Raw genomic sequence first — 57,671 nt, 5'->3', positions numbered from 1 at the left:
TCTTTATAAAGGGAGCCAACCTTTCAAATAACGATTATCAACGTTGGTCTAACTTTCAGGTACAAGGAATTCAAATTTTAGGAGGCGCAACCTATAAGTTCGATTTTTAACAACAATTCATTTATAAATGAGAACGCCTAAGTGTCGGATGCTTCTGATACTTAGGCGTTTTTGGTTTTAGAATATTTTTAACACATTAAAACAAACCTCAAATAGTTCACTTCGTAAGTATGGGCAATTCAACTATTAAACCCAATATAAATTATGAAGAAATCTATTTTTTATTTAGCAATACTTATAGGTGCCCTTTTCATTGCTTCTTGCAGTGATGATGATGACGCCATCGTAGATATGAATCCAGATGCCACCTGTGATGATGGTGTAATGAACGGTGATGAAACCGGTATTGATTGTGGTGGTTCTATGTGCGAACCTTGCGGAGACGGAATGACCGTTTTAGGACGTAGAACTGATCTTTTTGTTACCAATAACGAAAACGGAAACATATCAAGATATAGCGTTACCGGAGATTCTTTGGTTACATATATGACCACAACTACGGCTGCAGAGGGTATTTATTATGATGCTACGGCCGATATGGTCTTTCAGGCATCTAGAAGCGACTTACAATTAGAAGCATTTGCGGACATTAATACATTAATTGATGGTGATGCCATTACTTCTTCCTTTACAGGAGCGGCAGATTTAGAAAGCCCAAGAGAATTAGCGGTAAACGGAAGTTCTTTTGTAGTGGCCGATAATGGGTCTAACAAATTCTTTGTATATGAAAATACAGGCAGCGGATTTACACTGATGAATACCGTTGAAGTGCCGTTCCCGGTTTGGGGTATTACTTTTAAAGGTGATGATTTATACGCTGTTGTTGATACTACGGGCGACTTGGCAGTTTATTACGATTTTCTTTCTAACGCCAACTCGGCTATTTTAAGACCTTCTAAAAGAGTTACTATTGAAGGTATTGTAAGAACACACGGTATTACTTATGATGGTACGGACGATGTTATGGTATTGACCGATATTGGTGATGCTACAGATGCAAACACAGATGGTGGTTTTCATGTAATTTCAGAATTCTCATCAAAATTCGATGCATTATCAGATGGTGAATTATTACCCATAGGAATGCAGGTAAGAGTAGCGGGTTCATCAACTTTAATGGGTAACCCTATTGATGTTGCCTACGACTCTGAAACCGATGCGGTATATGTTTCTGAAATAGGAAATGGAAAAGTATTAGGATTTACCTCTATAGGTTCTGGTGGCGATGTGTCTCCGTCTTTCAACAAAGATTTGGCAATGGCTTCATCTATTTATTTCAGTAGTGATGAAACAGATGGTAACACAGGAGATTCTAGTGACGCTAGGGCAACAAGATTATATGCTACGAGTACTGCCAATGGTGATGTAAGTATTTATGACGGTTCTGGTATGCTAACTAAAACTGTTGCTACAGGTTCTGATGCTACAGAAGGTATTTATTATGATGCTTTTAATGATGCTATAATACAGGCTTCAAGATCTGGCTTGGCGTTGGAGTTTTATGGTAGTTTTTCTGCTGTAACCGATCTTGCAAATATTGCTGCAGATTTTTCAGGTAGTGCGGAGTTGGCCAGCCCTAGGGAAATTGCTGTCTTTGGTAATAAGGTGGTAGTGTCAAGTAATTCGGAAAATAAATTCTACGTATATGAATATAACGGTTCTAGTTTTAGTTTGTTGAATACTTTTGATGCCGGTTTTAACACTTGGGGAATTACTTTTATGGGCAATAGCTTATTGGCTGTAGTAGATAACACAAGTGATTTAGCTGTGTATGACAATTTCTTGACCGCTTTTTCCGCTGATGGTGCTATTACACCAACAAAAAGAATTAGGGTAGACGGTATTGTAAGAACACACGGTATAGATTATAGCGAAGCTGATGATGTGTTGGTGATGACGGATATAGGAGATGCTGCAGATGCCAATACAGATGGTGGTTTTCAAGTAACCCAAGATTTTGCGGCTAAATTGGCAGCAATAAATGACGGCGGTTCATTGGCCTTGTCCGAGCAAACAAGAGTTGCCGGTTCTTTAACCGAAATGGGTAACCCAATAGATGTAGCTTACGACCACAAAACAAAAACAGTGTTCATTGCAGAGATAGGTAACGGTAAGGTACTTTCCTTCTCAGATGCTTTAAATGCTAGTGGTAATGTGGCACCAGCGGTTAGTAATGATCTTGCTTCTGCTGCATCAATTTACTTATACAACAATTAAAGGTTAAAGTAAGGTTTGGTTTTTATTGTTAGTAAGGCCCTTCTTTGAGATGAGAAGGGCTTTTTTTATGTGTAAAATTTGGCAAAACGGCCATATTTTATCTTTTCTGTATTTTAGGGAAACTATTTAATGCGCATGTTAACTATAAGACCATATCTAAATCTTCTGCTTTTGCTTGCGCTGTGCATACCATTTTTTTTAGCGAGTCAGAATTTGGTATTGAACCCTAGTTTTGAAAACTATAAGCAATGTCCCGTTGCATTGGGCAATTTGGAAAAAGATGTGATACATTGGAAAATGCCCACTAAAGGGACTACGGATTATTTCAATGGTTGTAGTATAGACATGGGTACTCCAGAGAATTTTAATGGTAAACAACCTGCAGATTTCGGTGAAGGCTATGTCGGATTTTATATGTACGCCCCCAATGACTATCGTGAATATATTGAAGCACAATTAAGCACTACGTTGGTAAAGGGCGAACACTACACAATTTCTTTTTATGTAAGCCTGGCGGAACGATCAGACTTTGCGGTCAAGGAATTTGGTATCCGTTTTACCGAGCTTCCTGTTGAAGTTGCTACGAGCAAGGTTTTGTCTGGCTTACATTATGCCCAACTAAAAGGAGAAAAATCCAAAGAGCTAGTAATATCCTATTCCAAATACTATTCCGATGAAATTAAGTGGGTGAAATTGACCACCACCTATGAAGCCAACGGAACCGAAAACTTTATGGTCATCGGTAATTTTAAAAACAATAGGCGCACACAGAAATATCAGACCAAAAGGGAAATAACAAAAGGTTCTTACTATTATTTAGATATGGTCTCTGTGCACAATGTGAACTCAGAACCGTTAAGTGATCATGTTCAATTAAGAGAATACAAGTTAGACAGTATTCATGTTTTTAAAGATGTGTATTTCAATTCTAACAAAGCTAAGATAAGAGGAAACCATCAACTGGAAATGGAACTATTGCTTTCTTACTTGAAGAAAAATTCTACTGTTCATATTGAAATACGTGGACATACCGATGATATTGGCTCTGATAGTTTTAATCAAAAATTGTCAGTAAGACGTGCAAGCGAAATCGTTGGCTATTTGACTGAAAACGGAATAGGCATAAATAGGATATCCTCCATAGGTTTGGGTAGTTCATTACCAATAGCCACCAATAAAACGGAAGCCGGTAGATTTCTCAACCGGCGTGTAGAATTTGTACTTCGTAATCCTAATTAATAATCTGAATATTCTGTTGGGTACAATAGGTGAATATCTGCGTGACTAACAGTGTTTTGGTATTTGTCTAACACAGAAATTTCCTTCCATTTATCGGACGATCCAAAATTTTTCCAAAGAGCATCTCTTTTTTTCATGTTACTAAATGTTGTCATATACATGAGATTGGGCATCTTATCTCCAGAAATGACATAGGCATAAAAAACCGCATTAAAACCTAAACTTTCAAAAAGTTTCACTTCGCCGCCCTCGTTGAACATATCTACTTTTCTACGGTACATGGCTTCTGTTGGTCCTTCGTAACTTCTAAGTTCATATACTCGGTTTGCTCGTGGACCATCTACCGTGCTGGGTTTCATTTTTGGCATATCGGAAAATGCACGTAACAACACTGAGCTGATGCGTTCATAAGGTTTGTTGTCGTGCGCGGCATTAATGTATTCATCACCCGCGGATAAATGGGTTTTATCTACCGCAAGCATAGCTTCTAATTTATTGAACTCCGCCAAGGATTGAAACGGAATTAATACGTAGATTTTATTGCTTATTGTAAACTTGCCGGGTATTACCTTAAAGACACCAATATTGTTGATTCCCATTCTTTTTAACGCTGGTAGGTAGGCATTTTTTAGGTAATGGTCTACCATATTTTCTTGAGTATCGTTCTTTATGGTATATGTTTTTAGTTGGTAATATTCCTGTTCTTGTGCAAAACTTGTAAATGAGCCGCAAGTAATAAAAAACAATAAAACGATTGATAGCGTAAACCTATACTTCATGAAATTTGAATTTGGATTAAAACAACAAGTTAATGATAAAATGAACGATTACGATGCTGTACTTTTGTACCAGTATAGTTTCTATGGCCAATATTTTTCAAAAACCGCTTATTGATCCAGCCAAGAGCCCTGTGTTTTATGGCTACGTTATTCTTTTTATAGGTACTATTGGGATTTATTGTAGTATACCCGGGCAAACTATTGGTGTCTCTGTCTTTACCGATCCCGTGAAAGATGCCTTGGGGCTTAGCCGTAATCAATTTAGTAATGCCTATATGATAGGTACCATTGTCAGTTCCTTGGTCATTGGTAGGGCAGGTGTTTGGTTTGACACCTATGGGGCGCGTTATGTAGCTTTCTTTGCTGCCATAACTTTGGGTGTTACTTTATTCTTGTGCTCTTGGTCTGCAATAATGAGTTCTTATATAAAAGATTTATTATCGGTAGATACTTGGATGGTGCCCTTTGTATTAATGACCGTATTGTTCTTTATGCTTCGTTTTGCGGGTCAAGGGGTTTTGACCATGGCATCTAGAAATGTAATTATGATATGGTTCGATAAAAATAGGGGTAAAGTCAACTCATTTAGTAGTGTGGCACTTTCCTTTGGGTTTTCTTCTTCGCCCTTGTGGGTAAATTCGCTTATTGAAGGTTATGGATGGGAAAGTACTTGGCAATTTTTAGCCATTGGGCTTTTACTGTTCAGCATATTTATTTACACTTTCTATAAAATTTCTCCAGAGAAGCATGGTCTATTGCCAGATGGTGCAAAGTCGCTTTCAACTGAAGACGAAAAACAAAAAGTAGTTACAAAGCAGTTTACCCTTACCGAAGCTAAAAAGGAAAGGGCTTTTTGGATGTACGGACTTACACTTGCCTTTAACAGCTTTTTTATTACGGGACTTACCTTTCATGTGGTGTCTATTTTTACACATGAAGGTTTTGCCAAGGAAGATGCCATTTCTATTTTCTTGCCAGGATCTGTAGTAGCGGTTACCGTTTCTACTATATTCAATTTTTTAAGTGATTATCTACCATTGAAATTGTATTTGTATCTAATGTTATTGGGTGGTTTTCTGGCTTCTTTAGGGTTTTTATTGTTGTCTACAGCTGCTGGCGTACCTATGTTAATTGCCGGTTTTGGTATCCTGGGCGGATTCTTTGCCGTTTTGAATGCCGTAGCTTGGCCAAGGTTTTTTGGGAGGGCACATTTGGGAAGCATAACCGGTAAAATAATGAGTTTTTTAATATTGGCAAGTGCTTTGGCGCCTAGTATATTTAGCCTTTGTCTATCAACCTTTGGGTCTTATGAAATGGTTGGTTATTTGGGTTTGGCATTCTTGCTTTTTCTGGTTATCGGATCTTTGAAAGCCAATAATCCGCAGTAAAAAAATCATTTTTAACTTTATCGGTCAACATATTGTGGTTCAAGTAGAAATCAATCTATCTTTACAAAAACACTACAAATGGATTTGAATTTAGCGGTACTGATAGATGGGGATAATATACCTTCTGCCTATGTAAAAGAAATGATGGAAGAAATTGCCAAATATGGCAACCCTACCATTAAACGTATTTATGGCGATTGGACCAATCCGCGTTTGGGAAAATGGAAAAACGTACTGCTGGAGAATGCCATAACACCTATTCAACAATATGGGTATACCCAAGGTAAGAATGCAACCGATTCTGCTATGATTATCGATGCTATGGATATCTTATATTCTGGTAAAGTAAACGGATTTTGTATTGTAAGTAGTGATAGTGATTTTACGAGACTGGCAACAAGATTGCGAGAAGCAGGCATGCAGGTTTTTGGAATTGGTGAACGCAAAACACCCAATCCATTTATTGTGGCTTGCGATAAGTTCATCTATATTGAAATTCTTAAAAGTAGAAGCGAAGAAGAAGCTGCGGATAACAATAAGACCCCTACTGAAAAAAATACCGTTGATAAAATTACCCCAAAGGCATTACGCTTTATTGCCACCACTATTGACGATGTAGCCGATGATGACGGATGGGCTTTTTTAGGTGATGTTGGTAGTTTGCTTCAGAAAAAGCAACCCAATTTTGATTCTCGTAATTATGGATTTCAAAAATTGACGCCTTTGATCAATTCCATCCCACATTTTGAAATTGAAAGACGTGAAGACTCCAAAGGGCGTAAAAAATTAATTTACGTAAAAATTAAGGAGAAGGTTTCTTCAAAGGCAAAAAAGTAAAACAAAACTGTATTTCACTACTATTGTTTTAAAACGATCATATTAGTTTGTATTTTTCAGTACAAATTAAAATGCTATGTATCGTAAGCTGTGGTTTTTGGCTGTTGTTATTATTTTGGGGTCATGTAAAGAATCCTCAAAAAAAGAGCAAGTAAATTTAGAAAGACCAATTGCTGAGGTGTTTGCTGAATTTTATGAATTCAAAAAAGGAATTAATCCTATAGAGGCTACCAAAGCTGGTTATTATGAGTATAATGACACCATAGCCAATTACATTTCAGACGACTATATTTTACATTTAAAAGATCGGTATACCTACTTCTTAGAGGAGTTAGGTAAGTATGACTCCACTCAGATCAGTGCGGAAGACTACATGAGTCTACGCGTAATGCAATGGGATTGTAATGTAAAACTAGAAGGTGTCATGAATCCTATGGTTACTGTGGCATCACCAATTTATGATCTGCCCAGTTTTGAGTTAATGCCCCTTTTTCAAATACAATCGTTGCATTTGTACGTGGCGCAATTGGCAGGTGGTACCAGTGTTCAGCCTTTTAAAAGCATAGAAGATTATAATAACTGGCTCAGTAGATTAGAGGATTACCTTATTTTTTTAGATACTTCAATAGAAAAAATGAAGGTGGGCCTGGACAAAGGTATAGTATTGCCAAAGGTATTGACATTAAAAATGTTGCCGCAAGTTCGTTCTTTTATAGATGTTCCATTAGAAGATAATTTATTCTTTAAACCCGTTTTAAATTTTCCGGATGGTATATCTGATGTAGATATGGATATTCTGAAAAGTAACTATGAAGATTTTATTCAAGAGAAGTTGACACCCAAATATGTGGAGTTAGATGATTTTTTAACAAATGAGTACTTGCCTAAATGTAGAGCGTCTAGCGGCTTGCTAGATTTGCCAAATGGTAAGGAGACGTACAAGTATTTAATTAAATTACATACGACTACGAATATGAGCGCAGATGAAATTCATGAATTGGGTTTGTCTGAAGTAGATCGTATTTCCAAAGAGATGGAAGCTATTAAAAATGAAATTGGATTTACGGGGGATTTAAAGTCTTTTTTCAGTTCTCTTAGAAATAAGAAAGAATTAATGCCTTTTTCTAAACCAGAAGAGGTTATAGAAAATTTTAATGCCATTAATGACCGCATAGCCGTGCGTATAGATTCTTTATTTAATTTAACCCCTAAGGCAGGTTTCAATGTACGAAGAACGGAAGCGTTTAGAGAAGCATCTGCCAGTGCCGAGTATGTGCCTGGATCAAAAGATGGTTCTAGGGCAGGTATTTTTTATGTGCCAATTCCAGATGCAAAGGCGTATAATATGGTTCATGATGAGGCATTGTTTTTACATGAGGCCATACCGGGCCACCATTTTCAATTAAGCTTACAGCAAGAGAACAATAGTCTTCCAGAGTTTTTACATCCTGAAAGTATGGGTGTGTTTGTAGAAGGTTGGGCTCTCTATGCAGAGTCGTTAGGCAAGGAATTGGGAATTTATACTGACCCTTATCAATATTTTGGTATGTTGAGTATGGAGATGCATAGAGCTATAAGATTAGTGGTAGATACCGGTATTCATGCAAAAGGCTGGAGTAGGGAGAAAGCCATACAATATTCTTTGGATAACGAGGCAGAATCTGAAGAAAGCATAATTGCTGAAATTGAACGTTATATGGCAACACCGGGGCAAGCCTTATCTTATAAAATGGGTCAATTAAAGATCAGACAATTGAGAACTAAGGCAGAAAAAGCTTTGGGAGACAATTTTAATATAAGGGATTTTCATAGTCAGATATTAAATTCTGGGAGTTTGCCTTTGGTATTATTAGAAGAGAAGATAGATAATTGGATCGCACAACAAGAAATGTAAGGTGCTTAAAGACCAATCAACAGGTGTAATAATCAATGAGAATCAACGTTTAGAAATTATAGTTTAACATAGCCATTAATGAAGACCATTAAATTTATAGTTCAAGTGATAGCGCTTTGCGTTGTTTTGTGCTCTTTTACAACTACGGAAAATTATCCGTATAAAAATTCTGTTGCAAAAGAAACGATAGCTTTGATAAGTACAGATTCTGTTTTGGGAGTTTGGAAATATACTATGACAAATGTGGATGCACCTTATGAGAAAGGTATGTTCTTTATTACCCAAAAAGGTGATTCCTATGATGTTGCCGTAAAACTTGGAACCGGTATGCTTACAGGGCAAGATGTGGTGGTTAAGGATAATGGTATTAATTTCAATGTAAATTTTGAAGGGCTAAAACGTGTGTCGTTTGTATTGGTCGTAGAGAATGATAAAATTGTAGGAGAAAGTTATTCTGCAATAGGAACCAGTGAAATTTTTGGTGTTCGTCAACTACCTGGACAATAAATATTTAAAACTTTAGGAAAAAATACTTAGTTTTCAATATTATTTGAAGCATGCATATTCATGTTTGCTTTATAATGTTGCTAACTAACTATTCTATTTTGAAAAAACTACTTCCAATGCTACTTGTTATTTTAACAGGTTGCGAACTCATGAAAGAAAAAGTTGATCTTGTTATTGTAAATGCAAAGGTCTATACTGTTGATGATTCTTTCTCAGAAGCCCAAGCTTTTGCCGTTCAAGACGGTAAGTTTATTGCTGTGGGTACTACAGATGAAATTAGGGATGTGTATACCTCTGATCAGTTGATAGATGCTGATGGTAGGGCAATTACCCCTGGATTAATTGATGCACATTGCCACTTTTATGGGTTAGGACTTAATCAACAACTTGTAAATTTAGTAGGTACCAAGAGTTTTGACGAGGTATTGGAACGTGTTAAGGAGTTTCATGCAGCAAATCCTAAATCATTTTTGAGGGGTAGAGGCTGGGATCAGAATGATTGGGAGGTTAAAGAATTCCCTACTAAAGCCGAATTAGATACTATTTTTCCTGATATTCCTGTTGCATTGGAACGTGTAGACGGTCATGCTTACTTGGTGAATCAAAAAGCATTGGACATGGCGGGTATTGATTGGAGTACCAAAGTGGAAGGTGGTGAAATTGTGAAGAAATGGGAGAATGGCTATTCTGGTATTACCGGAGTTTTGGTTGATAACCCTATGCAACTGATCGATAGTATTATGCCTTCACCAAGTTTAAATGATAAAATTAAGGCATTGAAAGATGCTGAAAGAATTAGTTTAAACCACGGTCTAACTACTGTCAACGATGCAGGTTTGGATAGAAGTACCATAGAGCTTATTGATAGTTTGCAGCAGGCCGGTGAGCTATCCATAAAGATCTATGCAATGGTCAGTAATAATAAGGAAGATGTTGATTATTATATAAACAAAGGACCAATTAAAACCGACCGATTGAACGTTAGGTCTGTTAAGGTTTATGGTGATGGGGCATTGGGTTCTAGAGGCGCGGCGCTAAAAGAAGAGTATAGTGATTTGCCCAATCATTTTGGTGCTATGATAACCCCTGTAGATGAAATTGAAGCTCTGGCGGAAAAATTGGCACGGTCGGAATACCAAATGAATACCCATGCAATAGGTGATTCTGCAAACGTTGCTGTGTTGAGAGCTTATAAAAAAGTGTTACAGGGCAAAGAGGATAGACGTTGGAAAATTGAGCATGCCCAAGTATTGACCGATAACGATTTTGATTTTTTTGAAAGCGGAATAATTCCATCAGTACAACCTACACATGCTACCAGTGATATGTATTGGGCGGAAGATCGTTTGGGAGACAGGGTAAAAGGGGCTTATGCTTTTAAGACCTTATTGAACAAGGCAGGTACTATAGCGTTGGGAACAGACTTTCCGGTAGAGGATGTTAGTCCGTTTTTAACCTTTTATGCAGCCGTGGCCAGACAAGATACGAGTGGATATCCAAAAGGAGGTTTTCAAATGGAAGAAGCCTTGACAAGGGAAGAGACTTTAAAAGGAATGACTATTTGGGCAGCTTATTCAAATTTTGAAGAAGAAGAGAAGGGAAGTATAGAACCTGGTAAATCTGCCGATTTTGTAATCTATGATAAAGATATGATGACCATACCATTAAATGAAATTCCCACTATAAAGGCAGAACAAACGTTTATAGATGGTATTGTTAGATAATAGAGATGCATAAAAAAACCTCGGTCTAAGACCGAGGTTTTTGTTTTAATACTGTGTACTTTAAAATTACATTGTAATTGGTACTGCAACTCTTGTCTTATCCCAGCCCATTACTAAAGATGTACCACCTTTAGCATCTTTAAATGCAATCGAGAATTCTTCTAATGAAGCGCTATCAGAACCATTAGGTACTTTTACACGTGCAACATCTGCAGATTCATCATAAAAATATGAACCCCATTGGTTTAAATTCTTATTTAAAATTACGGTCCACTCTTCTTCACCAGGTATGGTGAACAATGAATAGGTACCAGCTTTGATATCTTTACCTCCAAAATTAACATCCTTGTAGAAAGTAATTTCCGGGGCTTCGTTGGCACCAGTTCTCCATACCTTTCCAGTTGGAGCCAGTTCGTCCATAGAACGGCCTTTTAATTGAGGTCTGCCGTAAATAATACGAACCGCTTTTTCAGAAACTTTGTAATCTGTTGGGTAAGCAGCCATATCCATAGGGCTTTTGTCAATACCAGAGAAATCTTGAGCAGATACCGAAGTGGTCATCACTACAGCTAACATTAATGTTGCGAGTGTAAATACTTTTTTCATAATTATTGTTTAGTTTTTTTCTAGGTCATAAAACTAAGCAGTTCCTTACAGTGATATTTATAAAAAGAAGTTAAATTTTGGAAAGTTACATTTCGCCATATTTAGAACGTTAATTGCTTCTAAAACCTATCATATATAATATAAAATGAATTTTATAATTACAATTTGTAAGCATATTTGGAATATATGTTTGTTAATTGAAACTACAACTAGATATTTGTATCATAATTGATATAATAATTAGATTATGTGTGGAATAGTATGTGCATTTGATGTTAAGGAAAGTACTGAAGTACTTAGACCTCAACTTTTAGAAATGTCAAAAAAGATTAGACATAGAGGTCCGGATTGGAGTGGTATCTATGCTGATGATAAAGCCATTTTAGCTCATGAGCGTTTGGCAATTGTAGATCCAGCTTCTGGAAAACAACCATTATTGAGTCCTAATGGTAAATTGATATTGGCTGCCAATGGTGAAATATATAATCATAGAGAATTACGTAAGCAGTTTGAAGGTAAGTACGATTTTAAAACGGAGTCTGACTGTGAGGTTATATTAGCGCTTTATCAAGAAAAAGGTGTTGATTTTATTGATGAAATGAACGGAATTTTTGGTTTCACAATTTATGATGCGGAAAAGGACGAATATTTTGTAGCTCGTGATCATATGGGGATTATTCCATTATACATGGGATGGGATAAAAATGGTACTTTCTATGTAGCATCAGAATTAAAAGCTTTAGAAGGTACATGTACTAAAATAGAGTTATTTCCTCCGGGGCATTATTTACATAGTTCAGACGGTGAACTTAAGAAATGGTATTCCAGAGATTGGATGGAGTATGATGCGGTTAAGGAAAACGAAACCAGTATTAAGGAAATTAAAGAAGCCTTAGAAGCTGCCGTTCATAGACAATTAATGTCTGATGTGCCTTACGGTGTCTTATTGTCTGGTGGGTTGGATTCTTCGGTTACTTCCGCAATAGCTAAGAAATATGCGCAAAAGCGTATTGAGAGTGGAGATACTGCAGATGCTTGGTATCCACAATTACATTCGTTCTCGGTAGGTCTAGAGGGATCTCCAGATTTAGCTGCTGCACAAAAGGTGGCTGATCATATTGGAACCGTACACCATGAAATTAAATTTACTATACAAGAAGGTTTAGACGCTATAAAAGATGTAGTGTATAACTTAGAAACTTATGATATTACCACCATTAGAGCTTCTACGCCTATGTACCTTATGGCGCGTGTCATAAAATCTATGGGTATTAAAATGGTACTTTCCGGTGAGGGTGCAGATGAGTTGTTTGGCGGATATCTTTATTTCCACAAAGCACCTAATGCACAAGAATTTCATGAAGAAACCGTACGTAAGTTAAGTAAGCTGCATATGTATGATTGCTTAAGGGCGAACAAGTCTTTGGCTTCATGGGGAATAGAAGGTAGAGTTCCTTTCTTGGATAAAGAATTTATGGATGTTGCTATGCGTATCAACCCTCAGGATAAGATGATCAACGGTGAGCGTATGGAGAAGTGGGTCGTAAGAAAGGCTTTTGAAGATATGTTACCAGAAAGTGTTGCATGGAGACAGAAAGAACAATTTTCTGATGGAGTTGGGTATAGTTGGATAGATACTTTGAAAGAAGTGGTAAACCAAGAGGTGAGCGATGAGCAATTGGCGAACGCTAAATTTAGATTTCCATTACAGACACCTACATCAAAAGAAGAATTTTATTACCGTTCCATATTTGAAGAGCATTTTCCTTCAGACGCTGCTGCGTTATGCGTACCTCAAGAAGCTTCTGTAGCTTGTAGTACTCAAATTGCTCTAGAATGGGATGAAGCATTCAAGAACATGAACGATCCGTCTGGTAGAGCGGTTGCATTTGTTCATGATGATGCATACGTTAAGCAATAGGGTTTGAATTAGTCATTAATACTTATTGTAAGAACCCGTCTAATTCTTTAGACGGGTTTGTTTTTTTATGAATTGTTTCATCATTGCTTAGATGTCATTGATCATCTGCTTTAGCTTTTCTTTTGATTCACCGGTTTTTTCTTGTATTCTTCCCAGTAATTCATCAGACTTACCTTCAGCATATGTTAGATCATCATCTGTAAGGTCACCATACTTTTGCTTAAGTTTTCCTTTTGCGATATTCCACTTTCCTTTAAATTGTTCTTCATTCATGATATATTGTTTTTAAGATTATACCTCTAAGTTAATGGTCACATGTAAAGGAAATCTTAATAAATCACCATTATGATCAATAACGCAAACATTGATTTTTTTACCGTTAATTTTGAGAAGTTTTGTTGACCGGGTGTATCATTTTTATGTTGTTTTGCACATTTAATAGATAGTTCCGGTCATTTGGTATCTATAAATGAAGTCTTGGTTGTATTATTTAATGTTTTCAATACAACCATACTTAACATTGATACTTTAGGTAGCTCTGTTTTTTAGGATAAAATCTCTAATTTTCCACAATAATTGTTGATAACTTGCCATTGCCCAATTACTAGGAAGGCTATATTTCATGGGGTATTGCGTATATTTGTAAGATTGCAAAATTTGAAGTAAAACAACCTTAATTTTATGAGCGAAGAAGCAAATAAGAAAAATTATTCGGCAGATAGTATTCAGGCCTTGGAAGGTATGGAGCACGTACGTATGCGTCCATCCATGTATATAGGTGATGTTGGGGTCCGTGGTTTGCACCATTTAGTATATGAAGTAGTCGATAACTCTATTGATGAGGCTATGGGAGGTCATTGTGACAACATTAGCGTTATCATAAATGAAGATAATTCCATAACTACAAGAGATAACGGTAGGGGTATTCCTGTAGATTTACATAAAAAGGAAGGTGTTTCTGCACTTGAGGTTGTAATGACCAAGATCGGTGCCGGTGGTAAGTTCGATAAAGATTCTTATAAAGTATCGGGTGGTCTTCACGGTGTTGGTGTTTCGTGTGTAAACGCTCTTTCTGATCATTTGACCGCTACGGTTTTTAGGGACGGTGTAATTTGGCAACAAGAATATGAGCGTGGTAAGGCTTTATATCCGGTAAAGAGAATAGGTGAGACCGAAGATAGGGGTACAGAAGTTACTTTTCATCCGGATAATACCATATTCACCCAAACTATTGAATATAGTTATGAAACCTTGGCAAATAGAATGCGCGAGCTTTCTTTCTTGAACAAAGGGGTTACTATTAGTATTACCGATAAACGTCAGAAAGACGAAAAAGGGGAATACGTTGGTGAAACATTCTTTTCCAATGAAGGATTAAAGGAATTTGTTAAGTTCTTAGATGGCAACCGTGAGTCCTTAATACAAGGGGTTATAGCAATGGAAGGGGAGAAAAACGATATTCCTGTTGAGGTTGCTATGATTTATAACACCAGTTATACAGAAAATCTTCATTCGTATGTAAATAACATTAATACTCATGAAGGTGGTACACATTTATCAGGATTTAGAAGAGGTTTGACTTCTACCCTGAAAAAATATGCCGATGCTTCTGGTATGCTGGATAAATTAAAATTCGAAATTCAAGGTGATGATTTCCGTGAAGGTTTAACGGCAATTGTGTCTGTTAAGGTTTCTGAGCCGCAATTCGAAGGTCAGACAAAAACCAAATTAGGAAACCGTGAGGTTTCTGCAGCAGTGAGTCAGGCAGTATCTGAAATGTTGACAGATTACCTAGAGGAGCATCCAGATGATGCTAAGACCATTGTTCAGAAAGTAATTCTTGCGGCGCAGGCTAGACATGCAGCTTCTAAAGCTCGTGAAATGGTTCAGCGTAAGAATGTAATGAGTGGTGGTGGTTTGCCAGGTAAACTATCAGATTGCTCTGAGCAGGACCCAGAAAAGTGCGAAATATTCCTAGTTGAGGGAGATTCGGCGGGTGGTACCGCTAAAATGGGTCGTGATCGTAATTTCCAAGCGATCCTACCGCTTCGAGGTAAGATTTTGAATGTTGAGAAAGCCATGCAACATAAGGTTTTTGAAAACGAGGAAATTAAGAATATGTATACTGCCCTTGGTGTTACCATAGGTACAGAAGAGGATAGTAAAGCATTGAATCTAGAGAAGTTAAGATACCATAAGGTAGTCATCATGTGTGATGCCGATGTTGATGGTAGCCATATTGAAACCTTGATTTTAACATTCTTCTTCCGTTATATGAGAGAATTGGTAGAGAATGGGCATATTTATATTGCTACTCCACCTCTTTATCTGGTTAAAAAAGGTCAGAAAAAGAGATATGCTTGGAGTGATAAAGAACGCGATGAAATTGCAGATAGCTACAGTGGTGGTGTAAGTATTCAAAGATATAAGGGTCTTGGTGAAATGAACGCTGAACAATTATGGGATACAACCATGAATCCTGAATACAGAACATTGCGCCAAATAACGATAGACAACGCAACTGAAACCGATCGTGTTTTCTCAATGCTTATGGGTGATGAAGTACCACCTAGAAGAGAATTTATTGAGAAGAATGCTGTTTATGCAAACATTGACACATAGAAAATACCTATTACACAACAAAAACCTGCGTCTACGGCGCAGGTTTTTTAGTTTTAGGTAAAATTTGAATCATGAAGAATTTATTTACGTGTGTTTTTCTAGGGGCATGTTTAACTACTGTTGCTCAGGCAGATTTTAATAATGTACTAGCTGCCGGAGTTGAAGATGCAGAACGATTTACGACCGATTATATGGCACCACTCTCTGAAAGTGTGGTATATAGTATGTCAACCGGGTGGTATAATACTGCGGATGCAAAACCCTTGGGCGGATTTGAAATTTCTATTATCGGTAATATCACGGGCTTTAAGAACAAGGAGGATAAGAAAACTTTTATCCTAGATCCCAGTGATTATGAGAATTTAGATTTTGTGGAAAACCCAGGTGTGGCCAGAGAAGTGTCAACGGCTTTAGGGGATATTTCTGGAACTCAGGTTTATGTAGAAGGTGAGGTATTGGGAGTAACCGTTAGAGAAACATTTGAGCTGCCATCGGGCTTGGCAGGTGAAAATATCGATTTTGTACCGTCGGGTTATTTGCAAGCAAGTGTTGGTGTTATAAAGGGAACTGAAATTAAAGCAAGGTTTTTGCCTAAAATGGAATATGAAGATGCATCTATCGGACTATTTGGCTTAGGTATACAACACGATTTTACGAAATTGTTGCCTGCGGATAAAATTTTACCAGTGGCAATTTCTGCCGTTATTGGGTATACGAATATCAATGGTGATTATGATTTAAGTAATGCCAGGTTAATAGAAGGTGAAAATCAACGTATAGAGGCAGAAATCAGTAGTTGGGCATTTGGTGCTGTAGTATCTACAAAGTTGCCTATCATTAATTTTTATGGAGGTGTAAATTATATTACTGGTAAGTCGGTAACAGATGTTTTAGGAACGTATAGAGTTAATAGTGGACCATTTGAATCTGAAACTTATGAAGATCCTTTTTCGATCGTAAAAAAAGTAAATGGGGTAACAGGTACTTTGGGAACGAAACTAAAATTAGGTTTCTTTAGGCTGAATGCTGAGTATAATCTAGGAGAATTCAATACTGCTACTGTAGGTATAAATTTTGGTTTTAGGTAAATCAAAAGTAAATAATATCAAGGTTTAAAAATCAAGTATTGAGGATTTTGGGTTCATCCCTGTTCCAGCGTTGTATTAAGAGATGCTAAATAGTATTGATTTTGAGATAAATCAGGCTTTTGATATACCTTGATTTTTAAACTTGAACTTGAATTCTCTTGTTTCCGACAACCAACAAATAGAGAACACATAGGAATAAAAAAGACTGCCCAGATCCCTCCGGACAGCCTTTTTCCCATGGCCCTGTTAAAATCGTTTATTCCCTTATTGCCAAGGTGGCACCATCTTTCTTTTGAAGGTAAACATTCTCTTCAGAAGATTTTATGGTGATAATATTATTGGGCTTTCCTTCTAGACCTTTATACTCAACCGTATAAACATCGTCTTGTTTAGACCAGTTAAAGTCTGTTTTTAAGGTAATGGTAGAACCTTCAATTTCATGATATCTACCAAGAAAGACATCATTAAAAATCCACTCTTTACGAATAGTTTGTTTAGAAGAGCTTTCAGTTACGGTCAAATCGGATTGTGACCAAATTCCAATGATGGGATCGGTGTTTTGTTCAATGCGAGAACAGTTCGCAAGAAACACAATGGCACATATGGCCAACAAAGAGAGGAACTTCTTAGTCATAAGTAGGTTAATTTTATGGTGGATTTGGGATCCATAGTATTTAACGTGACTAGTTTCGGCTTATTATTAAAATTCGATGTATGGTCACTATTTGACGATTTCTTCGTTAAAGCGTAATTTTTTTTAACAAAATGTGCATTTTATCGATGTTTTTAATCACTTTTTCAGTTAATTAAATCAAGTGGCTAGTAGCATAATTCGTCAATAAATACCTATTTTTGAAGTGAAAATTCAATACACATAAGATGGCTATTCCATTTTATATATAATAATTCATAAAATAATAATAAATGAAAGTTACAGTAGTTGGTGCTGGTGCAGTAGGTGCTAGTTGTGCAGAATACATTGCCATTAAAGATTTTGCATCAGAAGTGGTTATTTTGGACATTAAAGAAGGCTATGCGGAAGGTAAAGCAATGGATTTAATGCAAACTGCGTCATTAAACGGTTTTGATACAAAAATAACAGGTAGCACAAACGATTATTCTAAAACGGCCGATAGTCATGTTGCGGTAATTACATCTGGTATTCCAAGAAAACCAGGTATGACCAGAGAAGAATTGATCGGTATTAATGCAGGAATCGTAAAAACGGTTTCTAGCAATCTTTTAGAGCATTCTCCTAATGTCATCATTATCGTAGTAAGTAACCCTATGGATACTATGACGTACTTGGTACATAAAACTACTGGTTTACCAAAGAACAGAATAATAGGTATGGGTGGTGCTTTAGACAGCGCACGTTTTAAGTATCGTTTAGCAGAGGCTATGGAAGCTCCTATTTCTGATATAGACGGTATGGTAATTGGTGGTCATAGTGATACCGGTATGGTGCCATTAACATCTCATGCAACCAGAAATAGCATACGTGTGTCTGAATTCTTATCAGAAGAAAGATTACAACAAGTAGCGGATGATACTAAAGTAGGTGGTGCAACTTTGACCAAGTTATTAGGTACTAGCGCTTGGTATGCTCCTGGTGCAGCAGTTTCTTCTATGGTACAGGCAATTGCTTGTGATCAGAAGAAAATGTTCCCTTGTTCTACATTGCTTGATGGTGAATACGGTCTTAAAGATATCTGTATTGGTGTTCCTGTAATTTTAGGTAAAGACGGTATAGAGAAAGTAGTTGATATACCTTTAAGTGATGCTGAAAAAGCTAAAATGCAGGAAAGTGCTGCTGGTGTAAGTAAAACTAACGGACTTTTAGAGCTGTAGTTAATACCGCTAAATCATATTTGAACCCTTTGTGACATTGTTGCAAAGGGTTTCTTTTTCTAAGAAGATAGGCTTCAGGTACATATATTGTAAAAAAATATACTACCTAGCATATTTTTCTTTTTATATTTGCCGCATGAATGCAAAATGGTGCGTAAGTACTTTATTTATTATTCTAGCCCTATTAGGGTTATGTCAAGAGCAAAAGAAAGCTTCTAATCAACAAATTTCATTGGAATTTGCTGATGTGGAATTAGCTTCAAATACTGCCCATGATGAAATATTGGCTGTAATAACTAAAAAATTACAGGTTTTAGGTGTCGATACCATTGAGGTAATAGAGAATGACGAAACACAATTAAGTATTCGTTATTACAGTGATGTTGATGCTGAGAGCGTTAAAAAGTTTCTTTCACAAGAAGGTCGGTTTTTAGCGAATGAAGATGAAATTCCAACCGAAGATGATTCTGATGGACTACCCGGTCAATATAATCTGGTTGTTTTAGATCTTCATCAGCATACTGATAATGGATATCAAATAAAAGCCACACTTGTTGCTGGTCAAGATCATAATTTTGATTCCAAGGTTATTCCGGTAGTACCGCCTTTAACCAATAAATTTACTTTAGAGTTCAATGCTACTGTAGAATTGGCTCTTAAAATCAATAGTAAGGTTGCTATTGTTGCAAATAATACTTCACATCAAATTCCAGAGGTAAGGGCAGGACCCACCTGGATCAGAAATAGCTAAACTACAACATCTAATAAGACGTAATTATTTTGCGAAAAAGTATTGCGCCTAGATTTTTAAACTACTTAATAAGTATAATCAACATAAATTAAATAAATAAAAATGCAGAATAAGGGACTTATAAAGCTATTTGCTTTATTATTCGGGTTAGTTAGTATTTACCAGCTATCCTATACTTTTGTTACAAGCAAAGTAGAAAAAGAAGCGAATACCTTCGCGGCCAGTCGTGTGTCTGAGGCAGAAGAGGGTTACGTGGCAAAGCGAGAAATGGTAGCGGCAAGCTATCTTGATTCTATCGGTAATAATACCGTTTTTGGCTACACCAATTATAATGAGGCTAAAAAGAAAGAATTGAACAAAGGTCTTGACCTTAAAGGGGGTATAAATGTTACCCTTCAAATTTCAGTAAAGGACATCCTAAAAGGATTGGCTAATAATACAAAGAGTCCAGTTTTCAACAAGGCTTTGGCAGATGCCGATGCAGCCTCTAAAAATAGCGATGATACGTATATTGAACTTTTCTTTGAAGCTTTTGACGCAATAAAGGGAGATACTAAATTGGCTTCACCAGATATCTTTGCTAACAAAGGTCTTAGTGATGAAATTAATTTTCAAATGTCAGATGATGAGGTTAAACCTATCATTAGAAGAAAAATAGATGAATCTATAGTATCTGCTTTTGAAGTATTAAGAGAGCGTATTGATGGTTTTGGTGTTACACAGCCAAACATTCAAAGAGAAGGTAATTCTGGTCGTATATTGGTAGAGTTACCAGGTGCAAGAGATATTGCTCGTGCGCAAGATCTTTTATCAAGTACTGCTCAATTGGAGTTTTGGGAAACGTATAAGCAAAGCAATACCAGTTTTAGTACATTCTTAATTCAAGCGAATGAAAAGCTAAAAGAAATAGTTGAAGTAAAAGAACCAGAGCAAATTAAAGAAGAGTCAGAGTTAGATTCTTTGTTGTCCGATGTTTCTGCAGATTCTTTGGATTTGGCAACACAAGTGAATCCTTTGTATGAGTTATTGATTCCTGCTAACCCAGGTTCAAATGCAATGTTTCGTGCAGCTATAAAAGATACCGCTACTATTGGTTCTTATTTTAGAATGCCAGAAATTAGAAGATTGTTGCCTGCAGATATCCAGTTTACAAAGTTTGTATGGGAAAGACCATCTTCAGAAGATACAGAGGTTATTGATTTATATGCATTAAAATCTAACCGCGATGGTACGCCAAGAATTAGTGGTGATGTTGTAAGTGATGCTAGAGCGGATTTTGATCAGTTCAGTAAGCCTGCAGTTTCAATGACCATGAATACCAAAGGAGCTAAAGAATGGGAAAAATTAACGGGTGATGCTTATAGCAATCAAACAGGTATAGCTATTGTTTTGGATAACAAAGTGTACACTGCTCCTGGTGTTTCTTCTGGTCCTATCTCTGGTGGTCGTTCAGAAATTACCGGAGACTTTACGGTAAACGAAACAAAAGATATTTCTAACGTACTTAGAGCCGGTAAACTTCCTGCTTCTGCAGAAATTATTCAGTCAGAGATTGTTGGTCCTTCTTTAGGTCAAGAAGCTATTGATAGTGGTTTTATGTCTTTCTTGATCGCTATGGCAATTGTTCTGTTATGGATGATCGCATATTATGGTAAAGCAGGTGCTTTCGCAGATGTTGCTTTGTTATTGAACATCTTGTTGATCTTTGGTGTGTTAACCAGTTTGAATGCTGTGTTGACTCTACCTGGTATCGCAGGTATCGTATTAACGATCGGTATGTCTGTTGATGCCAACGTACTTATCTTTGAGCGTATTAAAGAAGAATTGGCAAAAGGTAAAGGTAAAAGTCAAGCCGTTGCCGATGGTTTTGGTAATGCATTGTCATCAATCTTAGATGCGAATATTACTACAGGTTTAACTGCAATCATATTATTCGTTTTTGGATCTGGACCAATTAAAGGTTTTGCAACAACGTTATTGATCGGTATTATAACTTCTTTATTTACCGCAATATTTATCACCCGTCTTTTGGTTGATTGGTATATTGGAGGAAAAGGTAGAAGCTTGGATTTCTCAACCGGAATTACAAAAAACCTATTCAAGGGAATCAATATCGATTTCTTGATCAAGAGAAAGATAGCTTACGTTGTTTCTGGAATATTGGTTGCCGTAGGCTTATTCTCTTTGTTCTTTGGTCCTGGATTGCAACAAGGTGTTGACTTTGTGGGCGGTCGTTCTTATACTGTTCGTTTTGAGCAGCCTGTTAACCCTTCTGAAATTGCATCAGAATTAAATACCGTATTTGGTAGTGGAACTAACGTGAAAACTTACGGAGAGTCTAACCAGGTAAAAATAACTACTCCTTATAAAGTTGATGTTGAAGGAATTGAGGTAGATACTGAAATTCAAGATAAGTTATACACTTCTTTACAAAAATACTTGCCAGACGGTATAAGTAAAGATGCTTTTGTTTTAGGAGGTGTTGATGATGAGGCAGTAGGAATATTACAATCTGTAAAGGTTGGTCCTACCATTGCAGATGATATTAAGAATAATGCCTTTTTGGCAATTCTGGGTTCATTGGCAGTAGTATTCTTATACATCCTATTTAGATTTAGAAGATGGCAGTTCTCATTGGGTGCCGTTGTTGCGGTATTCCATGATGTATTGATCGTTTTAGGTGTGTTCTCTATATTTGGAAAATTGATGCCGTTTAACATGGAAATAGATCAAGCATTTATTGCAGCTATTTTGACAGTAATCGGTTACTCATTGAATGATACGGTGGTAGTATTTGACCGTATTCGTGAGACTTTGGCAGAACGCGGCTGGAAAGGCGGTTCTAACATTAACTATGCAATAAACAGTACGTTAAGTAGAACTTTGAATACTTCTTTGACTACCTTAATTGTACTTTTGGCCATCTTCATATTTGGTGGAGAATCATTAAGAGGATTTATGTTCGCAATGATCGTAGGTGTTGTTGTAGGTACTTACTCTTCTGTATTTATTGCAACTCCTGTAATGTTCGATGCGTTGAGCAAGAAAATTACCTCTGGTAAAGAGTAATCAAGAGTTTAACTAACTCAAATATAAAAGCCGTTCAGAAATGAACGGCTTTTTCTATTTTATACTACCGGTTGAACCAGTTTCATGTGGAGTAAGGTAAAAGGTCTGTTTTGGTTTTAGACCTTTTTCTTTTCTATGGGAAACAAAGATGATCGCGGTGTCCGTCTCTTCTGCAAATTTGTTGACCAAAGCTACTAACAATGCAGCGGAATCATCATCCATACCTGCTGTGGGTTCATCTAATATTAATAATGGTGGTTGCTTTACCATGGCGCGTGCCGTCATAACCAGTCTTTGTTTACCCGTAGATAAAGCATTGAAAAAAGTGTTTTTAATATCACTAAGGTCTAATAGCGCCAGCCATTGCTTTATTATTCTTTGCTGAAACGCTGTTGGCTTTACATATAAGCCTACAGAATCATTTAAACCGGAGATAAGCATATTTTCTATTGAGTGTCTTCCGCTGAACTTATCGGTCATCGCAGGAGCGTAATAACCTATCTTTTTCTTGATGTCCCATACACTTTCACCACTACCTTTTTTACTGCCAAATAGGTGAATGTTTTGACCATAGGCTTTTGGGTTGTCACCAAAAATCATGGAAAGTATAGTAGATTTACCACTGCCATTGGTGCCTGATAGCTGCCAAAAGTCACCTTTGTTCACTGTCCAATTAATACTGTTCAATATTTTCTTTTCACCATAGGAAATACTTACATCTTTAAAATTTATCAACATATTAGGCAAGTTAATAAAGTCAATACCCGATTGTGGAACGGTGATGGTTGTAAAGCTTTCTGGGATTTGGATTTCAGCAGAAAGCGGACTTTCTATAACTTGAAAGTTGTTCTTTATAATACTGCCATAATGGTTGATAAAAGAAAGAGTGTCTTCTTTTCTACTGGCCAGTTGAATAAAGGAAATATGCTTTGAGTGATTTACAAGTATGGTTTTAAGATTTTCTTGAAAGGAAATGTCCAAATTATCAAAAGGATTATCTAGTATTATATAATCTGGCCGTTCATTAAGCAAGTAATGTAACAAGGCTCTTTTTTGCTCTCCACTAGACATTGTTTTTAACGATTGCCCAACACTGCTAATGATCTTAATATCATGTTTATCTTCCTCGTCTATTAATTTTTCTAGAGTAAAATGAGAGAAAAGTCTTCCTGTTTTTTGTTTAAAATATTGGAGTTCAATAGGTGTTCTTCCTTGTTGAAAATCTTTAATGAAACCTTTCTTGTTTGAGTTGTTGTCTAAATATATTACCCAATGATTCATTTTGCGTTTATTCTATAAATATGTACTGTGTTATTATGGTAAGTAGTGGTGAAATCTATAAACATACCATTTTTCAATGCCGTTTTTTGCGATGGAATATTATCTACCTGTATAATTGAAATTAAACTGTTTGTCCATTTTTTTTCAAATGCTATATGTTTGCACTTTTCTGCAGCCTCAAATGCGAAACCTTTTCGCCAATATTCTGGTAGAATGGAATAACCAATTTCAAACTCTTGTTTACCATCTACCTGTTGTAATAGAACACCACAGAGTCCAACCAGGGTGTTGGTGCCTTTTAAAAATAAAGCATTTAAACCACCTAGGTTTGCCTTATATCTCTCAAAGATTCTTTGAAATTGTTCTTCGCAGGCAACTCTAGGGTCGTTTGGTAGTCCAGACCAGTATTGGCTGCTTAATGGTTCTTCATGAAATGGTAGCCAGTGTTCAAAATCTAATGGTTTTACTTCTTTAAAAAGTAAACGATCAGATTCTTCATTGAATAAAACATATGCTGGCATTATTCTCTTTGAATTAAACGCAGGATTAAGATATTACTTTCTGCTAAAACTAATGCTATCACCAATAGATAAGCCCAATTCTTGGGATAGACCTGCATTAATCTCTAGTACGTATTTTATGGGTACTTGTGAAGATAAACCATCTTCATTTAGTGGTTGTGCATTTTCTTGAAAACTGGCAATTTTCAAATTTTCTTTTATATAGATGATATCTAATGGAAACTCTGTGTTCTTCATGTAAAAAGAATGCATTCTTTCATCAGGAAAAATGAATAACATACCTTCATTGATTGCCATACCTTTTCGGTACATTAGTCCGGTTTGGGTTTCATAATCTGTCTCGGCAAATTCAATATTGAATTTGGTTTTAACGGTGTCACTGGAGTTTAGAAAAATAGTTAAATCTCCTTCATGTGAAAAATCAATAGTTTCTGTAGCTATGGTCTTTTTAGATTCTTCCTTGCATGAAAAAGCTAAAGTAGCTATGGTAGCCACTACTATCAAGCCTTTATTTATTTTACTGAACATTACGCAGTTTTTGTTTTTCTGAACATGAAATAGAAACCTACTAGTATAAAGGGGATACTTAACCATTGACCGGTAGATAGTAAACCTAACGATTCTTCAAATCCGCCTTGACTTTTCTTAACGAATTCAGCAAAGAAACGAACTGTCCAAAGTAATACGAAGAACAACCCGAATAAATAACCGGTTTTGTTCTTTTTATCTGTTTTCCAATATAGAAAATACAACAGAATAAAAATGAAAATATAACCTATTCCTTCATATAATTGGGCTGGATGACGGTATGGAATTTCTGCTAGATATTGAGAGAACTGTGGGTTATTTTCTATAGCGGCATAAGCGGCGTTCAGTGTTTTCTCTTGGGTAATACCCAATGCTTTTGATGGGTGTAAGTCATCTGAATCACGAATAAACTTTGTGGCAAAAATGAAATTTTCATCTACCACTTTACCGTTGATCTCAGAGTTGAAAAAATTACCTAAACGAACGCAAAAAGCCCCAATGGCAACAGGTATTACCATTCTGTCAAAAATCCATAACATGTTAAATTCAGGATATTTTCTTGTATACAAATAGGTGCCAATTATAATACCAAGTGTAGCTCCATGACTGGCTAGACCAGTAAAGCCGGTAAATTCATAACCATCTATTAAACCAAAAAGTAGACTGCCAGTATCACTTTCGCGTACAGGTATTAAAATCTCAATTAGGTGATTAGAGTAATATGCCCAGTCATAAAAAAACACATGACCTAATCTTGCCCCTAGCATGGTGCTTAGAACGGTGTAGATGAATAGGGAATCTAATTGTTCTACCGATTTTTTCTCGTTAAGAAAAATCTTTTTCATAAGAAACCAACCTAAGGCAAAGGCGGTTATCCAAAGTAGATTGTAATACTTTATTTGAATGAAACCAATATTGAAAAGTGTCTCGTTCGGATTCCAAGTAATTCCTAAGAAATGCATGTGTTGAATTTTGAATGGCTAAGATAATAAAATAGAAATCTACCTAGCCGTAAGATTTGGGAAATTGATTTTGTTATGAGTTAAAAGAGAGTTAAGTATGGAAATGAGAGAAAATGGAGAATAGAGAATGGAATATACAGGTGGAAATATAGAAATATTTGGTGATTTGACTAAGTCAAAGTTTTGACCAACGAAACCTTTAAATTTTATTAGTTTTTTTGAGCTTGAACTCGATTTTTGATTTTGATCCTTATTTAAGGAACTGGGTCGTAGCCTTTTCCACCCCAAGGATTGCAGCTAAAAATACGCTTTGTTGCCAACCAACCTCCTTTAAATAGACCATGTTTTTTTAATGCTTCTAAGGTGTATTGAGAACAAGTAGGGGAGTATCTACATGTTGCTGGGGTATAAGGGGAAATTGCCACTTGGTAAAACCGGACTATAAATATGAAAGGAGCAATAAGAATTTTTTTTAAGGAGATTTTCACGATGATAAATTGATAGCCAAATTTACTATAAAAGGATTAACTATATAAAATAAGAAGCCCGGATGGTTTGCATCCGGACTTCTAAAATTAAAATGGTTTTTGTTTAGGCTCCTATTCTTATGGGTTCTAAATGTTCGGCCTCTTCTTCGGAATATAACCTAGATTTGATCAAAAATCGAAGACCTAACGGAATTTCCAATGAAAAACTAGAGCCAATACCTGGGGTAACGTCAACAGTCAGCTGGGTGTGTTTCCAATATTCAAACTGATCTTTTGACATATGAAAGTCACAACCTTCAATAGTGCCAAGCCAAACATCGTTATCATCCAGCATTAAATCGCCTTTTTCAAAACACATGGGTGAGGAACCGTCACAGCAACCGCTACTTTGGTGGAACATAAGTTCACCGTGTTTCTCTTTTAGCTGTGCAATTACTTCTGCGGCTTTTTTAGTTACCAAAACTCTTTTTGTCTTCATCGTATTTCGTTTTTAAAAGAATCCCATTTTTTTCTTATCGTAAGAAATAAGCATGTTTTTGGTTTGGCGATAGTGTGCCAACATCATTTTATGGTTTTCCCTACCGATACCTGATTTTTTGTATCCACCAAATGGTGCATGTGCAGGATATAGGTGATAGCAATTTACCCAAACTCTACCGGCTTTTATGGCTCTTGAAATCTGGTATGCCTGGTGGGTATCACGTGTCCAAACGCCGGCACCCAATCCATATAGGGTGTCATTTGCAATTTCTATGGCCTCTGCTTCATCTTTGAAAGTGGTTACACAAAGTACGGGGCCAAAAATTTCTTCCTGAAAAACGCGCATTTTGTTATTTCCTTTTAAAATAGTCGGTTGTACATAATATCCACCTTCCAAACCTTCATTATAGGCTTGTGCGCCTCCTGTAAGGATTTCACAACCTTCTTCTTTTCCTATATTAATATAGCTAAGTATTTTTTCAAATTGATCGTTTGATGCTTGCGCGCCCATCATGGTATTAGGGTCTAGAGGATGCCCCATTTTAATAGCTTTAGTACGCTCAATTACACGTTCAATGAATTTTTCGTAAATACTTTCTTGTACCAACATTCTAGAAGGACAAGTACAGACTTCGCCTTGGTTTAAGGCGAACATATTGGCGCCTTCCAAACATTTGTCAAAGAATTCATCATCGGCATCCATAATACTCTCAAAGAAAATGTTCGGTGACTTTCCACCAAGTTCAAGAGTAACAGGGGTAATGTTTTTTGATGCGTATTGCATAATTAATTGACCTGTTGTTGTTTCACCGGTAAAGGCTATTTTGTCTATTCTAGGGCTAGATGCCAAAGGTTTACCTGCCTCAGCACCAAATCCGTTTACGATATTAAGTACTCCATCAGGTAATATCCCTTCAATAATTTCCATTAATATTAAGATTCCCACAGGTGTTTGCTCTGCTGGTTTTAATACTACACAGTTACCTGCAGCTAAAGCCGGAGCCAGTTTCCACGTTGCCATTAGTAGTGGGAAGTTCCAAGGTATAATTTGACCAACGACTCCTAATGGTTCAGTAACGTTCAATGCCACAGTGTTAGCATCCAATTCACTGACCGAGCCTTCTTCTGCTCTAATGACACCTGCAAAATATCTAAAATGATCTACGGCCAAAGGTAAATCTGCAGCGCGTGTTTCTCTAATGGCTTTACCGTTGTCCCAAGTTTCGGCTCTAGCCAACACCTCAAGGTTTTGTTCTATTTTATCGGCAATCCTTAATAGCATATTGCTTCTTTCGGTCGCAGAAGATGAATTCCATGAAGGTGCAGCTTCCCATGCGGCATCAATTGCCTTTTCAATATCTTCAGATGTTGATCTCGGTATTTTTGTAAACGATTTACCGTCTACCGGAGAAATATTTTCAAAGTATTCTCCTTTACTTGGGGCTACCCATTTGCCACCAATATAATTTTCATATTGATTTTTAAATTTGGGTTTTTGAAGTACGTCTTTTTCTACAGTTGCTGTTGTGCTCATAGTATATGATTTAAGTTAATATTAGAAATGTATGTATTGGGAGCTAGTCAATACGATATTCTAAATGTACCCTACACTTATATCTTTTGTCTGACGCATTCTACGAATAATATGAACAATCCTATCAATTATTGATTTTATGATTTTTTTAAGCATATATTTTTGTAAATTTCTTAAAATAAAATCAAAATAATTGTGATTAAGTTATCAGATAATTTTCTAGAAGGAAGGCGTTTAGAGACCATGGTGGAGAACCAGACATCTTACACAATGAACAATGCCGCCATGCATGTTTTTGAAACCCATGAACAAGCAGCTAGTGTTCTTTTAAAATTTGAACAGCCAGTTTTGGCCAGTATGATCCAAGGGAAAAAGATTATGCATTTACGAGATTATGAGGCATTTGATTTTTTACCTGGAGAATCTTTGGTTTTACCTGCAAACGAAAGTATGTGTATTGATTTTCCTGAAGCTATGGCAAAAAATCCTACAAGATGTTTGGCAATGGCTATTTCAGAAGATAAGATAAATAAGGTATTACAGTTCATGAATGAGAATATGCCAAAAAGTACCAAAGAGGCATGGGGATTAATGGACTATAATTTTCATTTTGTAAATGATAGGGGTATATACCAAATCATTCAGAGATTGTTGTTTTTGTTTTCAGAAGATCACCCATCAAAAGATATTTTTGTGGATAATATGTTGAGAGAGTTGATCATTCGTATTTTACAGACCAATGAACGTAAAATTTATAGCAACACCACATTATCCATTAAAAAGGAAAGTAGGTTGACCGAGGTTATACGTTATATTAGAAATAACGTTCATAAATCTTTAAATGTAGATGACCTTAGTAAGATGGCTTGTATGAGTCCCTCTCACTTTTATAGGACTTTTAAGCAAGAGTTAGGGATATCTCCCGTGGAGTTTATCAATAACGAGCGTATAAAATTAGCGGTAGGTCTATTGCAAGACCCTAAAAGAAGCATAAAAGACGTATATCTTGACTGCGGATTTGAAAGTAGATCTTATTTCAATAGGGTTTTTAAAACAAGACAGCATTTAGCGCCAGGTGAATACCAGTCTAAAATTCAAAAATCAAAATATCTGGATTAAAGGCTATACGTAGTACCTTCTTTACCGTCTTTTAGTTGAATACCCAATTCTGCTAATTGATCGCGTATTTTATCTGAAGTAGCAAAGTCTTTATTTTCCCTTGCCGCTTTGCGTAACTCTATCAACAATTCTACAACACCTCCTAGTTTTTCAGTATCTGCGTCAGAACTGTTTTTGTTCTCCAGGCCTAAAACATCAAAAACAAAATTTTGTAAGGTTTGTTCTAATTCTTGTTTATCTGTTTCGGTTATAGATTCAGTGCCTTCTTTGATTAAGTTAATATGCTTAACAGCATCAAAAAGCTTTGCTATTAAAATAGGCGTGTTAAAATCATCGTTCATGGCGGCATAGCAAGTTGCTTTCCAACCTTTAACATCAAAATCGGTAGTTTTGCCCGTTTGTAAAGATTTCAACGAATTAAAAGCCTCCATAAGTTTATTGAATCCTTTTTCAGAAGCTAACAACGCATCATTGCTCATATCTAAAATACTGGTATAATGCGCTTGCATCATAAAAAACCTTACCATGGACGGGGAAAAGGGCTTGCTTAAAATATCATTTTCGCCAGAAAAAATTTCACCGGGGAGAATGCTGTTTCCTGTAGATTTTGCCATTTTTCTGCCGTTCAAAGTCAACATATTTGCATGTAACCAATAATTGACCGGACTTTGGCCATTGCATGCTTCAGCTTGGGCAATTTCGCATTCATGGTGTGGGAATTTCAAATCCATACCGCCGCCGTGAATGTCAAATGTTTCTCCTAAGTATTTGGTGCTCATGGCTGTACATTCTAAATGCCAGCCTGGGAAACCATCTCCCCAAGGCGATGGCCATCTCATAATATGCTGTGGCTCCGCTTTTTTCCACAAAGCAAAATCTTGAGGGTTGTGTTTGTCATCTTGGGCAGCAAGATCACGTGTATTGGCAATCATATCTTCAAGCTTGCGCCCGCTTAATTTACCATACTCATGTTCTTGATTAAATTTTGCAACATCAAAATATACAGAACCATTGGTTTCATAGGCAAATCCCTTTTCAAGAATATCCTTAATGATTTCAATTTGTTCTATGATATGTCCTGTAGCGGTAGGCTCAATACTTGGAGGTAAAAAATTGAATTTTTCCAATATATTATGAAAATCTACAGTATAGCGCTGTACAACTTCCATTGGCTCCAATTTTTCTAACCGTGCCTTTTTTGCAATTTTGTCTTCACCGTCTTCAGCGTCATCTACCAAATGACCTGCATCGGTAATATTGCGCACATAACGTACTTTATAGCCAAGATGTTTAAAGTATCTGAAAATCATGTCAAAGGACATAAAAGTTCTACAGTTTCCTAAGTGTACATTGCTATACACTGTAGGTCCACAAACATACATGCCAATATGGCCTGTGTTTATGGGTTTAAAAACTTCTTTTTTCCCTGTAAGGGAATTGTATACTTTGATTTCTTGACTTTCGTACAATTGCATAAAGCTGTATGCTATTAAAAATGGGTGTCTAAATTAAGGTAGTTCAAAAACTCGCGGCGTACCAATTCTTCCTTGAATTTTCCACCATATTCAGCCGTTACCGTGCTACTGTCTATGTCACGTATGCCTCTTGAGTTTACACAAAGGTGCTTGGCATCAATTACACATGCAACGTCTTCCGTACCTAACGCTTTTTGTAATTCTCTTACGATTTGAATATTTAAACGTTCTTGAACTTGAGGTCTCTTGGCATAGTAATCAACGATACGATTCATTTTTGAAAGCCCAACTACGGTACCGTTAGAAATATAGGCTACGTGAGCACGACCAACAATAGGTAATAAATGATGTTCACAAGTGGAGTACAAAGTAATATTCTTTTCCACCAGCATTTCACCATACTTGTACTTGTTGTCAAAAGTAGATGCCTTTGGTCTTCTACTAGGGTTTAAACCACCAAAAATTTCATTGACATACATTTTTGCAACTCTATTAGGCGTACCTTTTAAACTGTCATCGTTTAAATCTAAACCTAAAGTATGCATGATTTCACGTACGTTATTGCGAATACGTTCAATTTTTTCGGCATCGTCCAAATCAAAAGCGTCTGAACGTAAAGGAGTATCTTCTGACGTAGAAATATGATCGTTTCCTATTTCGTCAAATTGATTTTCCAGTGTATCCTCAATTTTCATTTTATCTTTCTTTTACAAGCTGCAAAGATATACAATATGTGACACTTTATAACCAAATGCGGGCATTACACAACATAAATTAGCCATAACGTTAAGGTCTCGTTAATTTTATTTTTCCAAATCAAGAGGCCCCTATGACCAAGTATGGTATATCCATTTTATTAATTTGTTTTTTTGGCATATTCACTTGCTTTGCGCAAGTGTCGGCAGATTGCGCCAATGCAGTTCCTATTTGTTATAATACTCCGGTCAATGGAGGTACAAATGGTTATGGAATTGATGATTATAATGGTGCGTCAATTTCTGGTTGTATTACTCAAGGTAGTGGTACGATCGAAACGAACTCCGCTTGGTATACCTTCAAAATTGGAGAAGTAGGGCAATTGGGGTTTAATATTGGGTTCGATTCAAACGAAGATTGGGATTTTGCACTATACAGAACTAACGATTGTAATGCACTGGGAGATCCGGTGAGATGTAACTATTTTGATAATTCTGATGATAGCAGTTATATAGGGGTGGGCGAAGACCCTACAGGTATAGAAAATATACAGTATGATGATTGGTTATTGGTAGAGCCGGGTGAAGAATACCTTTTAATGATCAATAACTTTAGTAATAATAACTCCGGATTTTCCATTCAGTTTTCAGGGACTATTTTTGTTGAGTTTCCTAATTCAGCTTTGGACTGTGATATTATAGACAATTTGCTAGGTCCGCCTATTATAGCATGTGATAATGAAACGGTAGTATTAGATGCTACAACGACCGATGCTATAACCTATGAATGGTATTTAGATGCAGGTACAGGCTATCAACGTATACCTGGTGAAAGTGATCCAGAATTATCAGTGGCGGTTTCTGGAATGTACCGAGTTTTGGTTGTGAGACCTTTAGGGAATAATTTAATAAGTGAAACACAGGTGGCATATGCCCCTTCTCCAGAAACTTATGAACTAGAAGATGAAACGGCATGTTTAGATGGTACGGTCATTGATTTTAATGAAAAAGATGCTGAAGCATTGGGCGGGCAAAACCCCCTAGATTTTCGTGTATCTTATCATGAAAGTTTTGAAGACGCTTTTGATGGTGCCAATGCGCTTTCTAAAGAGTTTGTGCCTACACAAGTTTCCCAAACTATATATGTTAGAACAACTTCTATTGAAAATTCCATGTGTTTTGATGCTTCTGAGTCTTTTGAGGTTGAAGGAATAGAATTGCCCGTTTTAGATTTTGATACTGAGGTTTATATCTGCGGAGATGAGCCGGTAGTCACCATTGGTCAACGTATACCTGATGCTAGTTTTGCGTATGAGTGGAGTTCAGGTCAAACAAGTTCTTTAATTACAGTGGCAGAACCTGGGGTTTATACCTTATCCGTGACCAATACGCAAGGGTTGATACAATGTATTACCGTAAGATCGGTTACCGTTGTTTTCTCTAGTCCGCCCGTTATATCCGATATTACCATAGAATATGAGGATGATGCATCAAACATGGTAAATGTTTATTTAGAAGAGAATGGTGATTTTGAATATCAGGTAGATGATCAAGCACCGCAAAATAGTAGTGTATTCAATAATTTATTTCCAGGAGAACATACAATAACGGTACGTGACCCCAATGGCTGTGGTTCTGATACCAGAGATATTGTTGTAGTGGGCTTTCCTAAGTTTTTTACTCCAAACGGTGATAATGTTAACGATGTTTGGAAAGTAGATGGTCTATCTGCATTAGAAGATCCGGTGATCACTATTTACGACCGTTATGGTAAATTGTTATATCAGATATTCGAAGATTCCAGTGGTTGGAATGGTTCTTTCAATGGGCAGTTATTACCGGAATCCGATTACTGGTTTAAACTTTCTTACACCAATTCTTTAGGGGAGAATACCAACGCATCATATATTAATAACCACTTCACTTTAAAGCGTTAAAGGTAATAATTGGCAGTGAGTAGTGTATTTTATCGATTAAATGCCAGAATCTTCGCTGTAAGATACTAAAGCAGGTCATGTGTAGTTATAATATACATCACGTATACTAAATAGTTACACTTTTTATGAGAGTACTCATTTGTTCTATTTGTTGTTTGTTTCTTTTCTGTTATAAAGTAAGCGCACAAAATTCAGCCGATTGTAGAACGGCTATACCTGTTTGTGCCGATCAACCTATTATGGGCATAGCCGGTGGTTCTGGTGATGTAGATGATTTTGATCCGGAAGTTATAAGAGAAACAGGATGTCTAGAGAAAGGAAGTCTAACTTCGGCCAATATTGAATTCAATACATCTTGGTTTGTTTTTAGGGCAGGTACCGGCGGTCAGGTTGGTTTTGATATTGAGGCGTTGCCTTCAACTGGTTCTACACCTACGGCAGAATGGGATTTTGCAGTTTATGGACCAGATGTGGATTGTGCAGCTATTAGCAATGGAACGGCACAGCCAATTCGTTGTAATTACGAAGTGAACGATACAAACTTTACCGGTCTTGGTGTAAATCCCGATAGTGGTCAAGAAGGTCAGGCATCGTTAACAGGTAATCAAAATACATATGATGAGTATTTAGATGTTTTGCCAGGTGAGATTTATTATATCTTGATCAATAATTTTGCAGACAATTTTACAGGTGACCCAGAGCCATTTATGTTAACTTTTACAGGTAGTTCTGTTAGTGCTGATCAAGATACTGCCTTGGATTGTACCTTAAGGGATGAATTTTTAGGATTGGATATTGTTGCTTGCGAAGGGGATGACCCTATCACCATTAGTGCGTTGAATTCCCCAGCGGGTGCGGATATCGCCAGCGTTGAATGGACGGTAGATTATGAAGACGACGGTATTATTGATGATACATTAACGGGTTCAGGAGATTTTGGAGCGGAATTGGTTATTGTTAGCCCAAATACAGGACGTTATTTTGCAAGTATTACAACGGCATCGGGCTCTCCGCCAACGGTAAGCGATGATAGTGGGGTGTTGGTTACGTTCTATGGTACACCTATTTTAGAAAGAGTGGAAACATTGGATACCAATCTCTCCATTGATCCAGATCAAAATAATATCGAATTTTTTGTTGAGGGTGATGGGGATTATGAATATGCGATCAATGACGGCGTATTTCAAGATAGTCCTGTTTTTATGAATGTTCCACCTGGTGTTAACACGGTTATTATTAATGATAAAAATGGTTGCGGTATTACTGATCCCTTAGAATTTTTGGTCGTCGGGTATCCAAAGTTTTTCACCCCTAATGGTGACGGTATTAATGATGACTGGAATGTAGAGGGAATAGAGACGTTAAGTGACCCTGTTGTGTTTATTTTTGATAGGTATGGTAAGCTTCTAAAGCAATTGGGTTCTACAGATGCTTGGGACGGAAATTACAATGGACAGCAAATGCCATCTACAGATTATTGGTTTCGCTTTGAATATGGTGAACAAGAAGATGCCTTATTGGTTGCCAAAACCCGAAAAACTCATTTTTCATTAAAAAGGTAAAACCCTCAGGACAGGCTCAAGAGGCATTTAAAGGAAACCAACTTTTAAATTGTAGGCAAGCCTTGGGGTATTGTACTCTTAGGCGGTGTCAATAAAATAAAAAAGGGGAGCAATTTGCTCCCCTTTTTTATTGAATTCCATTTCCTTTAAAAGTTTATCGTATAGCTTAAGGTTGCATTGGTAATACCTCTATCTATCATAGCCGGTGTTGTAATACCTGCATTGAAAAGTCTTTCGCTAACGTCTTGTTGGGAACGGCTTAGTGAAAAGTCTAGCTTACTGCCGCCGAAGTTATAGCCTATACCACCAGAAATAGCGTTTAAATCACCTATAGTATTGCCATTTGAATATGGACTTTGTTCAAAGCGATAGCCTGCCCTTAAACTTACTTGTTGAATTCTATATTCACCACCAAGTCTAAAGGTTGAAACAGCGCCTAAGTCACTTGCAATTTGTGAATTTACCGTCTGAAAACTTGGGTCGTTGGTAGGGCGGAGTTCAGATTGTGAGAAATCTTGGTAACCATAATCAAAACTCAAAAGCCCATCTTTTGCAAATATTACGGCTAAACTACCTGTAAGTTTACTTGGTGTTTTAACTGTATAACTTTCAAAAAGATTAATAATATTAAAATTGATAAAATTAATATCGGCATCTGCAAGATCGGAATTAATGCGTTGAGAAGTATTATCCTCTAAACGATACCAGGTTGGTGATTGGTAGCTACCGCCCAGACGTACATTATCGTTTAATTTCGCAATAGCACCTAGGCTAAAAGAAAAACCATTACCCTCCGTTTCTAAATAATTATCAAAAGTAGTTCTGGTTATTTCAGAATTAGGCTCGTAACCACTCTCGGTAAATTGATCAAACTGCGTATAGAGTACACTGTGGAAGTTTAATGAAGCACCTAGATATATGTTTTCTTTGTACTGTGAAGCTACATTGATGGTAAACTTGCTATTGTACCCGGTTGTTCTTCTTATGAAATCTTGCTCCACAAAATCATAAAGCGTGTTGCTTACATAATTAGTATTTGCGTCATCTTCAGTTTCTGGGTCAAGAATACCGCCATAATATCCTAAAAATGCTTGTTGATCCCTAAAGCCTTGTGCTGAACCAATGTCTAAATAAGCTTCCTCTAAAAATTCACCATCTTGTACAAGAATGGAGCCAAAAGGTGTGCCTTGGGCATATTCGGAGAAATACGTGTCTATACCTTGTGTGCTACTTCCTGAAACATAGTATTCATTATCAAAATTGTTCACCAAATCATAATTGAAAGCCAAGGTAAATTTCTGCCAATCGGAATTGGAGTCGGTATTCCTGAAAACAAAGGCGCCACCAATTTGATTTAATTCAATAGTATTATCTTTTGTTATGTTGGTGTCACCAAAATACCGTGCGTCATTATTGGTGTTGTAATTGGACCCCGAGATGGTGAAAAGACTATTATTGAATACCGCTGAACCGGCAGGGTTTATGTTTAAGGAGGATAAGTCGCCACCTAAAGCCCCAAATGCACCACCCATAGCTTGAAAGCGAGCGGTACCTTGTAGGTTTTCTGTACCGTAACGTAAGGCTTCGTTTATATTTTGAGCGCTACCAATGGCACACGCCATTAGTATTACGAAAGTCAAATATCTTTTCATAGCAATATTTATATGTTGATAAATGTTAGATTTTAGTTTCTTCTACTGCTGCTGCTTCTTGAAGAACCAGACGATCTAGAAGAGGATCCACTGCTTGAACTCCTGGAGCTGCTTCCAGAGCTTCTGTAAGAGCTGCCACTAGAACTACTTCTTCCAGAACTGTAACTACTGCTTCTAGAACTGCTACCGGAACTACGGTAGGATCTGCTAGAACTTCCTGAGCTTCTGCCCGAAGAATAACTTCTTGAGCTACTACCGGAGTTTCTATAGGTAGACGTTCTGGGAACGCTAACCCTACTGCTTGATCTAGATGAGCTAGAACTGTATGTTCTTGGGCTGCTACTGTATCTGCTGCTGTAGTTTCTAGAGGAACTGCTATATCTTGGTGTTGCTCTAGTGCTTCTGCTTGTTCTGTATGCTCTGTTTTGGTCCACACCAACAGTTCTTCTTGTAGAAGAGTTGCCTGAATACGTTCTTGAACTACGTGTGTTTGCAGAGCTTCTAGAAGTTGTCGCTCTAGAAGTGGTGCTTCTATACCTAGGTGAGTTGCCTCTGGTGTTTACATTAGAACGACCTCTAGCCGCTGTAGAAGATAATCCGCTATTATTTGTTGTGTTTCTATTGTAATTGCCTCTTCTTGAGTTGTTAACTGCATAGCTTCTATTGGAAAATCCACGATTTCGATTGTAATACCCGTTGCCATAACCATAACCGTATCCATAACCGTAGAAAGGACGGTTCCAGCCGAAACCAATACCTGCGTAGCCAAATCCAAATCCGCCATAACCCCAATTGTTCCATCTATTCCATCCCCATGGTCTATTCCATCCATAACCGTAGTAACCTCCATAGCCCCAATTGTTCCAACCCCAGTTGTTCCAGCCCCAATATGGGTCGTTCCATCCGTAGAATCCTCCGTAGCCCCAATTGTTCCATCCATTATTGTGAATATAGATGCTTACATCGGAATTGTTGCTGCCCCAGCTACCATAACCTTCATAGTCGTTAGAATTGGCATAATAATCGGTCAGTTGACCTTCAGGAATTTCTTCGTCTAAATTATTACTTGAATAAGAATCGACATCGGTAAAGATCTCGCTATCCAAAATTTGATCATATTGATCCGCCTTTTCACCAAAATAAGATGAATAGGTATCGTTTTCTGAAGTATTTTGATTGTAGTTTCTTTGTTCTGGCCTTCTTTCTACCGTTCTTACAACGTCGTCTGAATAAATGCCGTCATTGTCATAATATGAAGATTGTTGGTAGGTACCGCAAGAAGCAGCAAAAACTGCCAGGGTTACCAACATTGTAATGTTGCGAAGTTTGTTGTGGGGTAAGGAATATATCATCGGATCAAAATTATATTGTTGAACATATTAAAAATAACTAGTTTTACCCAATTATTACATACAAAGAATCACAAAATTTGTGCCAAAGTCTAGATAATGAGTAAAAATTTAACAAAGAGAAGCGAGGATTATTCCAAGTGGTATAATGAATTGGTAGTTAAGGCCGATCTAGCCGAAAACTCCGGTGTTAGAGGTTGTATGGTCATAAAACCATATGGTTTTGGTATTTGGGAGAAGATGCAAGCTGGTTTGGATAAAATGTTCAAGGAGACCGGACATGAGAACGCCTACTTTCCATTGTTTATTCCAAAATCATATTTAAGTAAAGAAGCAAGTCACGTAGAAGGTTTTGCAAAAGAATGTGCAGTTGTAACACATTATAGGTTAAAGAATGCCGAAGACGGAAGCGGTATAATCGTAGATCCAGAAGCTAAACTAGAGGAGGAGCTTATTGTTAGACCTACTTCTGAAACTATTATATGGGATACTTATAGAAAATGGATACAGTCCTACAGAGATTTACCATTATTAATTAACCAATGGGCAAATGTGGTTCGTTGGGAGATGCGTACAAGATTGTTCTTGAGAACGGCAGAATTTTTATGGCAAGAAGGTCATACTGCCCATGCTACGGAAAAAGAAGCCATAGAAGAGGCGGAGCAAATGATGAACGTGTATGCTGATTTTGTTGAAAATCATATGGCGGTGCCTGTAATTAAAGGAACTAAGACCGAAAGTGAAAGATTTGCAGGGGCAATTGAGACATATTGTATAGAGGCTTTAATGCAAGATGGTAAAGCCTTACAGGCAGGTACATCTCACTTTTTGGGCCAGAATTTCGCTAAGGCTTTTGATGTCAAATTTGCGACCAAGGAAGGCGGTAAAGAGCATGTATGGGCTACTTCATGGGGGGTGTCTACAAGGTTAATGGGTGCTTTGGTAATGACTCATAGTGATGATAATGGTTTAGTTATTCCTCCAAAATTAGCACCTATACAAGTTGTTATTGTACCTATTTATAAAGGAATTGATCAATTGGATCAAATTTCGGAAACTGTTAATCCTTTAGTGAAAGAACTAAGGAGTAAAGGTATTTCAGTGAAATTTGATAATAGAGATACGCACAAACCAGGGTTTAAGTTCAATGAATATGAATTAAGGGGAGTGCCTGTACGTTTGGCTATTGGACCAAGAGATATGGAAAATGGTACTTATGAAGTGGCAAGAAGGGATACCTTGGAAAAAGAAACGGTAAATGCTGCAGATGTAGTTGAAAAAATCCAGTTCTTAATGGACGATATTCAAAAGAATATGTACCAGAAAGCACTTGATTACAGAAATAATCATATAACCGAAGTGAATTCTTATGATGAATTCAAAAAAGTTTTAGAAGAAAAAGGAGGATTTATTTCTGCTCATTGGGATGGAAGTAAAGAAACGGAAGAACTGGTGAAGGAAGAGACAAAAGCCACTATACGTTGCATTCCTATTGATGCAAAGAGTGAAGAAGGTGTGTGTATGGTTAGTGGTAAACCGTCTCAAAAAAGGGTGTTATTTGCAAAAGCATATTAATTTTTTTAAAAAATTATATTCAGGTGTTGCGATAGTGAAAAATATTTGTATTTTTGCATCCGCAATTGCGCAAAGTATGGTCCGTTCGTCTAGGGGTTAGGACGCCAGGTTTTCATCCTGGTAACAGGGGTTCGATTCCCCTACGGACTACAAAATTAATTTTTTGGATAATTTTCCAAAGCAGTGACATAATGGTCCGTTCGTCTAGGGGTTAGGACGCCAGGTTTTCATCCTGGTAACAGGGGTTCGATTCCCCTACGGACTACAAAATTAAATGGATGAAAATCCGAAGAAATTATAACAGAGAATAAAATGGCAAATCACAAGTCGGCATTAAAGAGAATTAGAAGAAACGAAGCAGTTCGTTTACGTAACAGATATCAGCATAAAACTACACGTAATGCTATAAAGAGATTGCGTGCAGAAGAATCTAAGAAAGATGCAGAGGCTCTTTTTCCAAGTGTTGTTAGTATGATCGATCGTTTAGCTAAGCGTAACATTATTCATGATAACAAAGCTGCTAACTTAAAAAGTAAGTTGGCAAAGCACGTTGCCGCTTTGTAAGATATTGCCTTAAGAAATTAAAAAGCCTTCCAAAACTGGGAGGCTTTTTTTGTGGGCTAAATTTTAGTTTGTCTGCCTCATTGGTAACCTTAGTCTTCTCATTGATAGAAAACCTATGATGAAGCAGAGGTACATTGTCGCTATTGAAATATAATGATACTTAGAGAGATTGTATGTAGTGTACAGTTGATAATCAAAAGACAATATATACATGGAAATAGGGTAGCAGATGTAAAACATAAGTAATCCTAAACTGATCCAAAATAGCAAGTTTTTTCTAGGTATAAATTTCTGTTCTTCTGTAAATATCTTGTATAGATAAGTTAGGCACGCAAATATTAATACTATTGCACCCGCAATAATTGCATAGTTCTGAGGTTCGGTGTAAAAGTCTTGTAAAAACAAATTGACTATGCAGGTCAATAAAAATAATACACCACCATATTTAATGAGAATTCTACTTCTTTTGTTTTCAATTAATTGATAGAAAATATAAAAGAAATATAGATAGAATACAATGTCGAATATATTGAAAATTATAGTGTTGTAATTATAATATTCAGGTATATAAACTAATTGTATATCATCTACATCCCTAACGATAGCACCTAGTATTTCTGATAATAAAACGTAGCTTAATATTATGGGTAAATATTTTAAGATGGTATCGTAGTATAGCCTATACTTGGTAATGGATAAAACCAGTGCTATGAAATAGAAACAGATGTAGTAATTATTTAAAATATACTCCAACATGGTTTAACGGGCTATTTGACTGTGAAATGTTTATTGGTTTTTTGGCGGCGGTACACCTGTGCCTCTATTCAAAGTTAGACTTTCTTGACCTTGTAATATTGCCGGTACAGCTTTTGGTGTACTTGTTGTTGGTGCAAATGAAGCATATGCTTTTGTATTGGGGTCATTATTATTGCCATAACCTTCATTTATTGGTTCAAAGCTATTGTTCATAGGTACGGCTTGTTTGCCCTTTGCTCCTTGAGCTATATAAAAAAGATAATCACGCTTACCGTCATTATAAGTAGGGGAGAGCATAATGCTGTTCTGTCTTGGGTGTTTGATCGGTTCTTTGCTTTGAGGGAAATATTCCTCATTTGGGTAGTTGGAGTAGTAAAGTCTTAATGTGGAAATTTCAACTCCGGCATCGGCAGCTTCTTGTTCAATATATTCTAAATATTGCTTGATGGTTTTATAATCGTAGTAAACAAATCTGCCAACATGAAACTCTTCATCTCTTTTGGTTATTTTATTTATAGAGTCTTCATAACGTTGTATTAATGGTACCCGCCTTTTTTCATAGGAGTCATACATATTTTTTGCCTGTGAAATAGGTACTATTTCTTGAGGGGCAAATACCACTGGTTTTACCGGTTCCTTTGGGTCTTGCTCTTTGGGTTGGTCATTACAGCTCATAAAAGCAGAGATGATAATGGTGCATAAGATTTTACTGATTAGGATAGATGGTCTTTTCATTTTCTGAGATTTTAAGTGTTTACTAAGGAAAAATGCTAAAAGACTGGGGGATAGTTCTTTCTGATTTTATAAAGATATCAAAAAAATAGTAGCTTTAATTTTTGATGTTATTATTAGGGTAGTTTATGATTGGTGGGTATGCTACAAAATAAAAAATCCCGATTTCATTAAGAAATCGGGATTTAAAATTATAATTAAAAAGAATTACTGATTCATTGTCATCAAGAATTCTTCATTGTTTTTGGTTTGTTTAAAACGTTGCTCAATAAACTCCATGGCTTCTACAGGATTCATATCTGCAAGGTACTTACGCATTATCCACATACGTTGTAGGGTGTTTTCATCAAGTAACATGTCATCTCTACGTGTGCTTGAAGAAGTAAGGTCAATAGCAGGGAATATTCTTCTATTTGCAATCTTACGATCCAATTGAAGTTCCATGTTACCGGTTCCTTTAAATTCCTCAAAAATAACCTCGTCCATTTTAGACCCGGTTTCAGTTAAGGCTGTTGCAATGATAGACAATGAACCACCGCCTTCAATATTACGTGCAGCACCAAAGAATCTTTTTGGCTTATGTAATGCATTAGCATCAACACCACCACTTAATACCTTACCAGAAGCTGGTTGAACAGTATTGTAGGCTCTTGCCAAACGTGTAATGGAATCTAAAAGGATTACTACGTCATGACCACATTCTACTAATCTCTTTGCTTTTTCCAAAACAATATTAGCAACTCTTACGTGCTCAGTGGGTTCTTTGTCAAAAGTAGATGCTACAACTTCACCACGAACATTACGTTGCATATCCGTAACCTCTTCTGGTCTTTCATCAATAAGCAAAATAATTTGGTAAACTTCAGGATGGTTTGCAGCAATACCGTTCGCAATATCTTTAAGTAACATGGTTTTACCAGACTTAGGTTGCGATACGATCATACCTCTTTGCCCTTTACCAATAGGTGAGAACAAATCAATAATACGGGTAGATATTGTACTTTGGCGTTCTGCCAAATTGAATTTTTCTTGTGGGAATAACGGAGTTAAATGCTCAAATGATACACGATCGCGTACGATCTGAGGGTCTATGCCGTTAATTTTATTTACCTTAATAAGAGGGAAATACTTTTCACCTTCTTTTGGTGGTCTTACGTTACCTAAAACGGTATCACCTGTTTTAAGTCCAAAAAGACGAATTTGCGACTGAGAAACATAGATATCATCAGGAGATGATAGGTAGTTATAATCGGAAGAACGTAAAAAACCGTATCCATCTTGCATGATATCCAATACACCTTCACTGGCTATTATGGAATCAAACTCATATTCTGGCTCCTTGTACCTGTTTTTAAGGTCTTTGTCAAAATTACTTTTGTCATGAGGAGTCCTTGGGTTAGGTTTCTTCTTGTGATTATTATTCTGTTGCGAATTCTTATTATTGTTATTGTTTGACTGATTTGAAGACTTAGGTCTTGGTCTAGGTCTTTTTTGTTCAGTAACTTCTTTAACCTCATTTTCTTGCGGAGCTTCCTTTTTTACGGGAGTCTCTTTTGCCGTAGCCGGTTTAGCGTCTGTACTAGCATCCTTTTTGGTGTTTTGTGCAACACGTGTTCTAGGTCTAGGTTTAGGCTTCGGTTTTTCTTCTGTAGGCTTAGGTGCCTCTTCAGTGGTTGTGGGGGCAATAGCTGCGGCAACTTTTGGGTTGGCAGCTTGTAGGTCCAAAATTTGATAAACTAAATCTAGTTTTTTCAAGGTTTTGAATTTAGGAACCTTAAGTCCTTTAGCAATTTCCTGAAGCTCAGGTAGCTTTTTCGATTTTAAATCTGAAATCTCAAACATTAAGTAATAGAATAAATTATATAAGTAGTTTGTATTGTAAGAAGTAAATAATTTTATTTGGATAATCTATAAGGAAAGTTATTCCTTAACTGGTAGGTGTTATGACGTGATAACGTAGCAATATTACAAATTATTTTGAATAAAATGGTTATATTTTTTGAAAAGACCTGTATTTTTGCAATTAGAAAGCGATATTAGATTTATGATTCAAAGAATTCAGAGCCTTTTTTTAGTAATTGTTGCAATACTTACGGGTATCCTTCCGTTCTTCTTTAATCTGTGGATTGATGTAGATGGTATAGAAGTTTTTGCAAACAATGAATTGCTCATTTCTATCGCATTTTACGCAAGTGCCGTTTTGGCTATTTGGTCTATGGTACAATTTAAAAATAGAAAATCTCAGTTTGTAATAAACAGGCTGAACATGATATTGAACGTTTTTTTATTAGGATTTTTCGTTTACCGATCACTAAACTTATCCGGAGAAACTTTGGTTTCTGAGAAGGGTATTGGGATGCTGATTCCAGTATTTTCTATCATTTTTTTGGTCCTTGCAAATAGGGCAATAAAAAAGGATGAAGATCTTGTAAAATCTGTTGATCGCTTACGTTAAGCCTGTAATCTTAGTAGTATTAGTGCGTTAAAACCCGGGGTAGTTACCGGGTTTTTTTATGTCTCCACTTTCTTAAATATCACAGAAATATTGCAGTATTTCAATCATATGTGATAAACTGTTTACTTTTTCTTGAATTCTTCGTGATATCGTGGTTTTATGTTTGTCCTCAAGAAACAGCAAGGTTAGCGATAGTCGTTAATATCCTGTTTTAAACTAAAACAATTTTAAAAATTTACGATTATGAAAAACAGAAAATTTACACTTGTATTATTACTTAGTGCCGTAACAACATTCTTTGTTAGCTGCTCAGATGATGATGTAGAAACAGTAACCGTTACGGAAACTGTGGTTGAAACAGAAACGGTTGAAGTAGATTCTTCAATGCCAGTTGGTGACCTAACGGTTTCATTAAGCGGTAATTTGGTAGCAGAAAGTGGCACGCCTACCCAAGGTTTGGTTGAATTGGGTGTAGATACCGAAAGTTCTTATTTTGTGCATTTTGGAGATGATTTTACAACTGAATTAGGTACTGGTACCGTAGGTATTTTCTTTTCTACCTCAGACACTTTCACTGCCGATCCAGCTAATGGTAACCCAGATCTAATGCTTATTGGTAACGTTGCCGGTAATGGTGAAATGTTCATAAAGTTAGATGCAATGCCTGATGCTAAATACACACACATTATTCTTTGGTGTGCTACTGCTAATATTCCTTTTGGAAATGTAGCATTAAACTAAAAAATAGAATATTGATTGCCTTTGGGAATAGAGACACCTGATTCTGTTTTTCTATGTCTCCCAAAGGCTTTTTTTATAGGTTTTCAATGTTGTGGCCTATAATTTGAAAAAACAGAATTATGGAAAAAATAAAAATCTTCTTAGGTATTTGCTTTTGCTTGCTTACTGTTGGTCTGCAGGCGCAAAGCGGATGGACAAGGGAGGCAAAGGGATTCTATCTTCAAGCTTCGGCATCATATTTCTCTTCTAATAATTATTATACAACAGAGGGTAGATTGGCTGATCAAGGAAGCGATTTTAGAACCAGCGGACTCTTGCTTTACGGTGAATACGGTATCTCCGATAGGTTTACTGCAATAGTAGATTTGCCAATTGTTCGTTTAAATAGTTTTAGCACTACAGAAACTGTTGCTGGTGTAGGTAATATACAATTGGGAGTTAAGTATAAGCTACTTAAAAGCTTTCCTTTGTCTTTACAGGTTGCTTTGGATATACCCACTAATGATGGTACTAACTTTGCAAGATCTAACGAGCCAAATGCCTTTGGTCAATTTGATGAAATAAATTTACCTGTTTCTGATGGTGAATTTAATATATGGACAACCTTGGCCGCATCCCATGGTTTTAAAAACGGTAAAACATATGCATCGGCATTTTCAAGTGTAAATTTTAGAACTGAAGGATTCAGTAACCAATTTCAAGCCGGGGTTGAGTTGGGACATTTGTTCTTTAATAAGCTATATCTTATTGGAAAATTGAAAATTCAAGAAAGATTATCTTCTGAGAATAATGTGCAAAGTGGCTCTTTCTTATTTGGTGAGGGTACCACATTTACAAATTACGGAATTACGTCAATGTATAAGATTACAGACCATTTTAATTTGGTTGCGCAATACTCCGATTATGCCGGTTTTCTGGTAGATAGAAAAAATGTCTACGATGGTGGTACCATTTCTTTGGGAGTTTCATTTGAATATTAATTAGCTAAATACAGGGTGTAAGTGTTAAGTGACGCCCTGTTTTTACCTTTTTCCAAGCTCAATTACTTCAAGATTTTTGATATTGTCTCCGTCGATAACAAAACGTAACATGGTGCGTACTTGATGAAACCCATGTTTTCCACAGGCCCCAGGGTTCATATGTAGTACCCCTAACTTTTTGTCCATCATTACTTTTAAAATGTGAGAGTGACCACAAATGAAAAGTTTAGGCGGATTTTCTTTAATAATATCGCGTGTTCTACTATTGTATTTAGGTGGATACCCTCCAATGTGGGTAATAAGAACATCAACTCCCTCACAGAAAAATCTATTTTTTTCAGGAAATTCTTTTTGAATGATATGATCGTCAATATTGCCATGTACACCTCTTAGTGGTTTAAGTTTTGCAAGTGCATCGGTTACTTTTAAGTTCCCAATATCCCCTGCATGCCATACTTCGTCTGCCCATCTTGCATGTTTTAATATGGCGTCGTCCATGTAAGAATGTGTATCGGAAAGAAGAAGAATTTTGGTCATTATTATTGCTGAATTTTATATTTATTGACTTTCCATGAAAAATGAAAATAACCAACGTTTAAGTTTTCCTATTTACTGTGGGTACCAAGAATGTTAAAACGTATGGTTTTTAATACCTTTGTCAAATACAAAACTAGTATATCCTTTTGAGATTCTTCATTCAATTTTCATACTTCGGTAAAGCGTATCACGGTTGGCAAAATCAGCCAAATGCCATTACAGTGCAAGAAGTGCTGGAAAAAGCGATGTCCAAACTTTTAAACAGTCCGGTTGCATTAATGGGTGCAGGACGTACAGATACTGGTGTTCATGCCAAAATGATGTATGCCCATTTTGATGTTGATAGCTTGGGTGATATTCCTGAATATGTGTTCAGACTTAATTCTTATTTGCCAAATGACATTGCGGTAGACCGTATTTTTGAAGTAGAAGATGAGGCACATGCACGTTTTCATGCTACTTCCAGAACATATGAATATCATATTGCAAAAAGCAAGGATCCTTTTTCTACGGACCTTGCATATTTCGTAAAAAAAGATCTAGATATTCAACTAATGAACGATGCAGCTGAACTATTGTTGGGCAAAAAAGATTTTGAATGTTTTTCTAAATCCAATACAGATGTTTTTACCAATATCTGTGACCTAAGAGAAGCACAATGGAAGCTAGAAAATAATACGCTTGTATTTACCATTACGGCAGATCGGTTTTTAAGAAATATGGTTAGGGCTATCGTTGGGACGCTAATTAATGTAGGATTAGGGAAATATTCACCTGACTATGTTAATACCATATTAAAAAGCAAGGATAGGACAATGGCAGGCGTTTCTGTTCCTGCAAAAGGACTATATTTGACCTCTATTGTTTACCCCAATACTATTTTAAAGAATGGATAAGGATTCTGGCAAAGCATTTGACACTCGTCTTTTTAAACGCTTACTGGCCTATACAAAACCGTACAAAATTACATTTTATGGTGTTGCATTGTCTGCCATATTATTGTCTGGTTTTGCTATTCTTACCCCTTTGATCGTAAAAAAAATTATTGATGAGGCCATTAAGGGTAGCAATAAAGAAATGCTATTGTATTTAACGGTTGCAATGTTGGTGGTTTTGCTTGGTCAGGTAATTTTTCAACTGGCGTTCAATTATTACGCTAACTGGTTAGGAGAATCTGTGATCAAAGATGTAAGGATAAGTCTTTTCAAGAAAATGCTTTCTTTTAAAATGACCTATTTTGATAATTCCTCATTGGGTGTTTTGGTAACTAGGGCTGTTGCAGATATGCAACGAATAGGAGAGATTTTTAGTCAAGGTTTTTTTGTCATTGTGGCCGATTTATTGAAAATGGTCGTTGCGGCAATGGTCATGTTGTTTATTAATTGGAAGTTATCATTAATCGTATTTGCGCTATTACCAATTATAGTATATGCTACTAGATGGTTTCAAAAAGCGATGAAAGTAGCGTTTACCGAGGTAAGGGCAGAGGTTTCAAATTTAAATTCCTTTGTGCAGGAGCGAATTACAGGAATGAAAATCGTTCAACTTTTTACCAGAGAGAAAATTGAAAGTGCCAAGTTTAGGGAAATAAACGAAAAACATAAAAAAGCTTGGTTGAAAACGGTATGGTATAATTCTATCTTTTTCCCTATTGCTGAAATTGTTTCTTCTTTAACGGTAGGGTTAATTGTTTGGTACGGTGGCTTACAGAATGTAGCGAATATTTCAACTGATATTGCAGGTACGTTATTTGCTTTTATTATGTTGATAGATTTGTTGTTTAGACCATTGCGCCAAATTGCGGACAAGTTCAACACCTTGCAAATGGGTATGGTTGCGGCTAATAGGGTTTTTAAAATTTTGGATACCGATAGTCACATACAAAATGTAGGTTCTTATGAGAAAGAAGTGGTAAGTGGTGATATTTCTTTTGAAAACGTTCATTTTGGATATTTGGAAGATGAAGAGGTGTTACATGGTATTTCCTTTGATGTTAAAGCAGGAGAAACAGTAGCTATTGTTGGTGCTACAGGAGCCGGAAAAAGTACGATAATTAATTTATTGAACAGATTTTACGAAATTAATTCAGGTTCAATTAAGGTTGATGGTGTTGATATTCAAGACTATAAATTATCTTCATTAAGATCTCATATTGCCGTAGTATTACAAGATGTGTTTCTTTTTGCCGATACCATTGCAAATAACATTTCTTTAAAAGAAGAAAGTATATCTGTTGATGATATAGAAAAAGCGGCCAAGGCTATTGGGGTAGATGAATTTATTTCCAGCCTACCAGGTGGCTATCACTATAATGTAAAAGAACGAGGTACCATGCTTTCAAGTGGTCAACGCCAGCTAATTGCTTTTTTACGTGCATATGTAAGTAATCCTAGTATCTTAATATTGGATGAAGCTACATCGTCCGTAGATACGTATTCTGAACAATTGATCCAATTGGCTACGGATAAGATTACCCAAGGGAGAACTTCTATCGTAATTGCACACAGATTAGCTACTATTAAAAAAGCGGATAAAATTATTGTAATGGATGCCGGTAACATCGTTGAGACAGGCACACATAAAGAACTTCTTAAAAAAGGTGGTTATTATAGTAATCTGTATGAGGCTCAGTTCTTAGCTGAGGAGGTTGCTTGATCAAGGAGTCATTTGCTGAAATGTGTCCGTGAAAAAAGCCAAATAAACTGATATTCCGATAATAAAAAGTGTAAACACAACGCCTAATAAAACTAGAAATAATAATAGTTTTATTATGGTCTGTTTTATAGTAAGATTAAAGATTTTGAAAAATACCCAAGTAAAAAATAAAATTTGGAAAATCATATTTCCAAAAGAGACATAATACAACATTTTTGAACTCCAAATAGTCAACAGGTATAAGATGTTGATGAGAATAGACATTTGAGAGTATGCATAGATGTTGATTACAAAATGTTCGCTCAGATTAAATTGTTTTTTGTTGAAAAATACAAGTCTGGAGATCAATGCTAGAAATGGAAGCATGGCTATATATACCAAACTTTGATATTTAAACAGATAAGTATTCCATTGTTTTTGAAAATCCTGACCCATTTTTTCTGCTTCGGTCATAGACTCTCCACTTTGATATAGAAAATCAAAGTCTAAAGCATTAGGGAAAAACTCAGTGCATACATATACAAATAATCCTCCAAAAGTAATGGCTATTGTAAAATAGCTAATAGGGTTTAAGTACTTCTTTCTAACACCGCTAATGTATCCTCCAATAACTTCATCAGGTTTAGTAAAAAGGTGTTTAAATGTTATAAGAAAGGTATTGTCAATGTTGAAAAATCGCTCGGTAGCATCATACCATAAATTCTTTACTGTAAGTCTGTTTCTAATTACCTTAGCGCCACAATGGGGACAATAACTATAATCCGTTCTTAAGTTGTTTTGGCAGTTCTTACAATTCATTGCACCAAATCTTGCTTCAGCATATTAGTTAATTGGGTGATAGAATCATACAAAACAAATTCCCCGTTTTTAATATAGGAGATTAGTCCTGTTTCTTCACTGACCACTATACTTAGGGCGTCTGTTTTTTCGCTAATACCGACTGCAGCTCTGTGTCGTAACCCAAAACGAAGGGGGATGTTTCGCTCGTTTGACACTGGTAAAATTACTCTTGTTGCTACAATATAATTACCAACAATAACTGCGGCACCATCATGCAATGTGCTGTTTTTATAGAAGATACTTTCTAGAATGGGTTGGTTGATTTCAATATTCATACGATCTCCAGAGCTTTTAATGAAATCTAAAGAGTTGCTACGTTCTATTACTAAAATGGCCCCGGTTTTGGTACTGGCCATTTTTTCACAAGCTTTAATTATAGCGTCTACATCGGTTTCTGTAGAAATCCCTTCTTGCTTTAAAAATTTAAAGTGTTTTACAAAGTTTCTTTTGTTGGCAAAATTGGTTGACCCGATCATTAGCAAGAACTTTCTGATCTCTTGTTGAAAAACAATGATCAAAGCAATAAGTCCAACTTGCATAAATGCACCTACCATGCTACTGATCATTTGCATGTCCAACAACTCGGTCAATTTCCAAAATGCCCAAACAATGACAATTCCGATGAAAATATTAATAGCAACAGAGCCTCTTACCAGCTTATAAATGTAGTATAAGAGCACGGCAACAAAAATGATGTCTAATACATCGGTAATCTTAAAATCAATAAAATTTAAAAAATCCAATCAGGTCCGTTTTAGTAAAATTAAGAAATCAGTATAAACTTAGGCATTTAATTGTTCATATAGTTTTGTGCACTCTACAGCTTCTTTAACATCATGCACCCTTAGAATTTTCGCTCCCTTTTGTAAGCACGCCATGTGCAATGCTGTGGTGCCGTTTAAAGCTTGGTCCGCAGTTACGTCTAATGTCTTGTAAATCATTGATTTTCTGCTAATACCTGCTAGTAAAGGGTGTTCAATGATGCTCATTATTTCCATTTGTTTTAAAAGCTCAAAATTTTGTTCCAGGTTTTTTGCAAAACCAAATCCTGGATCAATAATAATATCTTTAACACCTAATGCTTTTGCGGCAGCAAGTCTTTCTGAAAAATAAAAAAGTACTTCCTTTAAAATATCCTTATAATCTGTTTGTTGCTGCATGTTTTTGGGTATACCGCGCATGTGCATCATAATGTATGGTACATTTAGTTTGGCTACAGTGCTCAACATATTATCATCATGTAATCCCGCAGAAATGTCATTTACTATAGCGGCACCATTTTCAATGCATGCTTTAGCGACATTACTTCTAAAAGTGTCTATTGAAAGAATAACATCTGGAAATTTATTGATTATTAAACTTACAATTGGTGTAATTCGTTTTAATTCTGTGTCCTCATCCACCTCTTTGGCACCTGGTCTGCTACTATAAGCTCCTACATCTATAAATGTTGCGCCTTCATTTAGCATTTTATCAACTTGGTTCAGTACACTTGCTTCACCCTTATATTTACCGCCATCAAAAAAAGAATCTGGGGTAACATTTAAAATGCCCATTATTTTGGGTCGTTCAAGAGAAATAAGTTTGCCGTTACAGTTTATGGTCATTTTCAATAATTAAAAGGAATTTGTGGCATTTTCCAAGTTTAAACCATCTATCTTGATGGTTACAATTTTTTAAGCGAAATTTACACAAATTAGATAGAATTACATGCTAGATACGGCAAAGGAATACGATGAGGTAATTGAGATTTGTATTAATCTATACCAGAAAAAAATGTCAGATTACGGCAGTGCTTGGAGAATTTTAAGATTGCCTTCGCTTACGGATCAAATTTTTATAAAAGCGCAACGTATACGTAGTCTTCAAGAAAATGAAGTTCGTAAGGTTGATGAAGGTGAACGCTCAGAATTCATAGGTATCATTAATTACTCGGTAATGGCACTAATTCAACTAGAATTAGGTGTAGCTGATCAGCCTGATCTTTCTATTGAAAAGGCTGTGGAGTTGTATGCCAAGCATATTAAAATTACCAAAGAACTTATGTTGAACAAGAACCATGATTATGGAGAAGCTTGGAGAGATATGAGGGTAAGTTCACTTACAGATCTTATTTTACAGAAATTACTTCGCGTAAAGCAAATAGAGGATAATAAGGGTAAAACATTGGTTAGTGAGGGTATAGATGCCAATTATCAAGATATGATCAATTATGCCGTCTTTGCATTAATACATTTAGGTTCAGAATCAGAAAAATAAAATTAAGAATGAAGTATTTAGTAGGTGTCGTTAGAATTTTTGTTGGAATACTTTTTATCATTAGCGGATTTATAAAACTGAACGATCCCGTTGGTTTTTCATTTAAACTAGAAGAGTATTTCAGTCAAGGTGTATTGGACCTTCCTTTTTTAACTCCGTTCGCATTGGCCATTTCTATACTTGTGGTAATCGTAGAGGTAATGGTTGGGGTAATGCTAATTCTGGGCTATAAACGTAAACTTACTGTGTGGACCTTATTAACAATGATAATTTTCTTCACGTTCCTTACATTTTATTCTGCATATTTTAATAAAGTAACTGATTGCGGTTGCTTTGGCGACGCAATTAAATTGACTCCGTGGGAATCGTTTACGAAAGATGTGGTACTGTTGGTTTTGATTTTAATTATATATGTTGGTAGAAAATATATAACTCCTTTAGTGAATTCTAAGACCTTGATGTCTGTACTATATGTTTCTTTTATTGCTTGTGTAGGGTATGTGTATTATGTGTTGAACCATTTACCGGTTATTGATTTTAGACCCTATGAAATTGGCAAGAATATAGAGGAAGGTATGAACACTCCTGCAGATGCTCCAAAAGCGGTGTTTGAATATAAATGGAAGTTTAATGTCAACGGCAATGAGGAAATTTATGTCACCAATGGAGATTACCCAACGGTAGACGGGGAATTTATGGATGTGGAAACAGAAGAAATTCAAGCAGGGTATGAACCACCTGTTCATGATTTCACTATAGAGCAAAACGGAGAAGATTTTGCAGCAGCATTATTGCAAGAGCCTAAATTGGTAATGGTCATAGCATACGATTTGCGTAAGTCCAATCTTGAGGTTTTCAAAGAAATAAAAGCTGTGACGGATAAGGCGTTAAAAGCGGGTTATAAAGTTATAGGTATGTCTGCTTCCGGTCCTGATCAAACAGATGCGTTGAAAAAAGAAAACAACCTGGCGTTTGATTTTTACTTTACAGATGAAACTACACTTAAAACTATTGTTAGATCTAACCCGGGAGTTTTAGTACTGGAGAAAGGAACCATAGTGCAAAAATTACATTACAATGATTTAGAAAATTTGATTTTCGAATAAATATAAACTGAACAACTAGAAACAAAAATATGAGAGCAAAGATAGTAGCGGGTAACTGGAAAATGAACAAAAATTTGGCAGAAACAGAAACACTTTTGGCTGAGTTATCTGCAAAATTACCAGATACGAATGCAGAAGTAATGGTAGCACCAACTTATGTGAATTTAGCAAGCGCCGTGCGTACTTTAGAAAATTCTAAGATTGAGGTTATAGCGCAGAATATGCACTTTGCTGAAAGTGGAGCTTTTACAGGTGAAATATCTGCAGATATGTTATTGAATATTGGTGTTGATACCGCCATAATTGGCCACTCAGAAAGAAGAGCCTATTTTGCAGAAAGTGATGCAATACTTTCAAAAAAGGTAATAACAGCTTTACAAAAAGGCATTCGCGTAATGTTCTGTTTTGGTGAGGAGCTAGAAGATCGTAAATCAGGCAACCATTTTAAATTGGTAGAAAGCCAATTGAAAAACGTACTTTTTAATTTAGAGCCATCTGCGTGGTCTAATATTGTTTTGGCTTATGAGCCAGTTTGGGCAATTGGTACAGGTGAAACAGCTTCTCCAGATCAAGCGCAAGAAATGCACGCATTTATTCGTAAAACTATTTCTGAGGCATTTGATGCAACAATTGCAAATAATGTTACCATTCTTTATGGTGGTAGTGTAAAACCGGGTAATGCGGAAGAAATTTTCTCTAAGCCAGATGTTGATGGTGGCTTAATAGGCGGGGCGTCTTTGGTAGCAGATGATTTCATAGCGATTATAAATGCTATTTAAGTTCACTAAACTATAATGAGCGATATCGTATACATTGAATACCGTTTTACGGTAAAACCAAAAGAACCCGCTTCAGACATTCTCATTGCAGAATTGGGTAAAGCCGGTTTTGAAAGTTTTGTAGAGGAAGAGGATGATGTTTTGGCATATATTCAAAAATCAGATTGGTCTTCTGATATTTTAGATGACATTTATATTCTTGGAAATTCCAATTTTGAGATAACTTACCAGTATAAAGAGATTGCGCAAGAAAATTGGAACGCTACGTGGGAGCAAAACTTTCAGCCCATTATAGTAGATGATGTGTGCATGATCAGAGCACCTTTTCATGAGAAGATTCAGGTAGATTATGATATTGTAATTGAGCCAAAAATGAGTTTTGGAACCGGGCATCATGAAACTACACACATGATGTTACAGCATATTTTACAGTTAGATGTAGAGAATAAAACCGTTTTGGACATGGGTAGTGGTACAGGGGTTCTAGCCATTTTGGCCGGTATGCGTGGTGCTACGAATATTGATGCAATAGATATTGATAATTGGTGCTATCTAAATGCTAAAGAAAACGTGGCACGAAATAATATGGATTTTATATCGGTTTATGAAGGTGATGTTACTTTGTTAAAGGATAAAAAGTATGATTTGATCATTGCGAACATCAATAGAAACATTTTGTTGGCCGATTTACCTAGCTATGCGAAATGTTTAAATAAAGGTGGTGTTTTATTATTAAGTGGTTTTTATACCGAAGATTTAGAAATGATTTCGCAAAAATGTACCGAATTAGAGTTAAAGTTTGAAAAAAACCTTGAACGAAATAATTGGGTTGCAGCAAAATATGTAAATTAGTTAGTATTAATTGAGATTCATATGAGCACAAAAGAAGAAATTTACGAAGAACTACTCCTTGAAGAAGAGACGGTTCAGCAAAATGAAATCGTTCTTTTTAATGATGAGGTGAATACATTTGATCATGTAATAAATACATTGATTTCAGTTTGCGAACATTCTCCTGAACAGGCGGAGCAATGCTCTTTAATTGTACATTACAAAGGAAAATGCACGGTTAAAACTGGAGAATATGAAGAACTTAAACCGCAATGTTCAAAATTATTACAAGCAGGACTTAGTGCAGAAATTACTTAAGTTTAGCTCGGTAAAATGAAAGTTTAAAATGAATAAACGTAAAAAGACCCCTTATTTCTATAAGGGGTCTTTTTATTGATTAATCTAAAAAATAAATAAAATATAAGTTTAGATCGAAATTATACCAATGGCACGCCATTCAATCTTTTTTCAATCTTCTTCTTTTTCTCGGTTAATCTTTTCATTACGTCCATTAAACTAGGATCCTTAGTTTCTTTATAAACTTCGTTGATGCTTAAGATAAGTGCTTTTGCCTCTCTTGATGCTTCTACTCGGTCACTAGTGGACATATTGCTCATTTTTCGACTCTCAAATTCCTGAGCTTTTTCAAGTAACTCCATGTGATGCTTTTTTTTCAAAGTTAACATAATATTCAAATTACGCAATTCTTTGTCGATTGTATATAGTTATGAGGCTATTAGATAATAGTATTTATGAACAATTTAACGAAAATGGTCAGTTTAACGTCTTTTTTTTAGGGTTGAAATGCAATTTTTATGACAGAAGAAAAATACCAACAGTTTATAATCTCTTTTTAGTTGATGAAATATGAATAATTTGGGGTAATTAATTCAAAAATTAAGAATCAGTTAATAAGTAGCGCCTTAAAAAATCCTTATCTTATTTTTAGACGAAAATATTTGCTAAATCTTTAAAAAAAGATATATTTGTGTAATCGATTGCATTAAATTGAGTTGTTTATAGAATTAAAGCATTCCAAGAAAGTATTCATTTAGAAATAGGGTGTAATTAAGTGTATTGATCAATTTCTATTTTTGACAATGTAACTAAAAGTAAAACGTATAACAGTGGTAGCTAGCAAGTCATTTATTAAGGAAGATTTTTTATTGGAAAATAAATTTTCACAAAGATTATTTCATGATTATGCTTCGCAAATGCCGATCATAGATTACCACTGTCATTTACCACCAATTGATATTGCCAATAACCGTCAATTTGAAAACTTGACCGAAATTTGGTTGGATGGTGATCATTATAAATGGCGTGCCATGCGAACTTTTGGTGTTGAAGAAAAATATATCACCGGTGATGCCTCGGCAAAAGAGAAATTTACCCAATGGGGCAGAACCGTTCCCTACACTTTAAGAAATCCGTTGTACCATTGGACTCACCTTGAGCTGCAACGTTATTTTGATATTGACATTTTATTGAATGAGAATACAGCTAGTGAAATCTTTGATGAGGCTTCCTCAAAGCTGCAAACAACAGATTTCAGTTGTCATAATCTAATAACCAAAATGAATGTTGAGGTTATTTGTACAACAGAAGATCCAATTGATAGTTTAGATCATCATGTTAAAATTAAAAATAGCGGTTTTAATGTGAAAGTGTCCACTGCTTTTAGACCAGATAAAGCAATTGTAATATCTAATGAAAACTATCTGGAATATATTAATAAGTTATCTGAAGTAAGTAATGTGTCCATCGATTCCTATAAATCTTTGTGCGATGCGCTAAGCGTGCGTTTAGATTATTTTGAAGCTAATGGGTGTACTTTATCGGACCACGGCTTAAGCTATGTGCCTTTTAGAAATTTTACCGATACGGAAATAGAAGATATTTTTCAGAAAAGAAGGACTAAAATACAGTTGACATTAAAAGAGTCTGAAAAATTTCAGACTTCTATATTGTTGTTTTTGTGTGAGCAATATCACTCCCGTGGATGGATTCAGCAATTTCATCTTGGAGCGTTACGGAATAATAATGCTAGAATGACTAGAATTCTTGGTCCTGACACTGGTTGGGATTCTATAGGGGACTATTCACAGGCAGAGACACTTTCAAAATTTTTAAATAGATTGGACTCTAAGGATAAGCTTACCAAAACCATTTTATATAACCTTAATCCAGCAGATAATGAAGTACTGGCTACAATGATCGGTAATTATAATGATGGTACCGTTAAGGGAAAAATGCAGTTTGGTTCTGGTTGGTGGTTTCTGGATCAAAAAGACGGAATGACCAAGCAGCTCAATGCCTTATCCAATATGGGGCTAATTAGTTGTTTTATTGGTATGTTGACAGATTCCCGTAGTTTTCTTTCGTATCCCAGGCATGAGTATTTCAGAAGAATTGTTTGTAATCTTTTTGGTCAAGAAATGGAGAGGGGAGAGCTGCCTCAAGATTTTGATTTGGTAGGTAAAATCATTCAAGATATAAGTTATTATAATGCTAAAGAGTACTTCAAATTTTAAATACTAATATTCAGGTTCCTTTAAACCGTTTAAAACCATACAATGAAAAGTATACAATTGCTATCGCTACTAAGTTTGGTCATTACCTTTTTAGGTTGTGATATACAGAATGAAGCAAAGACGTTAAGGCTGGGGCATGGTTTAGACGTTAGCCATTCGGTACATAAGGCAATGGTTAAAATGGGTGAAGA

General features: G+C 36.2%; 53 protein-coding genes and 2 tRNA genes (2 of these 55 only partly in view). 33 read left to right on the top strand and 22 right to left on the bottom strand.

All coding sequences use genetic code 11. The features are described 5' to 3' along the window. The 3 genes from VBZ51_RS01635 to VBZ51_RS01625 all read left to right on the top strand — a co-directional run. Window positions 1-110, top strand: the 3' end of a protein-coding gene (locus VBZ51_RS01635; RefSeq protein WP_416575849.1) for a TonB-dependent receptor. The gene continues 1,645 nt to the left of window position 1, outside the view; the window shows 110 of its 1,755 coding nt (coding positions 1,646-1,755); the start codon falls outside the window, past its left edge; the stop codon is at window positions 108-110. A 154-nt stretch (window positions 111-264) separates the two neighbouring features. Next, a complete protein-coding gene (locus tag VBZ51_RS01630; RefSeq protein ID WP_416575848.1) occupies window positions 265-2,277 on the top strand; it encodes a hypothetical protein in 2,013 nt (670 codons plus the stop codon). A 135-nt stretch (window positions 2,278-2,412) separates the two neighbouring features. After that, window positions 2,413-3,516: an OmpA family protein gene (locus VBZ51_RS01625; protein WP_416575847.1), complete on the top strand. Its 1,104-nt coding sequence runs from the start codon at window positions 2,413-2,415 to the stop codon at window positions 3,514-3,516. Here VBZ51_RS01625 and VBZ51_RS01620 read toward each other — a convergent pair. Beyond that, window positions 3,513-4,295, bottom strand: coding sequence for an NIPSNAP family protein (locus VBZ51_RS01620; RefSeq protein WP_416575846.1), 783 nt, complete (start codon window positions 4,293-4,295; stop codon window positions 3,513-3,515). The genes VBZ51_RS01625 and VBZ51_RS01620 overlap by 4 nt on opposite strands. 53 nt (window positions 4,296-4,348) lie before the next feature. On the opposite strand from VBZ51_RS01620, the gene VBZ51_RS01615 reads away from it, so the two are divergent. The 5 genes from VBZ51_RS01615 to VBZ51_RS01595 all read left to right on the top strand — a co-directional run bounded on the left by VBZ51_RS01615 (window position 4,349) and on the right by VBZ51_RS01595 (window position 10,645). Further along, complete coding sequence (locus tag VBZ51_RS01615) at window positions 4,349-5,683, top strand: MFS transporter (protein ID WP_244745003.1); 1,335 nt, start codon at window positions 4,349-4,351, stop codon at window positions 5,681-5,683. A gap of 78 nt (window positions 5,684-5,761) precedes the next feature. After that, on the top strand, window positions 5,762-6,520 hold the full coding sequence (locus tag VBZ51_RS01610; RefSeq protein ID WP_058103672.1) for an NYN domain-containing protein: 759 nt from the start codon (window positions 5,762-5,764) through the stop codon (window positions 6,518-6,520). 76 nt (window positions 6,521-6,596) lie between these two features. Continuing rightward, window positions 6,597-8,414 (top strand): DUF885 domain-containing protein, encoded by a 1,818-nt coding sequence (locus tag VBZ51_RS01605; protein ID WP_416575845.1) that lies wholly within the window; start codon window positions 6,597-6,599, stop codon window positions 8,412-8,414. A 78-nt stretch (window positions 8,415-8,492) separates the two neighbouring features. Beyond that, window positions 8,493-8,921 carry a hypothetical protein gene (locus tag VBZ51_RS01600; RefSeq protein ID WP_074672511.1) on the top strand — a complete coding sequence of 143 codons (429 nt, stop codon included), beginning with the start codon at window positions 8,493-8,495 and terminating at the stop codon, window positions 8,919-8,921. A gap of 98 nt (window positions 8,922-9,019) precedes the next feature. Beyond that, window positions 9,020-10,645 carry an amidohydrolase gene (locus tag VBZ51_RS01595; protein ID WP_416575844.1) on the top strand — a complete coding sequence of 542 codons (1,626 nt, stop codon included), beginning with the start codon at window positions 9,020-9,022 and terminating at the stop codon, window positions 10,643-10,645. Window positions 10,646-10,711: 66 nt separating this feature from the next. Here VBZ51_RS01595 and VBZ51_RS01590 read toward each other — a convergent pair whose 3' ends face one another. Next, the gene (locus VBZ51_RS01590) at window positions 10,712-11,251 is read right to left on the bottom strand and encodes a DUF2911 domain-containing protein (RefSeq protein WP_058103669.1); all 540 of its coding nucleotides are present in this window, start codon (window positions 11,249-11,251) and stop codon (window positions 10,712-10,714) included. A 247-nt stretch (window positions 11,252-11,498) separates the two neighbouring features. Between VBZ51_RS01590 and asnB the strand changes: the two genes are divergently transcribed. Beyond that, entirely contained in the window at window positions 11,499-13,172 is a 1,674-nt protein-coding gene (gene asnB, locus VBZ51_RS01585) for an asparagine synthase B (protein WP_058103668.1), read from the top strand. Window positions 13,173-13,259: 87 nt separating this feature from the next. Here the strand turns inward: asnB and VBZ51_RS01580 are convergent, their stop codons facing one another. Next, the gene (locus VBZ51_RS01580; protein ID WP_058103667.1) at window positions 13,260-13,445 is read right to left on the bottom strand and encodes a CsbD family protein; all 186 of its coding nucleotides are present in this window, start codon (window positions 13,443-13,445) and stop codon (window positions 13,260-13,262) included. A 408-nt stretch (window positions 13,446-13,853) separates the two neighbouring features. Here VBZ51_RS01580 and gyrB point away from each other — a divergent pair, with 408 nt between their 5' ends. Both gyrB and VBZ51_RS01570 read left to right on the top strand, forming a co-directional pair. Next, window positions 13,854-15,794: a DNA topoisomerase (ATP-hydrolyzing) subunit B gene (gene gyrB, locus VBZ51_RS01575; RefSeq protein WP_091606230.1), complete on the top strand. Its 1,941-nt coding sequence runs from the start codon at window positions 13,854-13,856 to the stop codon at window positions 15,792-15,794. A 71-nt stretch (window positions 15,795-15,865) separates the two neighbouring features. After that, window positions 15,866-16,882: a DUF6588 family protein gene (locus VBZ51_RS01570; RefSeq protein ID WP_099189404.1), complete on the top strand. Its 1,017-nt coding sequence runs from the start codon at window positions 15,866-15,868 to the stop codon at window positions 16,880-16,882. A gap of 256 nt (window positions 16,883-17,138) precedes the next feature. Here the strand turns inward: VBZ51_RS01570 and VBZ51_RS01565 are convergent, their stop codons facing one another. Then, window positions 17,139-17,516, bottom strand: a complete 378-nt coding sequence (locus tag VBZ51_RS01565) for a hypothetical protein (protein ID WP_416575843.1) — start codon at window positions 17,514-17,516, stop codon at window positions 17,139-17,141. 290 nt (window positions 17,517-17,806) lie between these two features. Between VBZ51_RS01565 and VBZ51_RS01560 the strand changes: the two genes are divergently transcribed. The 3 genes from VBZ51_RS01560 to secDF all read left to right on the top strand — a co-directional run bounded on the left by VBZ51_RS01560 (window position 17,807) and on the right by secDF (window position 22,553). Continuing rightward, on the top strand, window positions 17,807-18,733 hold the full coding sequence (locus tag VBZ51_RS01560) for a malate dehydrogenase (RefSeq protein WP_416575842.1): 927 nt from the start codon (window positions 17,807-17,809) through the stop codon (window positions 18,731-18,733). A 136-nt stretch (window positions 18,734-18,869) separates the two neighbouring features. Then, entirely contained in the window at window positions 18,870-19,484 is a 615-nt protein-coding gene (locus VBZ51_RS01555; protein WP_074672518.1) for a hypothetical protein, read from the top strand. A gap of 102 nt (window positions 19,485-19,586) precedes the next feature. After that, window positions 19,587-22,553, top strand: coding sequence for a protein translocase subunit SecDF (gene secDF / locus VBZ51_RS01550; RefSeq protein WP_091606219.1), 2,967 nt, complete (start codon window positions 19,587-19,589; stop codon window positions 22,551-22,553). A 54-nt stretch (window positions 22,554-22,607) separates the two neighbouring features. Here secDF and VBZ51_RS01545 read toward each other — a convergent pair whose 3' ends face one another. The 7 genes from VBZ51_RS01545 to VBZ51_RS01515 all read right to left on the bottom strand — a co-directional run bounded on the left by VBZ51_RS01545 (window position 22,608) and on the right by VBZ51_RS01515 (window position 28,347). After that, entirely contained in the window at window positions 22,608-23,834 is a 1,227-nt protein-coding gene (locus VBZ51_RS01545; protein ID WP_416575841.1) for an ATP-binding cassette domain-containing protein, read from the bottom strand. After that, window positions 23,831-24,355 carry a GNAT family N-acetyltransferase gene (locus VBZ51_RS01540; protein ID WP_058103659.1) on the bottom strand — a complete coding sequence of 175 codons (525 nt, stop codon included), beginning with the start codon at window positions 24,353-24,355 and terminating at the stop codon, window positions 23,831-23,833. Before VBZ51_RS01540 ends, VBZ51_RS01545 begins: the two co-directional genes overlap by 4 nt. 33 nt (window positions 24,356-24,388) lie before the next feature. After that, entirely contained in the window at window positions 24,389-24,883 is a 495-nt protein-coding gene (locus tag VBZ51_RS01535) for a DUF192 domain-containing protein (protein WP_215996395.1), read from the bottom strand. Beyond that, on the bottom strand, window positions 24,883-25,845 hold the full coding sequence (gene lgt / locus VBZ51_RS01530; RefSeq protein ID WP_071341498.1) for a prolipoprotein diacylglyceryl transferase: 963 nt from the start codon (window positions 25,843-25,845) through the stop codon (window positions 24,883-24,885). Before lgt ends, VBZ51_RS01535 begins: the two co-directional genes overlap by 1 nt. A gap of 254 nt (window positions 25,846-26,099) precedes the next feature. Continuing rightward, window positions 26,100-26,327 carry a membrane protein insertion efficiency factor YidD gene (gene yidD / locus VBZ51_RS01525; RefSeq protein WP_416576256.1) on the bottom strand — a complete coding sequence of 76 codons (228 nt, stop codon included), beginning with the start codon at window positions 26,325-26,327 and terminating at the stop codon, window positions 26,100-26,102. Window positions 26,328-26,436: 109 nt separating this feature from the next. After that, window positions 26,437-26,811, bottom strand: a complete 375-nt coding sequence (locus tag VBZ51_RS01520) for a DUF779 domain-containing protein (protein ID WP_416575840.1) — start codon at window positions 26,809-26,811, stop codon at window positions 26,437-26,439. Between the two features lie 12 nt (window positions 26,812-26,823). Beyond that, window positions 26,824-28,347: an aldehyde dehydrogenase family protein gene (locus VBZ51_RS01515; RefSeq protein ID WP_071341499.1), complete on the bottom strand. Its 1,524-nt coding sequence runs from the start codon at window positions 28,345-28,347 to the stop codon at window positions 26,824-26,826. Between the two features lie 195 nt (window positions 28,348-28,542). Here VBZ51_RS01515 and VBZ51_RS01510 point away from each other — a divergent pair, with 195 nt between their 5' ends. Further along, the gene (locus VBZ51_RS01510; protein ID WP_244745008.1) at window positions 28,543-29,466 is read left to right on the top strand and encodes an AraC family transcriptional regulator; all 924 of its coding nucleotides are present in this window, start codon (window positions 28,543-28,545) and stop codon (window positions 29,464-29,466) included. Here the strand turns inward: VBZ51_RS01510 and cysS are convergent. Further along, entirely contained in the window at window positions 29,463-30,941 is a 1,479-nt protein-coding gene (cysS, locus tag VBZ51_RS01505) for a cysteine--tRNA ligase (protein WP_099189388.1), read from the bottom strand. The two genes, VBZ51_RS01510 and cysS, sit on opposite strands and share 4 nt — an antisense overlap. Before the next feature lie 14 nt (window positions 30,942-30,955). Then, a complete protein-coding gene (folE, locus tag VBZ51_RS01500; protein WP_058103653.1) occupies window positions 30,956-31,636 on the bottom strand; it encodes a GTP cyclohydrolase I FolE in 681 nt (226 codons plus the stop codon). Between the two features lie 134 nt (window positions 31,637-31,770). Here folE and VBZ51_RS01495 point away from each other — a divergent pair, with 134 nt between their 5' ends. Both VBZ51_RS01495 and VBZ51_RS01490 read left to right on the top strand, forming a co-directional pair. Further along, window positions 31,771-33,573 carry a T9SS type B sorting domain-containing protein gene (locus tag VBZ51_RS01495; protein WP_416575839.1) on the top strand — a complete coding sequence of 601 codons (1,803 nt, stop codon included), beginning with the start codon at window positions 31,771-31,773 and terminating at the stop codon, window positions 33,571-33,573. 125 nt (window positions 33,574-33,698) lie between these two features. Beyond that, window positions 33,699-35,135, top strand: a complete 1,437-nt coding sequence (locus VBZ51_RS01490; protein ID WP_074672534.1) for a T9SS type B sorting domain-containing protein — start codon at window positions 33,699-33,701, stop codon at window positions 35,133-35,135. 146 nt (window positions 35,136-35,281) lie between these two features. Here the strand turns inward: VBZ51_RS01490 and VBZ51_RS01485 are convergent, their stop codons facing one another. Then, on the bottom strand, window positions 35,282-36,787 hold the full coding sequence (locus VBZ51_RS01485) for an OmpP1/FadL family transporter (RefSeq protein WP_416575838.1): 1,506 nt from the start codon (window positions 36,785-36,787) through the stop codon (window positions 35,282-35,284). Between the two features lie 32 nt (window positions 36,788-36,819). Next, on the bottom strand, window positions 36,820-38,139 hold the full coding sequence (locus VBZ51_RS01480; protein WP_305521517.1) for a hypothetical protein: 1,320 nt from the start codon (window positions 38,137-38,139) through the stop codon (window positions 36,820-36,822). A 96-nt stretch (window positions 38,140-38,235) separates the two neighbouring features. On the opposite strand from VBZ51_RS01480, the gene proS reads away from it, so the two are divergent. From proS to rpsT, 4 genes are all read left to right on the top strand, one after another. Further along, window positions 38,236-39,711, top strand: coding sequence for a proline--tRNA ligase (gene proS, locus VBZ51_RS01475; protein ID WP_416575837.1), 1,476 nt, complete (start codon window positions 38,236-38,238; stop codon window positions 39,709-39,711). 78 nt (window positions 39,712-39,789) lie between these two features. Beyond that, window positions 39,790-39,861: transfer RNA gene (locus VBZ51_RS01470), tRNA-Glu, on the top strand. Between the two features lie 43 nt (window positions 39,862-39,904). Further along, window positions 39,905-39,976, top strand: a tRNA-Glu gene (locus VBZ51_RS01465). A 47-nt stretch (window positions 39,977-40,023) separates the two neighbouring features. Further along, entirely contained in the window at window positions 40,024-40,275 is a 252-nt protein-coding gene (rpsT, locus tag VBZ51_RS01460) for a 30S ribosomal protein S20 (RefSeq protein ID WP_036152561.1), read from the top strand. Between the two features lie 786 nt (window positions 40,276-41,061). Here rpsT and VBZ51_RS01455 read toward each other — a convergent pair. Together VBZ51_RS01455 and rho are read right to left on the bottom strand one after the other, a co-directional pair. After that, window positions 41,062-41,766 (bottom strand): hypothetical protein, encoded by a 705-nt coding sequence (locus tag VBZ51_RS01455; protein ID WP_416575836.1) that lies wholly within the window; start codon window positions 41,764-41,766, stop codon window positions 41,062-41,064. 204 nt (window positions 41,767-41,970) lie between these two features. Then, the gene (gene rho, locus VBZ51_RS01450) at window positions 41,971-43,605 is read right to left on the bottom strand and encodes a transcription termination factor Rho (RefSeq protein ID WP_071341506.1); all 1,635 of its coding nucleotides are present in this window, start codon (window positions 43,603-43,605) and stop codon (window positions 41,971-41,973) included. 202 nt (window positions 43,606-43,807) lie between these two features. Between rho and VBZ51_RS01445 the strand changes: the two genes are divergently transcribed. The 3 genes from VBZ51_RS01445 (at window position 43,808) to VBZ51_RS01435 (ending at window position 45,939) form a co-directional block, all read left to right on the top strand. Further along, window positions 43,808-44,218: a DUF4293 domain-containing protein gene (locus tag VBZ51_RS01445; protein ID WP_348429192.1), complete on the top strand. Its 411-nt coding sequence runs from the start codon at window positions 43,808-43,810 to the stop codon at window positions 44,216-44,218. A 243-nt stretch (window positions 44,219-44,461) separates the two neighbouring features. Beyond that, on the top strand, window positions 44,462-44,959 hold the full coding sequence (locus tag VBZ51_RS01440; protein ID WP_058103644.1) for a hypothetical protein: 498 nt from the start codon (window positions 44,462-44,464) through the stop codon (window positions 44,957-44,959). A gap of 119 nt (window positions 44,960-45,078) precedes the next feature. Continuing rightward, window positions 45,079-45,939 carry a hypothetical protein gene (locus tag VBZ51_RS01435; protein WP_071341507.1) on the top strand — a complete coding sequence of 287 codons (861 nt, stop codon included), beginning with the start codon at window positions 45,079-45,081 and terminating at the stop codon, window positions 45,937-45,939. A 42-nt stretch (window positions 45,940-45,981) separates the two neighbouring features. Here VBZ51_RS01435 and VBZ51_RS01430 read toward each other — a convergent pair whose 3' ends face one another. Further along, window positions 45,982-46,476: a metallophosphoesterase family protein gene (locus VBZ51_RS01430; protein ID WP_416575835.1), complete on the bottom strand. Its 495-nt coding sequence runs from the start codon at window positions 46,474-46,476 to the stop codon at window positions 45,982-45,984. 146 nt (window positions 46,477-46,622) lie between these two features. Between VBZ51_RS01430 and truA the strand changes: the two genes are divergently transcribed. Together truA and VBZ51_RS01420 are read left to right on the top strand one after the other, a co-directional pair. Next, window positions 46,623-47,372 (top strand): tRNA pseudouridine(38-40) synthase TruA, encoded by a 750-nt coding sequence (gene truA / locus VBZ51_RS01425; protein WP_416575834.1) that lies wholly within the window; start codon window positions 46,623-46,625, stop codon window positions 47,370-47,372. After that, entirely contained in the window at window positions 47,365-49,131 is a 1,767-nt protein-coding gene (locus VBZ51_RS01420; RefSeq protein WP_071341510.1) for an ABC transporter ATP-binding protein, read from the top strand. Before truA ends, VBZ51_RS01420 begins: the two co-directional genes overlap by 8 nt. On the opposite strand, the gene VBZ51_RS01415 is transcribed toward VBZ51_RS01420, so the two are convergent. Genes VBZ51_RS01415 through folP form a run of 3 tightly spaced genes read right to left on the bottom strand, consistent with a single transcriptional unit; the run spans window position 49,132 to window position 51,578 of the window. Then, window positions 49,132-49,929, bottom strand: coding sequence for a DUF3667 domain-containing protein (locus VBZ51_RS01415; protein WP_416575833.1), 798 nt, complete (start codon window positions 49,927-49,929; stop codon window positions 49,132-49,134). Beyond that, a complete protein-coding gene (locus VBZ51_RS01410) occupies window positions 49,926-50,714 on the bottom strand; it encodes a diadenylate cyclase (RefSeq protein ID WP_058103638.1) in 789 nt (262 codons plus the stop codon). Before VBZ51_RS01410 ends, VBZ51_RS01415 begins: the two co-directional genes overlap by 4 nt. Before the next feature lie 39 nt (window positions 50,715-50,753). Continuing rightward, window positions 50,754-51,578: a dihydropteroate synthase gene (gene folP / locus VBZ51_RS01405; protein ID WP_416575832.1), complete on the bottom strand. Its 825-nt coding sequence runs from the start codon at window positions 51,576-51,578 to the stop codon at window positions 50,754-50,756. A 103-nt stretch (window positions 51,579-51,681) separates the two neighbouring features. Here folP and VBZ51_RS01400 point away from each other — a divergent pair, with 103 nt between their 5' ends. The 5 genes from VBZ51_RS01400 to VBZ51_RS01380 are packed head-to-tail and all read left to right on the top strand — an operon-like array spanning window position 51,682 to window position 55,264. Beyond that, window positions 51,682-52,230 carry a DUF1599 domain-containing protein gene (locus VBZ51_RS01400; RefSeq protein ID WP_416575831.1) on the top strand — a complete coding sequence of 183 codons (549 nt, stop codon included), beginning with the start codon at window positions 51,682-51,684 and terminating at the stop codon, window positions 52,228-52,230. Window positions 52,231-52,238: 8 nt separating this feature from the next. Beyond that, window positions 52,239-53,336: a BT_3928 family protein gene (locus VBZ51_RS01395; protein ID WP_416575830.1), complete on the top strand. Its 1,098-nt coding sequence runs from the start codon at window positions 52,239-52,241 to the stop codon at window positions 53,334-53,336. 29 nt (window positions 53,337-53,365) lie between these two features. After that, window positions 53,366-54,115 (top strand): triose-phosphate isomerase, encoded by a 750-nt coding sequence (gene tpiA / locus VBZ51_RS01390; protein WP_286813264.1) that lies wholly within the window; start codon window positions 53,366-53,368, stop codon window positions 54,113-54,115. A gap of 15 nt (window positions 54,116-54,130) precedes the next feature. Then, a complete protein-coding gene (gene prmA / locus VBZ51_RS01385) occupies window positions 54,131-54,967 on the top strand; it encodes a 50S ribosomal protein L11 methyltransferase (RefSeq protein WP_416575829.1) in 837 nt (278 codons plus the stop codon). 21 nt (window positions 54,968-54,988) lie between these two features. Then, window positions 54,989-55,264, top strand: coding sequence for an ATP-dependent Clp protease adaptor ClpS (locus tag VBZ51_RS01380; protein WP_027064640.1), 276 nt, complete (start codon window positions 54,989-54,991; stop codon window positions 55,262-55,264). A 119-nt stretch (window positions 55,265-55,383) separates the two neighbouring features. Here the strand turns inward: VBZ51_RS01380 and VBZ51_RS01375 are convergent, their stop codons facing one another. After that, the gene (locus tag VBZ51_RS01375; RefSeq protein WP_058104301.1) at window positions 55,384-55,605 is read right to left on the bottom strand and encodes a hypothetical protein; all 222 of its coding nucleotides are present in this window, start codon (window positions 55,603-55,605) and stop codon (window positions 55,384-55,386) included. A 468-nt stretch (window positions 55,606-56,073) separates the two neighbouring features. Here VBZ51_RS01375 and uxaC point away from each other — a divergent pair, with 468 nt between their 5' ends. Together uxaC and VBZ51_RS01365 are read left to right on the top strand one after the other, a co-directional pair. Continuing rightward, window positions 56,074-57,480 carry a glucuronate isomerase gene (gene uxaC / locus VBZ51_RS01370; protein WP_416575828.1) on the top strand — a complete coding sequence of 469 codons (1,407 nt, stop codon included), beginning with the start codon at window positions 56,074-56,076 and terminating at the stop codon, window positions 57,478-57,480. Between the two features lie 42 nt (window positions 57,481-57,522). Further along, window positions 57,523-57,671, top strand: the 5' portion of a protein-coding gene (locus VBZ51_RS01365; protein ID WP_091606168.1) for a TRAP transporter substrate-binding protein. 829 nt of this gene lie beyond the right edge of the window; 149 of the gene's 978 nt are visible here — the first part of the coding sequence; the start codon lies at window positions 57,523-57,525; its stop codon lies off the right edge, out of view.

Source organism: Maribacter sp. HS (genome assembly GCF_048059195.1).
Lineage (GTDB): Bacteria > Bacteroidota > Bacteroidia > Flavobacteriales > Flavobacteriaceae > Maribacter > Maribacter dokdonensis.
The sequence above is the reverse complement of the archived record's forward strand: the minus strand, read 5'-3'. Positions and strand labels throughout refer to the sequence as shown.

Coding starts and splice junctions, on each gene's coding strand:
- VBZ51_RS01415 (WP_416575833.1), bottom strand. CDS start 49,929: ATGAATTGTAAGAACTGCCAAAACAACTTAAGAACGGATTATAGTTAT.
- VBZ51_RS01580 (WP_058103667.1), bottom strand. CDS start 13,445: ATGAATGAAGAACAATTTAAAGGAAAGTGGAATATCGCAAAAGGAAAA.
- VBZ51_RS01445 (WP_348429192.1), top strand. CDS start 43,808: ATGATTCAAAGAATTCAGAGCCTTTTTTTAGTAATTGTTGCAATACTT.
- prmA (WP_416575829.1), top strand. CDS start 54,131: ATGAGCGATATCGTATACATTGAATACCGTTTTACGGTAAAACCAAAA.
- VBZ51_RS01535 (WP_215996395.1), bottom strand. CDS start 24,883: ATGTTCAGTAAAATAAATAAAGGCTTGATAGTAGTGGCTACCATAGCT.
- VBZ51_RS01380 (WP_027064640.1), top strand. CDS start 54,989: ATGAGCACAAAAGAAGAAATTTACGAAGAACTACTCCTTGAAGAAGAG.
- cysS (WP_099189388.1), bottom strand. CDS start 30,941: ATGCAATTGTACGAAAGTCAAGAAATCAAAGTATACAATTCCCTTACA.
- VBZ51_RS01610 (WP_058103672.1), top strand. CDS start 5,762: ATGGATTTGAATTTAGCGGTACTGATAGATGGGGATAATATACCTTCT.
- VBZ51_RS01480 (WP_305521517.1), bottom strand. CDS start 38,139: ATGATATATTCCTTACCCCACAACAAACTTCGCAACATTACAATGTTG.
- VBZ51_RS01485 (WP_416575838.1), bottom strand. CDS start 36,787: ATGAAAAGATATTTGACTTTCGTAATACTAATGGCGTGTGCCATTGGT.
- lgt (WP_071341498.1), bottom strand. CDS start 25,845: ATGCATTTCTTAGGAATTACTTGGAATCCGAACGAGACACTTTTCAAT.
- VBZ51_RS01625 (WP_416575847.1), top strand. CDS start 2,413: ATGTTAACTATAAGACCATATCTAAATCTTCTGCTTTTGCTTGCGCTG.
- VBZ51_RS01455 (WP_416575836.1), bottom strand. CDS start 41,766: ATGAAAAGACCATCTATCCTAATCAGTAAAATCTTATGCACCATTATC.
- folP (WP_416575832.1), bottom strand. CDS start 51,578: ATGACCATAAACTGTAACGGCAAACTTATTTCTCTTGAACGACCCAAA.
- VBZ51_RS01565 (WP_416575843.1), bottom strand. CDS start 17,516: ATGACTAAGAAGTTCCTCTCTTTGTTGGCCATATGTGCCATTGTGTTT.
- VBZ51_RS01615 (WP_244745003.1), top strand. CDS start 4,349: ATGCTGTACTTTTGTACCAGTATAGTTTCTATGGCCAATATTTTTCAA.
- folE (WP_058103653.1), bottom strand. CDS start 31,636: ATGAAAATTGAGGATACACTGGAAAATCAATTTGACGAAATAGGAAAC.
- VBZ51_RS01605 (WP_416575845.1), top strand. CDS start 6,597: ATGTATCGTAAGCTGTGGTTTTTGGCTGTTGTTATTATTTTGGGGTCA.
- VBZ51_RS01600 (WP_074672511.1), top strand. CDS start 8,493: ATGAAGACCATTAAATTTATAGTTCAAGTGATAGCGCTTTGCGTTGTT.
- VBZ51_RS01495 (WP_416575839.1), top strand. CDS start 31,771: ATGACCAAGTATGGTATATCCATTTTATTAATTTGTTTTTTTGGCATA.
- VBZ51_RS01545 (WP_416575841.1), bottom strand. CDS start 23,834: ATGAATCATTGGGTAATATATTTAGACAACAACTCAAACAAGAAAGGT.
- secDF (WP_091606219.1), top strand. CDS start 19,587: ATGCAGAATAAGGGACTTATAAAGCTATTTGCTTTATTATTCGGGTTA.
- VBZ51_RS01435 (WP_071341507.1), top strand. CDS start 45,079: ATGGAAAAAATAAAAATCTTCTTAGGTATTTGCTTTTGCTTGCTTACT.
- gyrB (WP_091606230.1), top strand. CDS start 13,854: ATGAGCGAAGAAGCAAATAAGAAAAATTATTCGGCAGATAGTATTCAG.
- VBZ51_RS01375 (WP_058104301.1), bottom strand. CDS start 55,605: ATGGAGTTACTTGAAAAAGCTCAGGAATTTGAGAGTCGAAAAATGAGC.
- VBZ51_RS01430 (WP_416575835.1), bottom strand. CDS start 46,476: ATGACCAAAATTCTTCTTCTTTCCGATACACATTCTTACATGGACGAC.
- VBZ51_RS01420 (WP_071341510.1), top strand. CDS start 47,365: ATGGATAAGGATTCTGGCAAAGCATTTGACACTCGTCTTTTTAAACGC.
- proS (WP_416575837.1), top strand. CDS start 38,236: ATGAGTAAAAATTTAACAAAGAGAAGCGAGGATTATTCCAAGTGGTAT.
- VBZ51_RS01620 (WP_416575846.1), bottom strand. CDS start 4,295: ATGAAGTATAGGTTTACGCTATCAATCGTTTTATTGTTTTTTATTACT.
- VBZ51_RS01560 (WP_416575842.1), top strand. CDS start 17,807: ATGAAAGTTACAGTAGTTGGTGCTGGTGCAGTAGGTGCTAGTTGTGCA.
- tpiA (WP_286813264.1), top strand. CDS start 53,366: ATGAGAGCAAAGATAGTAGCGGGTAACTGGAAAATGAACAAAAATTTG.
- VBZ51_RS01515 (WP_071341499.1), bottom strand. CDS start 28,347: ATGAGCACAACAGCAACTGTAGAAAAAGACGTACTTCAAAAACCCAAA.
- VBZ51_RS01395 (WP_416575830.1), top strand. CDS start 52,239: ATGAAGTATTTAGTAGGTGTCGTTAGAATTTTTGTTGGAATACTTTTT.
- rpsT (WP_036152561.1), top strand. CDS start 40,024: ATGGCAAATCACAAGTCGGCATTAAAGAGAATTAGAAGAAACGAAGCA.
- VBZ51_RS01630 (WP_416575848.1), top strand. CDS start 265: ATGAAGAAATCTATTTTTTATTTAGCAATACTTATAGGTGCCCTTTTC.
- VBZ51_RS01570 (WP_099189404.1), top strand. CDS start 15,866: ATGAAGAATTTATTTACGTGTGTTTTTCTAGGGGCATGTTTAACTACT.
- VBZ51_RS01590 (WP_058103669.1), bottom strand. CDS start 11,251: ATGAAAAAAGTATTTACACTCGCAACATTAATGTTAGCTGTAGTGATG.
- rho (WP_071341506.1), bottom strand. CDS start 43,605: ATGTTTGAGATTTCAGATTTAAAATCGAAAAAGCTACCTGAGCTTCAG.
- VBZ51_RS01520 (WP_416575840.1), bottom strand. CDS start 26,811: ATGAAGACAAAAAGAGTTTTGGTAACTAAAAAAGCCGCAGAAGTAATT.
- VBZ51_RS01540 (WP_058103659.1), bottom strand. CDS start 24,355: ATGCCAGCATATGTTTTATTCAATGAAGAATCTGATCGTTTACTTTTT.
- VBZ51_RS01400 (WP_416575831.1), top strand. CDS start 51,682: ATGCTAGATACGGCAAAGGAATACGATGAGGTAATTGAGATTTGTATT.
- VBZ51_RS01440 (WP_058103644.1), top strand. CDS start 44,462: ATGAAAAACAGAAAATTTACACTTGTATTATTACTTAGTGCCGTAACA.
- VBZ51_RS01490 (WP_074672534.1), top strand. CDS start 33,699: ATGAGAGTACTCATTTGTTCTATTTGTTGTTTGTTTCTTTTCTGTTAT.
- VBZ51_RS01555 (WP_074672518.1), top strand. CDS start 18,870: ATGAATGCAAAATGGTGCGTAAGTACTTTATTTATTATTCTAGCCCTA.
- asnB (WP_058103668.1), top strand. CDS start 11,499: ATGTGTGGAATAGTATGTGCATTTGATGTTAAGGAAAGTACTGAAGTA.